General features: G+C 70.9%; 46 protein-coding genes, 4 pseudogenes and 1 riboswitch (2 of these 51 only partly in view). Of the genes and pseudogenes, 37 read left to right on the top strand and 13 right to left on the bottom strand.

Features of this window, described 5'->3' with window-relative positions:
• A protein-coding gene (locus tag ACZ4RZ_RS07350) for a DEAD/DEAH box helicase (protein WP_467742901.1) crosses the window boundary here: on the top strand, positions 1-1239 show its 3' portion. It extends 264 nt beyond the left edge of the window; the window shows 1239 of its 1503 coding nt (coding positions 265-1503); the start codon falls outside the window, past its left edge; its stop codon occupies positions 1237-1239.
• A gap of 237 nt (positions 1240-1476) precedes the next feature.
• On the opposite strand, the gene ACZ4RZ_RS07345 is transcribed toward ACZ4RZ_RS07350, so the two are convergent.
• Together ACZ4RZ_RS07345 and ACZ4RZ_RS07340 are read right to left on the bottom strand one after the other, a co-directional pair.
• On the bottom strand, positions 1477-2295 hold the full coding sequence (locus ACZ4RZ_RS07345; protein WP_467742899.1) for a transferase: 819 nt from the start codon (positions 2293-2295) through the stop codon (positions 1477-1479).
• Positions 2292-3557, bottom strand: a complete 1266-nt coding sequence (locus tag ACZ4RZ_RS07340; RefSeq protein ID WP_467742897.1) for a glycosyltransferase family 4 protein — start codon at positions 3555-3557, stop codon at positions 2292-2294. The genes ACZ4RZ_RS07345 and ACZ4RZ_RS07340 overlap by 4 nt, the downstream gene beginning before the upstream one ends.
• Positions 3558-3780: 223 nt before the next feature.
• Here ACZ4RZ_RS07340 and ACZ4RZ_RS07335 point away from each other — a divergent pair, with 223 nt between their 5' ends.
• A complete protein-coding gene (locus ACZ4RZ_RS07335; protein ID WP_467742895.1) occupies positions 3781-5232 on the top strand; it encodes a purine-cytosine permease family protein in 1452 nt (483 codons plus the stop codon).
• A gap of 18 nt (positions 5233-5250) precedes the next feature.
• Here ACZ4RZ_RS07335 and ACZ4RZ_RS07330 read toward each other — a convergent pair.
• Together ACZ4RZ_RS07330 and ACZ4RZ_RS07325 are read right to left on the bottom strand one after the other, a co-directional pair.
• A pseudogene (locus ACZ4RZ_RS07330) lies at positions 5251-5843 on the bottom strand (VWA-like domain-containing protein); the annotation flags it as partial.
• Between the two features lie 59 nt (positions 5844-5902).
• A complete protein-coding gene (locus tag ACZ4RZ_RS07325; RefSeq protein WP_467742893.1) occupies positions 5903-6961 on the bottom strand; it encodes a PucR family transcriptional regulator in 1059 nt (352 codons plus the stop codon).
• Positions 6962-7164: 203 nt separating this feature from the next.
• Here ACZ4RZ_RS07325 and ACZ4RZ_RS07320 point away from each other — a divergent pair.
• Together ACZ4RZ_RS07320 and ACZ4RZ_RS07315 are read left to right on the top strand one after the other, a co-directional pair.
• A pseudogene (locus ACZ4RZ_RS07320) lies at positions 7165-7410 on the top strand (hypothetical protein); the annotation flags it as partial.
• Between the two features lie 144 nt (positions 7411-7554).
• Positions 7555-8088 (top strand): MarR family winged helix-turn-helix transcriptional regulator, encoded by a 534-nt coding sequence (locus ACZ4RZ_RS07315; RefSeq protein ID WP_467742891.1) that lies wholly within the window; start codon positions 7555-7557, stop codon positions 8086-8088.
• A gap of 66 nt (positions 8089-8154) precedes the next feature.
• Here ACZ4RZ_RS07315 and ACZ4RZ_RS07310 read toward each other — a convergent pair whose 3' ends face one another.
• On the bottom strand, positions 8155-8895 hold the full coding sequence (locus tag ACZ4RZ_RS07310; protein ID WP_467742889.1) for a DUF4142 domain-containing protein: 741 nt from the start codon (positions 8893-8895) through the stop codon (positions 8155-8157).
• A gap of 333 nt (positions 8896-9228) precedes the next feature.
• Here ACZ4RZ_RS07310 and ACZ4RZ_RS07305 point away from each other — a divergent pair, with 333 nt between their 5' ends.
• From ACZ4RZ_RS07305 to ACZ4RZ_RS07225, 17 genes are all read left to right on the top strand, one after another.
• Complete coding sequence (locus tag ACZ4RZ_RS07305) at positions 9229-10962, top strand: enoyl-CoA hydratase-related protein (RefSeq protein ID WP_467743093.1); 1734 nt, start codon at positions 9229-9231, stop codon at positions 10960-10962.
• A 182-nt stretch (positions 10963-11144) separates the two neighbouring features.
• The gene (locus tag ACZ4RZ_RS07300; protein ID WP_467742887.1) at positions 11145-12233 is read left to right on the top strand and encodes an NADH-quinone oxidoreductase subunit B family protein; all 1089 of its coding nucleotides are present in this window, start codon (positions 11145-11147) and stop codon (positions 12231-12233) included.
• Positions 12234-12316: 83 nt separating this feature from the next.
• Positions 12317-14101 (top strand): nickel-dependent hydrogenase large subunit, encoded by a 1785-nt coding sequence (locus ACZ4RZ_RS07295; protein WP_467742885.1) that lies wholly within the window; start codon positions 12317-12319, stop codon positions 14099-14101.
• Positions 14098-14697 (top strand): hypothetical protein, encoded by a 600-nt coding sequence (locus tag ACZ4RZ_RS07290; RefSeq protein WP_467742883.1) that lies wholly within the window; start codon positions 14098-14100, stop codon positions 14695-14697. The genes ACZ4RZ_RS07295 and ACZ4RZ_RS07290 overlap by 4 nt, the downstream gene beginning before the upstream one ends.
• Positions 14694-15350: a DUF5947 family protein gene (locus ACZ4RZ_RS07285; protein WP_467742881.1), complete on the top strand. Its 657-nt coding sequence runs from the start codon at positions 14694-14696 to the stop codon at positions 15348-15350. Before ACZ4RZ_RS07290 ends, ACZ4RZ_RS07285 begins: the two co-directional genes overlap by 4 nt.
• Positions 15347-16033: a DUF6084 family protein gene (locus ACZ4RZ_RS07280; RefSeq protein ID WP_467742880.1), complete on the top strand. Its 687-nt coding sequence runs from the start codon at positions 15347-15349 to the stop codon at positions 16031-16033. Before ACZ4RZ_RS07285 ends, ACZ4RZ_RS07280 begins: the two co-directional genes overlap by 4 nt.
• Positions 16030-17460: a hypothetical protein gene (locus ACZ4RZ_RS07275; protein WP_467742878.1), complete on the top strand. Its 1431-nt coding sequence runs from the start codon at positions 16030-16032 to the stop codon at positions 17458-17460. Before ACZ4RZ_RS07280 ends, ACZ4RZ_RS07275 begins: the two co-directional genes overlap by 4 nt.
• Positions 17457-18047: a hydrogenase maturation protease gene (locus ACZ4RZ_RS07270; protein WP_467742876.1), complete on the top strand. Its 591-nt coding sequence runs from the start codon at positions 17457-17459 to the stop codon at positions 18045-18047. The genes ACZ4RZ_RS07275 and ACZ4RZ_RS07270 overlap by 4 nt, the downstream gene beginning before the upstream one ends.
• An 11-nt stretch (positions 18048-18058) precedes the next feature.
• A complete protein-coding gene (locus ACZ4RZ_RS07265; RefSeq protein ID WP_467742874.1) occupies positions 18059-18163 on the top strand; it encodes a DUF6893 family small protein in 105 nt (34 codons plus the stop codon).
• A 185-nt stretch (positions 18164-18348) separates the two neighbouring features.
• Entirely contained in the window at positions 18349-18744 is a 396-nt protein-coding gene (locus ACZ4RZ_RS07260) for a hydrogenase maturation nickel metallochaperone HypA/HybF (RefSeq protein WP_467742872.1), read from the top strand.
• Positions 18745-18747: 3 nt separating this feature from the next.
• Positions 18748-19515: a hydrogenase nickel incorporation protein HypB gene (gene hypB, locus ACZ4RZ_RS07255; protein ID WP_467742870.1), complete on the top strand. Its 768-nt coding sequence runs from the start codon at positions 18748-18750 to the stop codon at positions 19513-19515.
• The gene (gene hypF / locus ACZ4RZ_RS07250; protein ID WP_467742868.1) at positions 19512-22160 is read left to right on the top strand and encodes a carbamoyltransferase HypF; all 2649 of its coding nucleotides are present in this window, start codon (positions 19512-19514) and stop codon (positions 22158-22160) included. Before hypB ends, hypF begins: the two co-directional genes overlap by 4 nt.
• 56 nt (positions 22161-22216) lie before the next feature.
• Positions 22217-22525: a HypC/HybG/HupF family hydrogenase formation chaperone gene (locus ACZ4RZ_RS07245; protein WP_467742866.1), complete on the top strand. Its 309-nt coding sequence runs from the start codon at positions 22217-22219 to the stop codon at positions 22523-22525.
• A complete protein-coding gene (hypD, locus tag ACZ4RZ_RS07240; protein ID WP_467742864.1) occupies positions 22522-23646 on the top strand; it encodes a hydrogenase formation protein HypD in 1125 nt (374 codons plus the stop codon). Before ACZ4RZ_RS07245 ends, hypD begins: the two co-directional genes overlap by 4 nt.
• Complete coding sequence (gene hypE, locus ACZ4RZ_RS07235) at positions 23639-24727, top strand: hydrogenase expression/formation protein HypE (RefSeq protein WP_467742862.1); 1089 nt, start codon at positions 23639-23641, stop codon at positions 24725-24727. The genes hypD and hypE overlap by 8 nt, the downstream gene beginning before the upstream one ends.
• A gap of 175 nt (positions 24728-24902) precedes the next feature.
• Entirely contained in the window at positions 24903-26303 is a 1401-nt protein-coding gene (gene lpdA / locus ACZ4RZ_RS07230; protein WP_467742860.1) for a dihydrolipoyl dehydrogenase, read from the top strand.
• Positions 26304-26321: 18 nt separating this feature from the next.
• The gene (locus ACZ4RZ_RS07225; RefSeq protein WP_467742858.1) at positions 26322-27056 is read left to right on the top strand and encodes a hypothetical protein; all 735 of its coding nucleotides are present in this window, start codon (positions 26322-26324) and stop codon (positions 27054-27056) included.
• A 19-nt stretch (positions 27057-27075) separates the two neighbouring features.
• On the opposite strand, the pseudogene ACZ4RZ_RS07220 reads toward ACZ4RZ_RS07225, so the two are convergent.
• Positions 27076-27390, bottom strand: a pseudogene (locus ACZ4RZ_RS07220) (hypothetical protein); the annotation flags it as partial.
• Positions 27391-27630: 240 nt separating this feature from the next.
• Here ACZ4RZ_RS07220 and ACZ4RZ_RS07215 point away from each other — a divergent pair.
• From ACZ4RZ_RS07215 to ACZ4RZ_RS07200, 4 genes are all read left to right on the top strand, one after another.
• Positions 27631-28377 (top strand): sulfite exporter TauE/SafE family protein, encoded by a 747-nt coding sequence (locus ACZ4RZ_RS07215; RefSeq protein WP_467742856.1) that lies wholly within the window; start codon positions 27631-27633, stop codon positions 28375-28377.
• Positions 28378-28455: 78 nt separating this feature from the next.
• Positions 28456-31830 carry a pyruvate carboxylase gene (locus ACZ4RZ_RS07210; protein WP_467742854.1) on the top strand — a complete coding sequence of 1125 codons (3375 nt, stop codon included), beginning with the start codon at positions 28456-28458 and terminating at the stop codon, positions 31828-31830.
• Positions 31831-31957: 127 nt separating this feature from the next.
• A complete protein-coding gene (locus tag ACZ4RZ_RS07205; protein ID WP_467742852.1) occupies positions 31958-34678 on the top strand; it encodes an MGH1-like glycoside hydrolase domain-containing protein in 2721 nt (906 codons plus the stop codon).
• On the top strand, positions 34675-36159 hold the full coding sequence (locus ACZ4RZ_RS07200) for an alpha-amylase (RefSeq protein ID WP_467742850.1): 1485 nt from the start codon (positions 34675-34677) through the stop codon (positions 36157-36159). Before ACZ4RZ_RS07205 ends, ACZ4RZ_RS07200 begins: the two co-directional genes overlap by 4 nt.
• A gap of 5 nt (positions 36160-36164) precedes the next feature.
• On the opposite strand, the gene ACZ4RZ_RS07195 is transcribed toward ACZ4RZ_RS07200, so the two are convergent.
• Positions 36165-36632: a luciferase domain-containing protein gene (locus ACZ4RZ_RS07195; RefSeq protein ID WP_467742848.1), complete on the bottom strand. Its 468-nt coding sequence runs from the start codon at positions 36630-36632 to the stop codon at positions 36165-36167.
• Positions 36633-36753: 121 nt separating this feature from the next.
• The gene (locus tag ACZ4RZ_RS07190) at positions 36754-37911 is read right to left on the bottom strand and encodes an NlpC/P60 family protein (RefSeq protein WP_467742846.1); all 1158 of its coding nucleotides are present in this window, start codon (positions 37909-37911) and stop codon (positions 36754-36756) included.
• Positions 37912-37920: 9 nt separating this feature from the next.
• Positions 37921-38093, bottom strand: a riboswitch (cyclic di-AMP (ydaO/yuaA leader).
• 294 nt (positions 38094-38387) lie between these two features.
• On the opposite strand from ACZ4RZ_RS07190, the gene ACZ4RZ_RS07185 reads away from it, so the two are divergent.
• On the top strand, positions 38388-38615 hold the full coding sequence (locus ACZ4RZ_RS07185) for a hypothetical protein (protein ID WP_467742844.1): 228 nt from the start codon (positions 38388-38390) through the stop codon (positions 38613-38615).
• 47 nt (positions 38616-38662) lie between these two features.
• On the opposite strand, the gene ACZ4RZ_RS07180 is transcribed toward ACZ4RZ_RS07185, so the two are convergent.
• Positions 38663-39448, bottom strand: a complete 786-nt coding sequence (locus ACZ4RZ_RS07180) for a DUF2182 domain-containing protein (RefSeq protein ID WP_467743092.1) — start codon at positions 39446-39448, stop codon at positions 38663-38665.
• Between the two features lie 119 nt (positions 39449-39567).
• Here ACZ4RZ_RS07180 and ACZ4RZ_RS07175 point away from each other — a divergent pair, with 119 nt between their 5' ends.
• From ACZ4RZ_RS07175 to ACZ4RZ_RS07160, 4 genes and pseudogenes are all read left to right on the top strand, one after another.
• Positions 39568-39744, top strand: a complete 177-nt coding sequence (locus ACZ4RZ_RS07175) for a hypothetical protein (RefSeq protein ID WP_467742842.1) — start codon at positions 39568-39570, stop codon at positions 39742-39744.
• 100 nt (positions 39745-39844) lie between these two features.
• Positions 39845-41209 carry an FAD-dependent oxidoreductase gene (locus tag ACZ4RZ_RS07170; protein WP_467742840.1) on the top strand — a complete coding sequence of 455 codons (1365 nt, stop codon included), beginning with the start codon at positions 39845-39847 and terminating at the stop codon, positions 41207-41209.
• Positions 41210-41410: 201 nt separating this feature from the next.
• Positions 41411-42375 (top strand): annotated as a pseudogene (locus ACZ4RZ_RS07165) (aldo/keto reductase).
• Positions 42376-42520: 145 nt separating this feature from the next.
• Positions 42521-43150: a dihydrofolate reductase family protein gene (locus ACZ4RZ_RS07160; RefSeq protein WP_467742838.1), complete on the top strand. Its 630-nt coding sequence runs from the start codon at positions 42521-42523 to the stop codon at positions 43148-43150.
• Positions 43151-43173: 23 nt separating this feature from the next.
• On the opposite strand, the gene ACZ4RZ_RS07155 is transcribed toward ACZ4RZ_RS07160, so the two are convergent.
• Positions 43174-43833 carry a TetR/AcrR family transcriptional regulator gene (locus ACZ4RZ_RS07155; RefSeq protein ID WP_467742836.1) on the bottom strand — a complete coding sequence of 220 codons (660 nt, stop codon included), beginning with the start codon at positions 43831-43833 and terminating at the stop codon, positions 43174-43176.
• Between the two features lie 237 nt (positions 43834-44070).
• On the opposite strand from ACZ4RZ_RS07155, the gene ACZ4RZ_RS07150 reads away from it, so the two are divergent.
• The 5 genes from ACZ4RZ_RS07150 to ACZ4RZ_RS07130 all read left to right on the top strand — a co-directional run bounded on the left by ACZ4RZ_RS07150 (position 44071) and on the right by ACZ4RZ_RS07130 (position 49929).
• A complete protein-coding gene (locus ACZ4RZ_RS07150; RefSeq protein WP_467742834.1) occupies positions 44071-44640 on the top strand; it encodes a (2Fe-2S)-binding protein in 570 nt (189 codons plus the stop codon).
• Positions 44637-45629 carry an FAD binding domain-containing protein gene (locus tag ACZ4RZ_RS07145; protein WP_467742832.1) on the top strand — a complete coding sequence of 331 codons (993 nt, stop codon included), beginning with the start codon at positions 44637-44639 and terminating at the stop codon, positions 45627-45629. Before ACZ4RZ_RS07150 ends, ACZ4RZ_RS07145 begins: the two co-directional genes overlap by 4 nt.
• Complete coding sequence (locus tag ACZ4RZ_RS07140) at positions 45626-47749, top strand: xanthine dehydrogenase family protein molybdopterin-binding subunit (protein ID WP_467742830.1); 2124 nt, start codon at positions 45626-45628, stop codon at positions 47747-47749. The genes ACZ4RZ_RS07145 and ACZ4RZ_RS07140 overlap by 4 nt, the downstream gene beginning before the upstream one ends.
• Positions 47742-48926 carry an XdhC family protein gene (locus tag ACZ4RZ_RS07135; RefSeq protein ID WP_467742828.1) on the top strand — a complete coding sequence of 395 codons (1185 nt, stop codon included), beginning with the start codon at positions 47742-47744 and terminating at the stop codon, positions 48924-48926. The genes ACZ4RZ_RS07140 and ACZ4RZ_RS07135 overlap by 8 nt, the downstream gene beginning before the upstream one ends.
• Positions 48927-48996: 70 nt before the next feature.
• The gene (locus ACZ4RZ_RS07130; RefSeq protein ID WP_467742826.1) at positions 48997-49929 is read left to right on the top strand and encodes an NADP-dependent oxidoreductase; all 933 of its coding nucleotides are present in this window, start codon (positions 48997-48999) and stop codon (positions 49927-49929) included.
• A 54-nt stretch (positions 49930-49983) separates the two neighbouring features.
• Here ACZ4RZ_RS07130 and ACZ4RZ_RS07125 read toward each other — a convergent pair whose 3' ends face one another.
• Genes ACZ4RZ_RS07125 through ACZ4RZ_RS07115 form a run of 3 tightly spaced genes read right to left on the bottom strand, consistent with a single transcriptional unit; the run spans position 49984 to position 54381 of the window.
• Entirely contained in the window at positions 49984-53136 is a 3153-nt protein-coding gene (locus tag ACZ4RZ_RS07125; RefSeq protein ID WP_467742824.1) for an acetyl-CoA carboxylase family protein, read from the bottom strand.
• A gap of 30 nt (positions 53137-53166) precedes the next feature.
• Positions 53167-53862, bottom strand: a complete 696-nt coding sequence (locus tag ACZ4RZ_RS07120; protein ID WP_467742822.1) for an HAD family hydrolase — start codon at positions 53860-53862, stop codon at positions 53167-53169.
• Between the two features lie 42 nt (positions 53863-53904).
• Positions 53905-54381, bottom strand: coding sequence for an Lrp/AsnC family transcriptional regulator (locus tag ACZ4RZ_RS07115; RefSeq protein ID WP_467742820.1), 477 nt, complete (start codon positions 54379-54381; stop codon positions 53905-53907).
• 239 nt (positions 54382-54620) lie between these two features.
• Between ACZ4RZ_RS07115 and ACZ4RZ_RS07110 the strand changes: the two genes are divergently transcribed.
• Positions 54621-56108 carry an FUSC family protein gene (locus tag ACZ4RZ_RS07110; protein WP_467742818.1) on the top strand — a complete coding sequence of 496 codons (1488 nt, stop codon included), beginning with the start codon at positions 54621-54623 and terminating at the stop codon, positions 56106-56108.
• A 180-nt stretch (positions 56109-56288) separates the two neighbouring features.
• A protein-coding gene (locus tag ACZ4RZ_RS07105; protein WP_467742816.1) for a nitric oxide synthase oxygenase crosses the window boundary here: on the top strand, positions 56289-57214 show its 5' portion. The gene runs 448 nt beyond the window's last position; the window shows 926 of its 1374 coding nt (coding positions 1-926); its start codon is at positions 56289-56291; its stop codon lies beyond the right edge, outside the window.

The following is a 57214-nucleotide window of genomic DNA, read 5'->3' as shown; positions in this document are numbered from 1 at the left end:
ACACTGCCGAACTCTCTCGCGGGCCGCGACGTGCTGGGGCGCGGGCGCACCGGATCGGGCAAGACGCTCGCTTTCGGTCTGGCGCTCCTTGTGCGCACGGCCGGACAGCGTGCCGAGGCCCGGAAGCCACTGGCCCTGATCCTCGTGCCCACTCGCGAGTTGGCCCAACAGGTCACCGATGCGCTCACCCCCTACGCCCGGTTGCTGAAGCTGCGGCTGGCCACCGTGGTCGGCGGCATGTCGATCGGCAGGCAGGCGGGCGCACTGCGCGCCGGGGCCGAGGTCGTCGTCGCGACTCCCGGCCGGCTCATGGATCTCATCGAGCGCCGGGACTGCCGTCTGGACCGGGTGAACATCACGGTCCTGGACGAGGCCGACCAGATGGCCGACATGGGCTTCATGCCCCAGGTCACCGAACTGCTCGACCAGGTGCGCCCGGACGGCCAGCGCATGCTGTTCTCGGCCACGCTGGATCGCAACATCGACCTCCTGGTCCGTCGCTACCTCCACGACCCGGTGGTCCACTCGGTCGACCCCTCGGCGGGCGCGGTCACCACGATGGAGCATCACGTGCTGCAGGTGCACGGCGCGGACAAGTACGCCACCGCCACCGAGATCGCCGCCCGTGACGGGCGCGTGATCATGTTCCTGGACACCAAGCACGCGGTCGACCAGTTCACCAAGCACCTGCTGAGCAGCGGCGTACGGGCCGCGGCGCTGCACGGCGGCAAGTCGCAGCCCCAGCGCACCCGCACCCTGGCACGGTTCAAGACCGGCGACGTCACGGCGCTGGTGGCGACCAACGTCGCGGCCCGGGGCATTCATGTCGACGACCTCGACCTCGTCGTCAACGTCGACCCGCCCAGCGATCACAAGGACTACCTGCACCGCGGCGGCCGTACCGCCCGCGCCGGTGAGTCCGGCAGTGTCGTCACGCTGGTCCTGCCCAACCAGCGCCGGGACATGGCCCGTCTGATGTCCGACGCGGGCATCAGACCGCAGGTCACACAGATCCGCTCGGGCGAGGCCGAGCTGAGCCGCATCACCGGTGCCCAGGCTCCCTCCGGTGTCCCGGTCGGCGGCAGCGGGCCGGTCGCGGAGCGCCCGAAGCGCGGCGGTGCCCCCTTCCGTGGTCTGGGCACGCGTACCGGTCGCGCCGGTGGCGAGTCACGCCGGTCCGCTGAGGCGCGCCTGACCGCCGAGGCCCGCAAGGCCGCCCGGGTCCGTCGCGGCGACTAGGCCGAGGGCAGGCTGACTGCCTCCTGCCGACTCGGCACCGCCGCCGTTTCGTTGTCGTACGTCGACTTCACGCGGCCTGCGGCCGGAGGCCGGACCCGGAGATGCCCGCCCTTCCGGCGGCATGTCCTGGGCCCGGGACCACGTGCTCCGGCTCCTCCACGCGGTCGGCGGCCACCTGCACCCCGAACTGGAGAACTGATCACCTGCGTGCCTCCAGGGTCGGCTGCCGACCGAGCCTCAACCAGCCTTCGTCACCGTCACGGAGAGGTCGTTGTCGACGGTGTAGTAGGGGCGCAGGACGGCGCCGCCGAGCGTGACCGCCGGGTAGACGAACACTTCCTTGCGGTCCGCCACGTCGTCGAGGAGGCGGCCGACCCGGATGAGAGGTGCTTCCGCCGCAGGCTGCATGAAGACATCCCAGACGCCGCTCCCGGCCCCCGTCCCGGCGGCCAGTTCCTCGTGGTCGACGGTGAAGGAGAAGGTTCGGCCGTCCTTTCCGGCCCGCGGCTGCACGGCGCGTAGGGTGCCGTTGCCGCCTCGCAGGCGCAGGCATACGACGGCTCCCTCCAGGAGCGTGGCGCCGTGCAGGCGTGCGCCGACCGTCATCGACCGGTCCGTGACGTTGATGCCGTCGACCTCCGCGTGGGCGCGGCGCAACCAGGCCCGTACCGCGAGATAGCCATCCTTGGTGACGTACGGAATTCGGACGGCCAGAGGTGACGGCCGGTCATGGAGGTGTCCGTCGACGAGGGCCCGTAGGTCGCGCAGACCTGGGCGCAGACGCTGCCTCTGGGACCCCGGTTCCCGGAGCAGGTACACGTCCCACCGGCCCTCCGCGAGAACGGGGTGCGGGCCCAGGACGGCGCGTCGGCGACCGTCGTCGGTGGGCTCCAGGGAGAGGACGTGAAGGGTCTTCTCGGGCCGTCCCTGCTTCGGGCGCAGCCGCAGCAGCAGCTGCCGCCCTTCGGCCGACCGCAGCGGCAGGTCGAAGGCAATGCGGCCGTGCGTATCGACCGTGCAGCCAAGGCGTGGTTGCGCACCGTCGTCCCCGCTCACCGCCGCCCCCTCCGTACCAGGCGCAGCGCGCTGCCGGCCGCGGTGAACGCGGCGTCGCGGGCGGCGAAGCCCTGGCTGACGAGGGCGCGGCGCGCACCAGCGCGTCCAAGTACCACCTGTCGCCCTGTCCTTCTCGCCGAGACCGCCTCGGTGATCAGGCGCTCGGCCTGCTCGACCACAGGTCCGGGAGCGAACCGCCGCGCGTGCTCCAGGGCCGCTCGGCCCGTATCGCGGCGCCGGTCGTCCTCACGGACCAGTTCGAGCAGGGCCGCGCCCAATGCGTCACGGTCCCCGACCGGCACGAGCCGGCCGTCGACCCCGTCCTCGATGATCTCACCGGGTCCGTAGGGGCAGTCGGTGCTCACCACCGGCAGGCCGCAGCGCATCGCCTCGACAATCGTCATGCCGAACGGCTCGAAGTCGGAGGCGGCCGCACCGATCGAGCCCTTGACCCACTCCGCTTCCATGGGAGCCGCCGCACCCATCAGGAAGACGTTGTTCCACAGGCCGAGGTCCGCGATGAGCTGTCGCAGCCGATCGTGTTGCTCCCCTTTGCCGTAGATGCGCAACTGCCAGTCCGGGCGTTCGGCGGCGACCATGGCGAAGGCCTCGATGAGCAGGTCGTACCGTTTCACCGGGACCAGTCGGCCGGCCGCGACGATCACCTTCGCGGTGCCGTCCGCGGCGGGGAGCGCGGGATCGGGCACGCTGTTCGGGAGTGCCTCCACCCGTACACCGGGCAGCCGCATCTTGCGCCGGTAGGCGGCGGCGTCCGCCTCGGTCACCGTGGTGAGCGCGTCGAGCCGTCGGTAGGCCCGGCGCAACGTGTTGCGCAGCCGTGGCGGATGGTTGTCCAGAGTGAGGTGCTCCTGCCCGATGCGTACGACGTGTCGCGGAGCCTGGAGCGCGAGATGCACGTTGAGCCCCGGACGAGTTCCGATCACCACGTCGGTGTCGATCGTGGCGAGGCAGTCGCCGATCCGCTGGTCGGTCAACTCGCTGTACTGCCGGTACCGGTACTCGGCGCGTGGGAACACCCTCGCCGGTCTCCGATGCAACGGATGCCGCTCCTCCTGCCTGAGGTCCACCAGCGGCCGCAGCGACACGCTCGGGTCCAGGGTGAAGGTCGGGTGCTCCCGGTGCCGCAGCGCGGAGACGATCTCCACCTCGTGCCGCTCGGCCAGTGCGTGGGCCAGGTTGAACGTGGTGGTGATCGTGCCCCCGATTCCGTAGGCGTTGTGGAGCAGGAAAGAGATCCTCATGGTGGGCTAGACCACGACAAGTTCCTTACGGTTGTTGCCTGTTATCACTTCGTAGGCTCATCGGTGCCGCCTGGGCAGGCCACCCCGGGGCACGGGAGAGCGAGGGCCGGTCGGACACACCGGCCGGTACGGTCCTCCTTGACCGGTGCCGCCCGGGGGATGAACGTGGCCATATATGGTGAATCTTCTCATCGCATGGTGAATACCCTCAGAGGAGGCACTCGTGACCACGGAATCACAGCCACGGGTATCGGGTCTGGAAATCCGCTCCATCGACTACGTCCCCCTGGACGAGCGGCACGGAAAGCTGTGGCACCTGGGGCCTCTGTGGTTCATGTCCAACGCGCAGATCGCCACACTGGCGGTGGGACTGATCAGCATCACCGAGGGCGGCAACCTCATCTGGTCGCTGATCGCGATCGCCACGGGCACCATTCTGGGCACCTTCTTCATGGCCTTCCACTCCGCGCAGGGCCCGCAACTGGGACTGCCCCAGATGATCCAGTCACGGCCGCAGTTCGGCTACGTCGGAGCCCTGCTGGTGTGGCTGTTCGCCTATGTGCAGTACGCCGGATTCAACGTCTTCAACACGATCCTGGCCGGCGAGGCCCTGCACACCACGGTGCACGGCGGGGTCAAGCTGTGGGTCGTCGTGGTCACCCTCATCGCGTTCGTCATCGCGCTGGTGGGCTACGACGTCATCCACCGCGCCGAGCGGGTCCTCACCTACACCTTCCTGGTCATCTTCGGGATCTTCACCGTGGGCGTGCTGGTCACCCTGCACTATCCCCCCGGCTCCTTCGACCTCGGCGGCTTCAAGTGGACCCCGTTCCTCGCCCAGTTCGGCGTGGTCGCCGGGTACCAGATCAGCTGGGCCATCTACGTCTCGGACTACTCCCGTTACCTCCCTCCAGACGTGACCGTCCGCAAGACCTTCTACTGGACGTACTTCGGGTCCGCGCTCGGCGGTATCTGGCTGATGATGCTCGGAGCGCTGCTCGCCGCGTGGGCGGGCGAGGATTTCGAGACGATCCGCTCGATCAACGCCGCGGGCGACAAGGTCTTCAGCGGGTTCGGCGCGATCGTGCTGCTGTTCGCCGCCCTGGGCCTGGTCTCGGTGACGGCGCTGAACATGTACGGCGGGTCCCTCACGCTCATCAGCGCGATCGACTCCTTCAAGAGAGTGCGGCCGACCCTCGCCGTACGGCTCGTGACGATCGGCCTCACCGCGGCGCTCTCCGTGGTGGGCGCGCTGGCCGCCACCGCCCACTTCCTGGAGAACTTCAACAACTTCCTGCTGCTGGTGCTCTACCTGTTCATTCCGTGGACCGCGGTCAACCTCATGGACTACTACGTGGTGCGCCGTGGCCACTACGCGGTCGCCGAGATCTTCAATCCGCACGGCATCTACGGCCGCTGGGGCTGGCACGGCATCATCGCGTACCTGGTCGGGTTCGTCGTCATGGTGCCGTTCTTCTCCGTGGGCACGCTCTACGTCGGACCTGCGGCCGATGCGCTCGGCGGTGCGGACATCTCCTTGTTCATCGGGCTGCCCGTCTCCGCGGTGCTCTACTGGCTGCTCACCCGGTCGATCGATGTCGATGCCGAGACACGCGTGGCCGAGGCGGAGGCCGAGGCGCTGGAATCGGCGGCGCACGAGCACCGGGAGCCGTGATCCTCCCGCTGGGCTGCCTCACCGAGTGGCGGGAGCCGACCCGATGACCACCACTCGTGCCCAGTCGGGCGGCGAGTCCGGCACGTGATCGGGATCGTCCTGGTCCCACGACCGGGCTGCCTGCTGCCGGGGGAACAGACCCACTACTGTCCGGCACGGTGGTCGCGTGTCCGGCCAGGGTGTCTGACCGTCGGTCAGGACCACGATGACATCGGGGCGGGGATTCACTCGGAGCGCCTTGGCGAAGCCCGTGCGAAGATCCGTACCCCCACCGCCCATGCCCGTGCGAAGATCCGTACCCCCGCCGCCCATCAGCGGTATTCCCTCACCGCGGCACAGCGGGTGCACGATGCGGGCCGCCGCGTCGCACGGCAGCACGGTGATCAGGTCGCGACGACCGCCCACGGAGCGGGAGATCGCGGCAAACTCGAGGAGCGCGCTGCCCACTTCGGTGTCACTGACCGAGCCCGATGTGTCGATGACCACGGAGACCGGGGCGGCGTGCGCCGCCGGTGTCGGGCCGGTCGCGCAGCATCGTGCGGCCGCCCCGCACGGTGATCGAGGCGGGATCGGCGCCGTGCAGCGGCGATTGGGCGTCGCGGCGGCCTGGGCGATGAGCTGGTCGCGCAGATTGCCGGCCGCGGTGTGATGCGCACGCTGAGGACGGGGTTCACAATTCCTTGGCGGGCCAGTCCAGCAGCCGGGCACCGATGACCGCGGTCTGGAGCATGTAGCGGTGGGCCGGGTCGGCGGGATTGGCGCCGGTGAGTTTGTGGATGCGTTCCAGGCGGTAGGTCAGGGCGCGGACGCTCAAGGAGAGGCGGCGGGCGGCTTCGGTGCCGACGCAGCCGGAGTCGAAGTAGGCGGTGAGGGTGTCCAGGAGGTGCTGGGCGCCGCCGCGGGCGGCGGTGAGCGGCCCGAGGGTGTCGAGGACGAGGTCTGCCATGGCTTGGCGGTCGCGGGTGAGGACGGGGTACACCAGCAGGTCGGCGGCGCGCAGCACCGGGTCGTCGAGTTCCAGCCGCTCCGCCAGCTCGAGGGCGTTCAGCGCCTCCTCGTAGGACTGGACGACCCCGCCGGGGCCGGGCTGGGGTCGCCCGATGGCGACGCGTCCGCCGTCGGTGGCCGCGTACGCGTGCTTGGCGAAGTGGGTGAGGATGTCCTCCTGGTCGCCGGGGGCGATGCACAGCATCCGGCCGTCCTTGGTGGTGAGCAGGATGTTGCGGTCCCCGAAGCGGGCGATGAGAGCCTGCTCCAATCGGCGCGGTACGGGGTCGGCCTCGTCGTACGCCGTCGTGGCCTGCGCGACCGCGACGGCATGCGCGTGGGACAGGCGCAGCCCGAAGCGCTCGGCCCGTTCGGCGAGGCGCCCCAGGTCGCTGCGGCCGTAGAGCAGGTCGTCGATGAACTCGCGGCGGGCCGCCTCCTCCTGTCGTACGGCGAGGAGTTGTGCCTGCTCGTAGCCTTCGGCGAAGGCGTCTATGACCTGCTGGATCGCGGCGAGCGTGCTGTCGGCGGAACCGGGCGTGGCGGGCCAGGCGGCGCGGGCGGCGGACAGGTGCGCGCTGACCAGGGCGCGCAGCCCGTGGCCGGAATCGGCGGCCCGTTCCCCGAGAACGCGGCGTGACTCGATCTCGTCGCGGGTGAGGCGGCGGCCGGTGGCCGAAACCTCCGTCAGAATCCGGGCATAGCCGTCCAGATACTGCTCGGGTATCTCCCGCTCCGTCACGTCGTCCCCCGGATTCTTGACGGCCCGGTGACGACTTCTTAGCGGCGACCGGCATGCAGACCCTAATGAACACTGCCGGGAACCGGCAATGCGCGGGTCGGTCCCGGCCATGCACGATGTGCGGAGGGGAGCACGACGGATGGTTCCGGTGCCGGACACCGGCAGGTGTGCGGCACCGGAACCCGGAGGGGAGTCGTGCACCCCCCGATGAACAGGGGCCGTCCCGGCTGGACTTCGCGGGGCGGACCTGCACCATCCGCACGGGGCGGGTGGACGCCGGTTTCGGTCGCGCCGAGGTCGCCGCCAAGGACGGCTTCACCGGGGTGGTCCAGGTTCGCCGGCACGGCGCCGAGTCACTCGGCAGCGGCAGCACCGGACTGCCGTACGCCTACGACAAGGCCGGCGACTTCTTCTGGGTCGCGCCCTACGACGCGGACCTCAATTCGCGCGGCCAGTCCTTCGCCGTACGCCATGAGTCCCCGATCCGTGAGCCGGTGTGGCGGGCCAGGGGCACGCGCTGGAGGGGCACGGCAAAGGTAAATCCGTTCCCATCGGACGAGTGGGTCATGACGTCGACAAGGTAGAAAGGACGCATGGCGGAGCGCGAGATCCCCGCAGGGGGCACGGACGATGTCGATGCGGTCACTCGGGCGGTGCTGACCGCGTCGCGGCTGCTGGTCGCGGTCTCCGCACGTTCTCTCGCCGAGGTCGAGGAGGGGGTGACACTGCCTCAGTTCCGGATGCTGGTCGTGCTGTCCACCCGTGGAGCAACCAAGCTCGTCACACTCGCCGACCTGCTTCAGGTCGCGCCCTCGACCGCCATGCGCATGATCGACCGGCTGATCGCGGCCGGGCTCGCCGACCGGCAGACCAACCCCGACAACCGCCGCGAGACCCTGCTGCAGCTCACGGAGGAGGGGCGGCACGCGGTCGAGGACGTGACCGCCCGACGCCGCACCGAGATCGCCGCCATCGTCGAGCGGCTCGCCCCGAAGCAGCGCGTGGCACTTGTCGAGGCGCTCACCGCCTTCAACGAGGCGGGCGGCGAACCCCTGGTTCCGGCGATGGACGATCCTGAGCCGCATCCACTGGGCTGGGTGGACGCCGTCGCGGGGCGCAACGCCTGAAATCCCTGTTCCTGGCGCCGAGTCGGCCGGCCGAAGCGCAAACCCCGGCCGGAGCTCTGCCGGTGGTCATCCCGTCGTCGGTGTCGGTGTCGGAGAAGTCGTGTTCACATCCAGACCCGGGGGCAGGTTGAGGGAGAAGACCGGGGACCCCGGCTGGGGAGGCGGCGGAGTCAGCTGGTCCTTGGGGAGTTTCGGCGGGGTGGTCTGCTGGAAGTTGGCCTGGTCGAAATTGACCAGTCCGGTCCGCTCCAGCACCGTGATGTGGTCCAGGACGGTGTCGTTGGCCTGATCGGCGAGCTGACGCACCAGGGTGTTCTGGGTGCTGGCGCGGATCTTGGCGATGACCGGGAAGATCTGGCCGTGGGTCACCCGCATGATGTTGACCGCGGTGGTGTCGAACTGCTTGCCGGTGTTCCCGTCTGCGGTGGCCACGAACTGCTGCTGTTGCGGGCTCGCCTGGTTGGGCAGGGTGATGCCCAGCTCCGGGGCGATCTTCCGGCAGGCTTCGTCGAGGCGTGAGTGCCCGACGACCAGGTGTTTGCCGGCTTCTTTCATCTCCGCCGTGGTGCCCCGCTTCATGGCCATCAACCCCAGGGGGTGCTCCCACAGGCCCGCCGCGCGGACCTTGACGACGAAGTCCCGGTCGGCCTCGGTCAGTGGTCCGTAGCGGGTGTTGGCGATCACGCGGGACGGCGAGGTTGTCGCGTTCTGCACGCCGAGCATCGCCGGGTAGGCGAGGGCGGCGAGAGTCAGGCTCAGTGCGCCGCCCACGAAGACGGTTCCTGCCATGTTGCGTGATAGGCGCATCGTGCCTCCTGAGGTCAGCGGCTGGTACGCCAGGAGGTACGGACAGGCTCAACCGATCCATCATTGCTCTGAGCAAATTTTGCACTCTGCTGTGTGTTGTGCGTCACGCGCCGGTGCGGATATGGCGGCGTGGCAGAGGGTGGATGACGGTCCTGGTGAGGACTGGTCGGCCCGCTCCGGGCCCCTTGAACCCGGCGGAGGGCCCCGGGTGCCGGGGCCGGGTGGCGGCTCGGCGTCCGCTTTCGGGTGACTCGACAGCCTGTCGCCGGAGCGGGACGGTTCGGCGTGTCCGACCATCGCAGTCGCCCGCACCGTCGCCGCCAGGAGGTCGCCGTGCACATCCTGCTCGTGGCCAGCGCGTTCAACAGCCTCACGCAGCGCATGCATGCCGCATTGCGCGACCACGGGCACACGGTCGCGGTGGAACTCGCCCTGCGCGACCGCCCGTTGCCCGAGGCCGTCCGGCGGCACGCGCCGCAACTCGTCCTCGCTCCGATGCTGAAGACGGCGATCCCCCGGGAGGTGTGGGCCGCGTACCCGTGTTTCATCGTCCACCCGGGGCCGTTCGGGGACCGGGGGCCGTCCTCCTTGGACTGGGCGATCCAGGAGGGCGCCGACCGTTGGGGCGTGACGGTCCTTCAGGCCGACGCGGAAATGGACGCCGGGGACGTCTGGGCGTCCGTGGCCTGCCCGGTCCCGCCGGTGGGCAAGAGCGACCTCTACCGCAACGAGATCGCCGACGCGGCGCTGTCGGCCGTCCTGCTCGCCGTGGAGCGCTTCGCCTCGGGGACCTACACCCCGCGCAAACAGGGCGGGGCGCACGCGCCGGACACGCCCGTGCGCATCCGCCCTTACCTCGACCAGAGCGTCCGCCGCATCGATTGGGACGCGGACTGCACCCGGACCGTCCTGGCCAAGCTGCGTGCGGCGGACTCGCAGCCCGGCGTGCTCGACGTGCTGCTCGGCGCCGAGTGGTACCTCCACGGCGGCCACCCCGAGGCCGGCTTGCGCGGCGTCCCGGGTGAGCTGCTGGCCACCAGGACCGGCGCGGTCTGCCGGGCGACGAAGGACGGTGCCGTCTGGATCCCCGAGTTGCGGCGCCGGCGAGCTCCGGGGCAGCCGCCCACGTTCAAACTGCCCGCCGTACTGGCCCTCGGTGACCGGCTGCCTCCCCTCCCGGAGCTCCCTGCGCCGCGCTCCGCGGACCCGCCCGGGCGTACGTGGACCGACATCACGTACCGGGAGGAGGGGAGCGTCGGCTTCCTCTGGTTCTCGTTCCCCGGCGGAGCGATGAACACCGCGCAGTGCCGGCGCCTGCTCGACGCCTACCGGGAGGCGTGCGCGCGTCCCACCTCGGTGCTCGTGCTGGGCGGGCAACGGGACTTCTTCAGCAACGGAATCCACCTCAACGTCATCGAGGCCGCCGAGGATCCCGCCGCCGAGTCCTGGTCCAACATCAACGCCATCGACGACCTCGTCGAGGCGATCCTGACCACCACGGACAGGCTGGTGATCTCCGCTGTCGCGGGCAACGCCGCGGCGGGTGGCGTGATGCTCGCCCTGGCCGCCGACGAGGTGTGGTGCCGCACCGGCTGTGTGCTGAACCCGCACTACCGGCTCATGGGCCTGTACGGCTCGGAGTACTGGACGTACACGCTGCCGCGCCGCGTGGGAGCGGTGACCGCCGAACGGCTCCTGCACGAGGCCCTGCCGATGAGCGCCGGGAGCGCCCGCGACCTCGGGCTCGTCGACCGGGTGGTCGAATGCGGTCCGCAGGACTTCGCCGCAGAGGTCGGACAACTGGCTTCCCGGCTGGCGTCACTGCCGGGATCGCGGTTGCGGATCGCCGGTAAGAAAGCGGAACTGGACCGCCAGGAGAGCAGTGAGCCCCTGGCCGCTTTCCGGGAGCGGGAGCTGGCCCGGATGCGCCGGACGTTCGACGATCCGGACGCCCCCTACCACGCACTGCGGCGCGCGTTCGTCCGCAAGGAACGACCCGCGTGCACGCCGCCACACCTCGACCTCGCCGCGGCGGCGAGGACGGGGCGGGGCCGGACCGGCCCGTGATCGGCCGTATCGCCGGACCGCCCCGCAGCGGCGTCACTGGAACGGCCCGCGATGACGTCTCACCGCGGCCGGATGGCTGGTACGAAGAGGACTGACGGTCGAAATACGGGCTTTCATCCCGATATGGGTTTTCCTGAAAACCTGCGGGTTCTCATCCCTCACCTCTCCGAGGAGGCGGTCCCATGACAGCGGCGACGCCGAGCACGGCCGGCGCAACGGATGCCGGTGGTGCGCCTGCCGACGAGACGCCCACGATCCACATTCTCTGGATCAACGCCGGGCTGAGCTGCGACGGAGACTCGGTCGCGCTCACGGCGGCGATGCAGCCGAGCATCGAACAGATCGCGCTCGGCGCGCTGCCGGGCCTGCCGAAGATCGCTGTCCACTGGCCCCTCATCGACTTCGAGTGCGGCCCGGTGGGTGGCGCGGACACGTTCATCGAATGGTTCTTCAAGGGGGAGCGGGGCGAGATCGATCCGTTCGTCCTGGTCGTCGAGGGGTCCGTCCCCAATGAGGCGATCAAGCCCGAAGGCTACTGGTGCGGCTTCGGCGACAACCCGGAGACCGGCCAGCCGATCACCACCAGCGAGTGGATCGACCGGCTCGCGCCCAAGGCGCTGGCCGTCGTCGCCATCGGCACCTGCGCCACGTACGGGGGTATCCACGCCATGGCGGGCAACCCCACCGGTGCGATGGGCGTGCCCGACTACCTCGGCTGGGACTGGAAGTCCAAGGCCGGCATCCCGATCGTGTGCGTCCCCGGCTGCCCGATCCAGCCCGACAACTTCGCCGAGACACTCACCTACCTGCTCTACCAGGCGGCCGGCTCCGCCCCGATGATCCCCCTCGACGACAAGCTGCGCCCGGCCTGGCTGTTCGGCGCCACCGTGCACGAGGGCTGCGACCGCGCCGGCTACTACGAACAGGGCGACTTCGCCCAGACGTACGACTCGCCCAAGTGCCTGGTCAAGCTCGGCTGCTGGGGCCCGGTCGTCAAGTGCAACGTGCCCAAGCGGGGCTGGATGAACGGCATCGGCGGCTGCCCGAACGTCGGCGGCATCTGCATCGCCTGCACCATGCCCGGATTCCCGGACAAGTTCATGCCGTTCATGGACGAACCCCCGGGGGCGAAGCTGTCCACCAAGGCCAGCGGCGCCTATGGCTCGGTGGTCCGCAGACTGCGCTCCCTCACCCAGCAGACCGTCGACAAGGAACCCAAGTGGCGCCACACCGGACGCAAGCTCACCACCGGATACCGGGCGCCGTGGTGACCCCCCGCCACATCTGAGCCGCATCCCCCGATCCGTCCACACCCTCCCGGACCACCCACACGAAGAAGGGCACGACCCAGACGATGGCACCGACGACGAAGGCGGCCGGTGACGGTAGCGGCCTGATGGAGATGGCCTGGGACCCGATCACACGGATCGTGGGCAGCCTGGGCATCCACACGAAGATCGACTTCAAGCAGAAGCGGGTCGCGGAGTGCTACAGCACCTCGTCCGTCTTCCGTGGCTACAGCGTCTTCATGCGCGGCAAGGATCCCCGCGACGCCCACTTCATCACCAGCCGCATCTGCGGAATCTGCGGCGACAACCACGCCACCTGCTCGGTGTACACGCAGAACATGGCGTACGGCGTGAAGCCCCCGCACCTCGGTGAGTGGATCATCAACCTCGGCGAGTCCGCGGAGTACATGTTCGACCACAACATCTTCCAGGAGAACCTGGTCGGGGTCGACTACTGCGAGAAGATGGTCAAGGAGACCAACCCCGGCGTCCTCGAACTCGCCGAGCGCACCGAGGCGCCGCACGCCGGGGAGCACGGCTACCGCACGATCGCCGACATCATGCGGTCCCTGAACCCCCTCGAGGGCGAGTTCTACCGCGAGGCACTCCAGGTGAGCCGCTACACCCGGGAGATGTTCTGCCTCATGGAGGGCCGCCATGTGCACCCCTCCACGCTCTACCCGGGCGGCGTGGGCACCGTCGCCTCCGTACAGCTCTTCACGGACTACCTCAGCCGTCTGATGCGCTACGTGGAGTTCATGAAGCGCGTCGTCCCCCTGCACGACGACCTCTTCGACTTCTTCTACGAGGCGCTGCCCGGATACGAGGAAGTGGGGCGACGGCGGGTCCTGCTCGGCTGCTGGGGAGCGCTCAACGACCCCGAGTACTGCGACTTCACCTACGCCAACATGACGGACTGGGGCCGACGGATGTTCGTCACCCCCGGCATCATCGTGGACGGCAAGCTCGTCACCAACGACCTCACCGAGATCAACCTCGGCATCCGCATCCTGCTGGGCAGTTCCTACTACGAGGACTGGCAGGGCCAGGAGCAGTTCGTCACGCACGACCCGCTCGGCAACCCGGTCGACCCGCGCCACCCCTGGAACCAGCACACCATCCCCGCCCCGCAGAAGCGGAACTTCGACGACAAGTACAGCTGGGTCATGTCGCCCCGCTGGTTCGACGGCAAGGACCACCTCGCCCTGGACACCGGTGGCGGCCCCATCGCCCGCCTGTGGTCCACCGCGCTGTCCGGGCTCGTCGACACCGGCTATGTGAAGGCCACCGGCAACAGCGTGGTCATCAACCTGCCCCGCACCATGACCAAGCCCGAGACCACCTTCGAGTGGAAGATCCCGAAGTGGAGCAACGCGCTCGAGCGGAACCGGGCGCGCACCTACTTCCAGGCCTACACCGCCGCCGTCGCTCTGCACTTCGCGGAGAAGGGGCTGGAGGAGGTCCGGTCCGGACGCACCCAGACCTGGGAGAAGTTCGAGGTGCCCGACGAGAGCATCGGCGTCGGCTTCACCGAGGCCGTGCGCGGTGTCCTCTCCCACCACATGGTGATCCGCGACGGCAAGATCGCCAACTACCACCCGTACCCGCCGACCCCGTGGAACGCCAGCACCAGGGACTCCTTCGGTACGCCCGGCCCGTACGAGGACGCCGTGCAGAACACGCCGATCTTCGAGGAGAACACCCCGGAGAACTTCAAGGGCATCGACATCATGCGCACCGTCCGCAGCTTCGACCCCTGTCTGCCCTGCGGCGTGCACATGTACGTCGGTGGCGGCAAGACCGTACAGAAGATGCATGTGCCCACCGGCCTGAGCGGACTGGGCGGATGAGCGCGGGCACGACGGTCGACCCGACGAAGGCGACACAGGCGGTGGACGCGGTGCGGACCGGGCGGCGGATCGAGGACGTGCTCGACCGGCTCGCCGCCACCGGCGACCCGGCCGCCCGCGCGGCGGCCGAGGAACTGGTACAGGCTCTCATGGACTTCTACGGGGCGGGTCTGGCCCGGATGCTCCAGTTGCTGTCCTCACCTCAGGACCGCGGCGCCGCCCCCGTGACGGCCTTGCTCGGCGACGAACTGGTCGCCGGCCTCCTCGTCCTGCACGACCTCCATCCAGAGGACCGGACGACCCGTATCGGCAGGGCGCTCGACAGCGTCCGCGAACACGACCTGGAGGTCGTGGACTTCGACGAGTCGACCGGGACACTCAGGCTGCGGGCGGCCGGCGCCGCGGGATGCGGCTGCGGCGGAAGCGGTGCGACGGCCCAGCAGGCGGCCGAGGACGCGTTCGCCTGTTTCGCGCCCGAGGTCACGGTCGTCGAAGTGCAGTCCGCGGGTATGTCCAGGGAGCCCGCACTGCTCCAGATCGGCGTCGGCCCCGGCACCCGCGCCGGCGCGTGTCCGGCCCCGGCGAAGACCCCATGAGCGCGTCCTTCGCCCCCGGCCGGGCCACCCGCGGCCCCGGACTGCGCAGATTCCTGACCGGGCGTCAGCCGCAGCCGGAGCGGTGCGGGCTGTGCGCGGTGGCGGTGGACGACGCGAGCCACCGGCACCTGGTGGACACCGAGAAACGGGCCATCGTCTGCGCCTGCCCGTCCTGCGCCCTGCTGATGGAGCAGCCGGGCGCCGCCGCGGGCCGCTTCCGTCTGGTGCCGGACCGCTGTCTCGTCGACCCGGACCACCACCTCGACGACGGTGCCTGGGAGGCACTGCAGATCCCGGTCGGCGTCGCGTTCTTCTTCCGCAACGCCGCGCTCGACCGGCTGGTGGCCCTCTACCCGAGCCCGGCCGGGGCCACCGAGAGCGAGCTCGAACCGGCGACCTGGGCGAGCGTCCTCGGTGACAGCCGCCTCGCCGAACTGCTCGAACCCGATGTGGAAGCGCTCCTGTTGCGCCGCACCGACGGCCGCTGCGAGTGCTATCTCGTACCGATCGACATCTGCTACGAACTGGTCGGCCGGATGCGCCTGTTGTGGCAGGGCTTCGACGGCGGGGCCGAGGCCCGCGCCGCGCTCGACGCGTTCTTCGAGCAGGTCGGGCAACGCGCCCGCACCGTGGAGAAGGAGAACCGGCCGTGACGGAGTTCTCCTTCGCCTGCACCGGCGTCCGCGCCGACCGGTACGCCGCCGGACCCACCCTGGTGTTCCGGCTGCGCATCACCGCGACCGGCGACGAACCGGTCCACGCCCTGGCGCTGCGCTGCCAGATCCGCATCGAGCCCGCCCGGCGCGGCTACGAGGCAGCCGAAGCCGGCGCCCTCACCGACCTCTTCGGCGAGCGCTCGCGCTGGGGCAGCACCCTCCATCCCGTGCAGTTCGCCCAGGTCTCCGTCATGGTCCCCGCCTTCTCCCGGGAGACCGAGACGGACCTCGTCGTGCCCTGCACCTACGACATGGACATCGCCGCGACCCGTTACTTCGCCGCGCTCACCGGCGGCGAGGTACCCCTGCTGATGCTCTTCTCCGGCACGGCGTTCACCGGAGCGGGCGGCTTCCGCGTCGAACCCGTCCCCTGGGACCGGGAGGCGGCCTTCCGGATGCCGGTCGCGATCTGGCGGGAGATGGTCGAGCAGCACTTTCCCGGCTGCGGCTGGATCCGGCTGCCCCGCGACACCATGGACGCCCTGCTCGCCTTCCGCTCACGACGGGCCCTGCCCTCCTGGGAGGCGACCGTGCGGGCCCTGCTCGACGAGGCGGGCACGGCAGCCCCGCCCCGGCAGGGCCCGGCCCTGACCAGCATCACCGGAAGGACCGCTCCGTGAGCGTGACCGCGTTCGCCCCGGAGACCGAGGAACGCCTCGCCGTCGCCCGGCAGGTGGCCGACGCCGTCCTCTTCGAGGGCTATGTGCTCTACCCCTACCGTGCCTCGGCGGCCAAGAACCGGTTGCGCTGGCAGTTCGGCGTCCTCGTACCGCCCGCCTGGGGCGCCGCGTGCGAGGAGCACGACTTCCAGCACACCGAATGCCTGATGGAACCGAGGGCGGGCGCCACCCTGGCGGTCGAGCTGCGCTTTCTGCGCGCCCGGCGGCGTACGGTCCAACAGGCGCGCCCGGACGGCGGCTTCGACACGGTCTCCGAACTCCGGCTCGGGGACCGGACCCTGGTCCCCTGGGACGAGGGGACCGAGGAGCGCGTCGAGGCGGTCGTGCCGGTGGACGAACTCATGGGCGACGGGGTCACGATCCCCTTCGACCGCCCTGCGGGGGAGGAGAGCGAGCCCGTCCTCGACGAGGCCGGTCATCCCGTCGGCCGCACGATCCGCCGTTACGAGGAGATCAGTGGCGCACTGCGGCTTTCGGCGTGTGAACTCGGCGGGCCCTACCGGGTGTTGCGGCTGACCGCCGTCGTCGAGAACACCAGCACCTGGACACCCCCGGACGGCCCGGCTGCCGACCGCGATGCCGCCCTCCCGCGCTCCCTGGTGGCGTCCCACCTCCTCATGGGACTGAGCGCCGGGTCTTTCCTGTCGATGACCGATCCCCCCGAGTGGGCGAAGGGCGCGATCGCGTCCTGCCGCAATCTGCACACCTGGCCCGTACTCGCCGGCGAACCCGGCCGCGCCGATGTGGTGCTCTCCTCACCGATCATCCTGGAGGACCACCCGGCCATCGCTCCGGAAAGTCCCGGTGCGCTGTACGACGCCACCGAGATCGACGAGATCCTCGCGCTGCGCACGGCCGCCCTCACCGACGAGGAGAAGCGCGAGGCCCGCGGCACCGACGAACGGGCGGCCGCCGTGATCGACCTCGCGGACTCGATGCCCCCCGAGGTCCTGGAGCGCCTGCACGGAGCGGTGCGCAGCCTGCGCGAGGTGACGGGATCGGCTCCCGCTCCCGCCGCCACCGGGTTCCCCGACGAGTACGGCGTGCAGCGTCCGGACACCCCGTGGTGGGACCCGGCGAGCGAGGCAGGCTTCGACCCGGGACACGACCGGGTCGTCGTCGACGGCCGGTCGCTGGGAGCGGGAAGCCGGGTGGTGCTGCGACCGGGACAGCGGCGCACCGACGCGCAGGACTTGTTCCTGACGGGGCGTACGGCGAAGGTCGAGGCCGTCCTGCACGACGTGGACGGCGGCGTGCACCTGGCGGTGACGGTGGAGGACGACCCGGGCGCCGACATCCGCCGTGAGCAGGGACGCTTCCTGTACTTCCAGCCCGACGAGGTCGCACCGCTGGAGGACGGCGCATGAGCCTGCCCCTTGACCCGCTCCGCCGGGACAGCGGTCTCCCGGACCCGCTCCGCCGGGACAGCGGCAGGGTGCTCGTCGCCGGTATCGGGAACATCTTCCTCGGGGACGACGGCTTCGGCGTCGAAACCGTGCGCGTACTCGCCGGGAGGCAACTGCCCCCGCATGTCGAGGCCGTGGACATCGGCGTACGGGGCGTACATCTCGCGTACCAGGTCCTCGACGGCTACGACACTCTCATCCTGGTGGACGCCACCGCGCGGGGCGAGGATCCCGGCACTCTCTACGTGATCGAGCACGACACCGCCGGCGGAGGCGAGCCGCACGGCGCACCGCTCGACGGCCACCGGATGACCCCCGACACCGTACTCGCGCTGCTGGGCACGCTCTGTGCCGGAACCGGCGGGCAGCCGCCGCGGCGCACGCTGGTGGTGGGATGCGAACCCGCCTCGGTGGCGGAGGGCATCGGTCTCAGCCCGCCGGTCTCCGCCGCCGTACCCGAAGCCGTCCGGCTGATCGAAGAGTTGCTGTGGGCCGACCAGCCGCGAGAGCCCGCGCCGCGGGCCGCGGCCGGCGGCGCCGGCATGTGAGGAGACACGGAATGATCAAGACCCTCGTCGGCGGCGCGCTGGCCGCCGCTGTCGCCGTCGTCGTCGTGCAGTCCCTGCCCGACATCAGACGCTATCTGCGGATGCGCTGTATGTGAGCCGACGCCCACCCCGCGGGCGTACGCCGTTGCGGCGAACGGCGTAGGCGGCCGGGCGGCGACGGCGTGCCGGTCCGCCGCCCGGTACCGCCTCCTCTCTAATGAGGGGCGGCGGACGCCTGCCCGACAGGCCGATCGGCTCGATGGCGGTCGGTGGACAGCGGCCTCCGCCAGGACGGAGACCGATGCACGAGATGTCCATCGCGCTGGCGGTGATCGGCCAGGTGGAAGAGGCGGCGTCGCGGGCCGGTGACATCACGGCCGTGCGCTCGGTACGGCTCCAGGTGGGCGAACTGGCCGGCGTCGTACCCGATGCCCTTTCGTTCTGCTTCGAACTGGCCTGCGCCGGGACGGTGCTGGAAGGTGCCGAACTGGTCACCGACGCTGTGCCGGGCCGGGCCCGTTGCGCTCCATGCCGACACGAATGGGCCGTCGGCATGCCGCCCCGGCTGACCTGCCCGCGGTGCGGCGGAGCCACCACCGACCTGCTGTCGGGCCGTGAACTGCAGATCGTGAGCGTGCACTGGGAGGACGGCCCGACGCACGCACCCACCCGCGAACCGATCCCCGAGGAGCGCTGAACCATGTGCCGTGTGGTCGACCTGCAGCAGGCCGTCCTGGCCAAGAACGACGCGACCGCGCACACCCTGCGCGCCGGCCTTGCGGCCCGCGACACCACGGTCGTCAATCTGCTGTCCAGCCCCGGCAGCGGCAAGACCGCCCTGCTGGAACGGGAGTTGGCGCTGGCCCGGGAGCGGTCCGTGCCGGTTGCGGCACTCACCGCCGATCTCGCCACCGAGAACGACGCGGAGCGCCTGGCGCGCTCGGGCGTCCCGGTCAAGCAGGTCCTCACGGACGGGCTGTGCCACTTGGAGGCCGGGATGCTCGGCCGCCACCTGGAGGGCTGGCTGCCCGACGGCACCCGGCTGCTGTTCGTGGAGAACGTCGGCAACCTGGTCTGCCCGGCCTCCTACGACCTCGGCGAGACTTTGAGAGTCGTGCTCGCCTCCGTCACGGAGGGCGAGGACAAGCCGCTGAAGTACCCCACCGCCTTCGGCCTCGCCCACTTGGTGGTGGTCACCAAGACCGACATCGCCGAGGCCGTCGAATTCGACGAGGGGGCGTTCCGCGCGAACGTCGAGCGGGTCAACCCCGGAGTGGAGGTGCTGCTCACCTCGGCCCGCCGGGACCGGGGCGTCGGTGCCCTGCTCGACCGGGCGCTGGCGGCCGCGAACGGATCCCCCCTGCACTCTCCCGTCATGGCGCGTCAGCCCGATGTCTCCGCGCACGCCCACCATCACACCCAGGAGCACCCGCACGGCACCGGCGCCCTGGCGCAGTCCCGCTCGTGAGCGGTCCGCAGTCCTCGACCGCGGTCGCAGTGGAGCCGCCGCTGCGCCGTCGGGTCACCGTGCGGGGCGTGGTGCAGGGTGTCGGCTTCCGGCCGTACGTCTACACCCTCGCCACCGGCTTGAACCTGTCCGGGAACGTGACCAACACCCCCGAGGGCGTCATCGCGGAAGTCGAGGGAACACCCGCTGCGGTCGCCCGGTTCTGCGATCGGATCGCCCCGCACGCACCGCCGCTGGCCCGGGTGGACTCCGTCGACCACCAGGAGGTGCCCACCACCGGCGACGCCGCGTTCACCATCCTCGCCTCCCGCACGGACGGACCGGCCGGGACGCTGATCCCCCCGGACACCGCGACCTGCGCCGAGTGCCTGCGCGAACTCGCCGATCCCGCCGACCGGCGCCATCGCCACCCCTTCATCAACTGCACGCACTGCGGCCCCCGGTTCACGATCGTCACCGGCCTGCCCTACGACCGGGCCCACACCACCATGGCGGGCTTCCCGATGTGCCCCGACTGCGCCCGCGAGTACGCCGATCCGGCCGACCGGCGCTTTCACGCGCAACCCGTCGCCTGCCCGGCCTGCGGCCCGCGGTTGCGCCTGCTCGTCCCCCGGGCGGGCCTCGGCGGGCCACCGACGGACGTGTCCTGGCAAGCGGATCCCGTCGCCGAGGCGCGCAGACTCCTGGCGAGCGGCGCGATCCTCGCCGTCAAAGGGCTTGGCGGCTACCACCTGGCCTGCGATGCGACCGATCCCGCAGCCGTCGCCCTGCTGCGCCGCCGAAAGGCCAGAGGGGACAAGCCGTTCGCCGTCATGGCCCGGAGCCTCGACGACATCGCCCACCTCGTCCGGATCGACCCCGAGGAGCGGAGCCTGCTCGCCGGTGCCACCAGACCCATCGTGCTGCTGCGGCGCCGTACGGAGGCACTGGTCGCGCCGGGAGCACCACGTCCGGCCGAGTCGGTCGCACCCGGCAGCCCCGACCTCGGCATCATGCTGCCGTACACCCCCCTGCACCACCTGCTGTTCGGCCTGTCCGGCGACCCCGAGGGCCCCCGGCTGCTCGTCATGACCAGCGGCAACGTGGCCGGCGAGCCGATCGTCACCGACGACGAGGAGGCGCTGGAGAGGCTGGCTCACCTGGCCGACGGCTGGCTCACCCACGACCGGCCGATCCATGTGCCGTGCGACGACTCCGTGGTGCGCGTGTGCGACGGCGAGCCGCTGCTGGTGCGCCGCGCCCGTGGCTATGCGCCCCTGCCGCTGACCCTTCCGGTGGCCGTGCGCCCGGCACTGGCCGTCGGCGGGGACCTCAAGAACGTGTTCTGCCTCGGCGAAGGCCGCCGGGCCTGGCTCTCCGCCCACATCGGGGACATGGACGACCTCGCCACTCAGCGGGCCTTCGAGCGTGCCACGGCACAACTGGAGTCGATTACTCCGGTGGGTCCCGAACTACTGGCGGCCGACCGGCATCCCGGGTACCGCTCGGCACGCTGGGCCGACCGGAACGCGGCGGGCCGACCAGTCGTACGCGTCCAGCACCATCACGCCCATGTCGCCGCCGCGATGGCCGAACGAGGACTGGACGGCAGTCGGCCGGTGATCGGTGTCGCCTTCGACGGCACCGGCTACGGCGACGACGGAGCGGTGTGGGGCGGGGAGATCCTGCTCGCGGACTACGACGGCTTCACCCGGTTCGGGCATCTCGCGTATGTGCCGCTGCCCGGCGGGGACGCCGCGGTGCACCGGCCGTACCGGATGGCGCTAGCGCACCTGCGCGCTGCCGGGATCGGCTGGTCGGACGAGCTCGCCTGCGTCGCCGCCTGCCCGCCCGACGAACGCCTCGTGCTGGAACGGCAGTTGGAGCGTCACCTGAACTGCGTCCCCACCTCCAGCATGGGCCGGCTCTTCGACGCCGTGTCCTCCCTCGCGGGCGTCTGCCACCGGGCCGGATACGAAGCCCAGGCGGCGGTCGAACTGGAGGCCGCCGCGCTGCTGGCGCCCGCCGGGGACAGCGCCGCGTACGCGTTCGACGTACGGGAGGCCGGGCCGGACGGCGGTGCGGTGCGCGCGCCCACCGGCTCCGGGTCCGGGGGCGACCCGCGAGGCGCTGATTCCGGGCCCGGCTTGGCGGGCGGCGTGCCGTGGGCGGCTGCCGCAGCCGAGCCGGGCGGCGGCGCGCTCCGGGCGGTCACCGGCCCGGAGGCGGCGGTCCGCTTGGCGACACGGACGGATACCGCCGGGGAGCCGTCGGGCCGCGTTGCGACACGGACGGATACCGCGCCCGCGCCGGCGGATCAGACGCCCTTCGTGGCGGATCCGGCTCCCGTGCTGGCCGCCGTCGTCGAGGATCTGCGCGCGGGCGCGGGGCCCGCCCTGGTCGCGGCCCGCTTCCACCGGGCCGTCACCGGTCTCGTGCACCGCATCTGTGTGCTGGCGCGCGAGCGGCACGGACTGGAGACGGTCGCCCTGACCGGCGGGGTGTTCGCCAATGCCCTGCTCTCCTCGGCGTGCGCGGCGGCCCTGGCCACGGACGGTTTCACGGTGCTGCGCCACCACCTGGTCCCGCCGGGCGACGGCGGTCTGGCTCTCGGCCAGCTCGTGGTCGCCGCGCGCGCCGCGGACCGCCCCCGAGCCACCGACTGACGAACCGACCCGGCGGCGCCGGGCGGCGACGCACGACCCACAGCGAGGAGAGGCCCATGTGCCTGGCGGTACCCGGCAGAGTGCTGGACATCGAGGAGCGTGACGGCACCCGAATGGCCAACGTCGACTTCGGCGGTGTGGTCAAGGAGGTGTGCCTGGAGTATCTGCCCGACCTCCAGGTCGGCGAGTACGCCATCGTCCACGTCGGCTTCGCCCTGCAGCGTCTGGACGAGGAGTCGGCCAAGCAGACGCTCGAACTCTTCGCCACCCTCGGCATGCTGCAGGAGGAGTTCGGCGACCCCTGGGAAATGGCCGCGGAAGCGGGCGGGGCCCTGCCGACCGCGGGAGAGGAGGCGCGGAAGTGAAGTACATCGACGAGTTCCAGGACCCGGACCTGGCGCGCCGGCTGCTCGACGACATCCACTCGACGGTCACCAGGCCGTGGGCGCTGATGGAGGTCTGCGGCGGCCAGACGCATACGATCATCCGGCACGGCATCGACCAACTCCTGCCGGACCAGGTCGAGTTGATCCACGGCCCCGGTTGTCCCGTGTGCGTGACTCCGCTGGAGGTCATCGACAAGGCACTGGAGATCGCCTCCCGGCCGGGGGTGATCTTCTGCTCCTTCGGCGACATGCTCCGCGTGCCCGGAACGGGACGGGACCTCTTCCAGGTGCGCGGCGCAGGCGGAGACGTACGGGTCGTCTACTCGCCGCTCGACGCCCTGAGGATCGCCCAGCAGAACCCGGACCGTGAAGTGGTGTTCTTCGGCATCGGCTTCGAGACGACCGCGCCCCCCAATGCGATGACGGTGTATCAGGCCCGCAGGCTCGGCATCCCGAACTTCAGTCTGCTGGTGTCCCATGTGCGCGTACCACCCGCCATCGAGGCGATCATGCGGTCCCCGAGCTGCCGGGTCCAGGGCTTTCTGGCGGCCGGGCACGTGTGCAGCGTGATGGGCGTGGGGGAGTACCCGGCACTGGCGGAGCGCTTCCGCGTCCCGATCGTCGTCACGGGATTCGAACCCCTGGACATCCTCGAAGGCGTACGCCGGACCGTGGCGCAGCTGGAGCGCGGCGAACACACCGTGGACAACGCCTACCCCCGTGCCGTCCGCCCGGAAGGGAACCCGGCCGCGCGGGCCATGCTGGAGGACGTCTTCGAAGTCACCGACCGGTCCTGGCGCGGCATCGGCGTGATCCCCGGCAGCGGCTGGCGACTGTCCCCGAAGTACCGTGACTACGACGCCGAGTACCGTTTCTCGGTCGACGGCATCCAGACCCGGGAACCGGCCGAGTGCCGCAGCGGTGAGGTCCTGCAGGGGCTGCTCAAGCCGCACGAGTGCGAGGCGTTCGGCACCCTGTGCACACCTCGCACCCCGCTCGGAGCCACCATGGTCTCCAGCGAGGGCGCCTGCGCCGCGTATTACCTCTACCGGCGCCTGGACCTCACTCCCGCGACCCGGGAGGCGAGCCCCGTTGTCTGAGACGACAGAAACCACCGGCCTGCGTACGCCGGTACTCGACCCCGCGGCCTGGACCTGCCCGGCTCCGCTGCGCGACCAGTCCCGTGTCGTCATGGGCCACGGCGGGGGCGGGGCGCTCTCCGCCGAACTGGTCCAGCACATCTTCGCGCCCGCCTTCGGCGGAGAGGTGCTCGGCCAGCTGGGGGACGCCGCGGCGCTGTCGCTGGGCGGTGTCCGCATGGCCTTCTCCACCGACTCGTTCGTGGTGCGGCCGTTGTTCTTCCCCGGTGGCAGCATCGGCGACCTCGCCGTCAACGGCACCGTCAATGATCTCGCCATGAGCGGTGCCCGGGCGGCCTACCTCTCCTGCGGCTTCATCCTGGAGGAGGGCGTCGAGATGGAGACCGTCGCCCGCGTGGCCGAGGCACTCGGCGCGGCGGCCCGGGCCGCGGGTGTCGAAGTGGCGACGGGCGACACGAAGGTCGTGGAGGCCGGTCACGGCGACGGGATCTTCATCAACACGGCCGGCATCGGGCTCATCCCGGCGGGCGTCGATCTGCGTCCGCAGCGGGTCGTTCCCGGCGATGTCGTGATGGTCAGCGGCGCGATCGGCGTGCATGGCGTGGCGATCATGAGCGTCCGCGAGGGCCTGGAATTCGGGGTGGAGATCGAGAGCGACTGCGCGGCGCTCGGCGGTCTGGTCGAAGCCATGCTCGCTGTCACCCCGGACCTGCACGTACTGCGCGATCCCACACGAGGTGGGCTGGCGGCCGCGCTCAACGAGATCGCGGCGGCCTCCGGCACCGGTGTCGTCATCCGGGAGCGCGATGTCCCGGTCCCGCCCGCTGTCGCCAACGCCTGCGCCGTGCTCGGCCTGGACCCCATGTACGTCGCCAATGAGGGAAAGCTGGTGGCCTTCGTGCCACGCGAGTACGCCGACGCCGTACTGGACGCGATGCGGGCGCATCCGCTGGGTACGGAATCCAGGATCGTCGGCGAGGCGGTCGAGGCCCATCCGGGCATGGTGGTGGCCCGCACCGGGCTGGGCGGAACCCGGGTGGTCGACATGCCGATCGGGGAGCAGCTGCCAAGGATCTGCTGACACATGGCCGGCCGAGGAGGCGGCGGGGAGACGACGCCGGACCGCGTCTCCTCGCCGCCCGACAACTGCACCGGCCCGCCCACTTCCTGGGGATCCGCTGCCCCAGCGGACACACAGGGCGTCACCCCCGACCGGCAAGATCGCCGATTACGGCTGGGGTACTAGGCTGGCCGCCATGAGCGCACACTTTGACGTAGTGGTCCTGGGCGCCGGCCCGGGAGGATATGTCGCGGCGATCAGGGCCGCCCAGCTCGGCCTCAGCGCGGCCGTCGTCGAGGAGAAGTACTGGGGCGGAGTGTGCCTCAACGTGGGGTGCATCCCGTCGAAGGCGCTGCTGCGCAACGCGGAGCTGGCGCACATCTTCACGCAGGAGGCCAAGACCTTCGGCATCCGGGTGAACGGCGAGGTGAGCTTCGACTACGGCGAAGCCTTCACCCGCAGCCGCAAGGTGGCGGACGGACGCGTCAAGGGCGTCCACTACCTGATGAAGAAGAACAAGATCACCCAGTACACCGGCCACGGCACCTTCAGCGACGACCACACCCTCCAGGTCGCCCTCGCCGACGGCGGCACGGAAACCGTCACCTTCGGCCACTGCATCATCGCCGCCGGCGCCACCACGAAGCTGCTGCCCGGCACCTCGCTCAGCGAGCGCGTGGTGACGTACGAGGAGCAGATCCTGTCCGACACGCTCCCGGAGAGCATCATCATCGCGGGCGCGGGCGCCATCGGTGTCGAATTCGCGTACGTACTGCACAACTACGGCGTCCAGGTCACCCTCGTCGAGTTCCTCGACCGCATCGTCCCGCTGGAGGACGAGGAGGTCTCGGCGGAGCTGACCCGCCGTTACAAGCGGCTCGGCATCGATGTGCTGACCTCCACCCGGGTCGAGGCGATCAACGACTCGGGCGATTCGGTCAAGGTCATGGTGACCACGGGCGGCCAGCGACAGACGCTGCAGGCCGACAAGGTGCTGCAGGCAATCGGCTTCCAGCCGCGCGTGCAGGGCTACGGCCTGGAGAACACCGGTGTGAAGCTCACCGACCGCGGAGCGATCGACATCGACGGACGCTGCCGCACGAGCGTCCCGCACATCTTCGCCATCGGTGACGTGACGGCGAAGCTGATGCTCGCTCACGCGGCCGAGTCCATGGGCATCGTGGCGGCCGAGACGATCGCCGATGCGGAGACCATGGAACTCGACTACATCATGATCCCGCGGGCGACCTACTGCCAGCCGCAGATCGCCAGCTTCGGCTGGACCGAGGCGCAGGCCCGCGAGCAGGGCTTCGACGTCCGGGTCGCGAAGTTCCCGTTCACCGCCAACGGCAAGTCGCACGGTCTGGGCGACACCGCGGGCTTCGTCAAGATTCTCAGCGACGCCCGGTACGGCGAGCTCCTCGGCGCCCACCTGATCGGCCCCGAAGTCACCGAGCTCCTCCCGGAGTTGACCCTCGCTCAGCAGTGGGACCTGACTGTCCACGAGGTCGCGCGCAATGTGCACGGCCACCCGACGCTCGGCGAGGCGGTCAAGGAGGCCATCCACGGGCTGGCCGGTCACATGATCAACATGTGACCCGGGACAATCGTCGCCATGACCGACGGTATGGACGACGCCGAGAGCCGCCTGGCCAGGCTCGAGCGGCTGCTGGAGAGCCGCGAGCGCGAGGTGGCGCCCGCGTGGCGCCGGGCGACGCAGGGTGAGTCGCGTTGGGCGGTGACCGCCGTGATCCTGGTGGCGGTCACCCTCCAGCTGATGCTGCCGCACCGGCTCACCCTCCAGCCGTACTGGGTGCTGCCGGTCCTGGAGTTGGTGCTGCTGGCCGGCCTGATCGCCGCGAACCCCCGGCGGGTGGAGCCGCGGACCCGGTGGCTTCGCTGGCTGGGCCTGGCCCTGATCTGCGTGATCAGCCTGGCCAACGGCTGGGCGGCGGTCCAGCTGGTGGCGGGCCTGGTGAACGGCAGCGAGGGGAAGGACGCCGGGCCGCTGCTGCTGACCGGCGGCGGCATCTGGCTGACGAACGTCATCGTGTTCGCCCTGTGGTACTGGGAGTGGGACCGCGGCGGCCCGATGGCGCGGGCCCGCGGTCACCACCAGTTCGCCGACTTCCTCTTCGTACAGATGCAGAGCCCGGAGGCCGCGCCGCCGGACTGGGAGCCGGCGTTCCTGGACTACCTGTACCTGTCGTTCACCAACTCCACCGCCTTCAGCCCGACCGACGTGATGCCGCTGTCGCGCTGGGCCAAGATGCTGATGATGCTGCAATCCTCGGTCTCCCTGGTGACCGTGGTCCTGGTGGTCGCCCGGGCGGTCAACATCCTGCACTGACGGCGCGAACGGGAGACGGTCACCCTGTGGACGCCTGCGCTTCGGCCCACGACCGGTAGAGGCGGCGCAGACGGACCACGCCCAGGTCGTGCTGGTAGCGGTTTTCCTGCTGGTCGGCGTCCGCGGGCAGGGACTCGAGCATCACGCGGTCCTGCTCCTGGCGCAGCCGCTCGGGGGCCCAGCCCTCGGCGACGGCCTGCCACACGGTGTCCGCCTGGGAGGGCGGGGCCAGACCGTCGACCGGCGGGTCGAGGTCGAGGTTGGTGGGGAAGGGGTAGCCCTCGGCGGTGGCCGCGACCACGCGGCGCAGCCAGTCCTCCGAGGTGCCGTGCGCGAGGCACTCGAAGCCGAACTGCCCTCCCTGCGTCCCGCCGGGGCGGCCGAGCGGTTGTGCCCGGCGGCGTGGCCCGGGATTGCTGCCATGCCGTCCATCGGATAGGTGCCGTCTTCACATGTAGATGGTGTTCATAATATAGAACGGAGCTTGGGCATTTCAGGGCACGGCGGCGTCGTGCGGGAGCGAGAGGGTCACGTGAAAGAACTGATCGCCGGTCAATCGGGGCCAGGTGCGGCCTTGTTGCTCCTCGCGGCAGGGGTCGCCTCCGGGCTCGCCGGTTCCGTCGCGGGTCTGGCCTCGCTGTTCAGCTACCCCGCGCTGCTCGCCGCCGGCCTTCCGCCGGTGGCGGCCAACGTCACCAACACCGTGGCCCTCTTCACCAACACCGTGGGAAGCGCCGCCGGATCCCGGGCGGAACTGCGCGGGCAGCGCGGGCGGCTCGTCCGCCTCGCGGTCACGGCGGCGTTGGGCGGGGCGATCGGCGCGGCCCTGCTGCTCGGGACACCGTCCTCGGCCTTCGAACTGGTCGTCCCGTGGCTCATCGCCCTCGGCTCGGTGCTGATCCTGGCACGTGAACCCCTGCGGCGCTTGACCGCGAAGCTCAACCCGGACTCGGCCTCCGTGCCGCGGATTCCCCTCGCCTGCGCGGTCCTGCTGGTCGGGCTGTACGGCGGATACTTCGGCGCCGCGGCAGGCGTACTGATGCTGGCCGTGCTCTCCCTGTCCGCGACGGAGCCGCTGCCGGTGACCAACGCCGTCAAGAACATCGCCACCGGCGCCGCCAACGTCACCGCGGCCCTCGCCTACGCCTTCCTCGCCCCGGTCGACTGGAGCGCGGCCGCCGCGCTCGGCCTCGGCTGCTTCATGGGCGCCTGGATGGGGCCGGCGGTCGTACGGCGGCTGCCGGAGACGCCGCTACGGGTCGCGATCGCCCTCGCGGGGCTGGGGCTCGCCTGGAGCCTGTGGCGGAACGCCACCGGGTGAGTGGCCCGGCTCACATGGCGCGGCGGAGGCGTCACCGACACCATGGTCCTCGTCACCGGCAGGCTGAAGGGATTGTGCATGTTCCGCAAGGTGCTGGTCGCCAACCGTGGTGAGATCGCGATTCGCGCGTTCCGCGCCGGCTATGAGCTGGGCGCGCGAACCGTCGCCGTCTTCCCGCACGAGGACCGCAATTCGCTGCACCGGCTGAAGGCCGACGAGGCTTATGAGATCGGACAGCCGGGGCACCCGGTGCGGGCCTACCTCTCCGTCGAGGAGATCGTCCGTGCGGCGCGTCGGGCCGGTGCGGATGCCGTGTACCCGGGCTACGGGTTCCTGTCCGAGAACCCGGACCTTGCGCGCGCGTGCGAGGAGGCGGGCATCACGTTCGTCGGGCCGAGCGCGGAAACCCTTGAGCTGACCGGGAACAAGGCGCGCGCGGTGGCCGCGGCGCGCGCGGCCGGCGTACCGGTGCTCGGCTCCTCGGCGCCCTCCACCGACGTGGACGAACTCGTCCGTGCCGCCGAGGACGTCGGCTTTCCCGTGTTCGTCAAGGCGGTCGCCGGTGGAGGAGGGCGCGGCATGCGCCGTGTCGAGGATCCCGCCCTGCTGCGGGAATCCATCGAGGCGGCGGCCCGTGAGGCCGCGTCCGCGTTCGGCGACCCGACCGTCTTCCTGGAGAAGGCCGTCATCGAACCCCGCCACATCGAGGTGCAGATCCTCGCCGACGGGCACGGCAACGTCATTCACCTCTTCGAGCGCGACTGCTCGGTGCAGCGCCGCCATCAGAAGGTGATCGAGCTGGCGCCCGCGCCCAACCTGGACCCGGCGCTGCGCGAGCGGATGTGTGCCGATGCCGTGAGGTTCGCCCGGGAGATCGGCTACCGCAACGCGGGCACCGTGGAGTTCCTGGTCGACCGCGACGGGAACCACGTCTTCATCGAGATGAACCCGCGCATCCAGGTCGAGCACACGGTGACCGAGGAGGTCACCGACGTCGACCTCGTGCAGGCACAGCTGCGGATCGCCGCCGGCGAGACCCTGGCCGACCTGGGGCTCGCGCAGGAGACCGTCACCGTGCGCGGCGCCGCGCTGCAATGCCGGATCACCACCGAGGACCCGGCCAATGGCTTCCGCCCGGACACCGGCAGGATCAGCGCCTACCGCTCGCCGGGCGGTTCGGGCATCCGGCTGGACGGCGGTACCACCCACGCCGGTACGGAGATCAGCGCGCACTTCGACTCCATGCTGGTCAAACTCACCTGCCGGGGCCGGGACTTCAAGACCGCGATCGGCCGCGCCCGGCGTGCGGTGGCCGAGTTCCGCATTCGCGGCGTGGCCACCAACATCCCGTTCCTGCAAGCCGTGTTGGACGACCCGGACTTCCAGGCCGGACAGGTCACGACCTCGTTCATCGAGGAGCGGCCGCACCTGCTCACCGCACGGCACTCCGCCGACCGCGGCACGAAGCTGCTCACGTACCTCGCCGACGTGACCGTGAACAAGCCCCACGGTGAGCGGCCCGACCTGATCGAACCGACCACCAAACTGCCGCCCGTGCCCACCACCGAACCGCCCGCCGGCTCCCGGCAGCGGCTCGCCGAACTCGGCCCGGAGGGCTTCGCCCGATGGCTGCGCGAGGCCCCGACCATCGGCGTCACCGACACCACGTTCCGGGACGCCCACCAGTCGCTGCTCGCCACCCGGGTCCGCACCAAGGACATGCTCGCCGTCGCCCCTGTGGTGGCGCGGACCCTGCCGCAACTGCTGTCTCTCGAGTGCTGGGGCGGAGCCACGTACGACGTCGCGCTGCGCTTCCTCGCGGAGGACCCCTGGGAGCGGCTGGCCGCACTCCGCGAAGCCGTACCCAACCTCTGCCTGCAGATGCTGCTGCGCGGCCGCAATACCGTGGGCTATACGCCCTACCCGACGGAGGTGACCGACGCCTTCGTGCAGGAGGCAGCGGCCACCGGCATCGACATCTTCCGCATCTTCGACGCCCTCAACGACGTCGAGCAGATGCGGCCCGCCATCGACGCCGTGCGGCGGACCGGAACGGCGATCGCCGAGGTCGCGCTCTGCTACACCGCGGATCTGTCCGACCCGTCCGAGCGGCTGTACACCCTGGACTACTACCTCCGGCTGGCCGAACAGATCGTGGCCGCCGGTGCCCACGTCCTGGCCGTCAAGGACATGGCGGGGCTGCTCCGCGCCCCGGCCGCCGCGACCCTCGTATCGGCCCTGCGCCGCGAGTTCGACCTGCCGGTGCACGTGCACACCCATGACACCGCCGGAGGCCAGCTCGCCACCTACCTCGCGGCGATCCAGGCCGGCGCGGACGCGGTGGACGGGGCCGTGGCGTCCATGGCGGGCACCACGTCGCAGCCGTCGTTGTCGGCGATCGTGGCGGCGACGGACTACTCCGAGCGGCCGACCGGCCTCGACCTGAAGGCGGTCGGGGACCTGGAGCCGTACTGGGAGAGCGTCCGCAGGATCTACGCACCGTTCGAGGCGGGCCTGGCCTCGCCGACCGGGCGCGTCTACCACCACGAAATCCCCGGCGGGCAGCTCTCCAACCTGCGCACCCAGGCCATCGCACTCGGCCTCGGCGACCGCTTCGAGGAGATCGAGGCGATGTACGCCGCCGCCGACCGGATCCTCGGGCATCTGGTGAAGGTCACCCCGTCGTCCAAGGTGGTCGGCGACCTGGCCCTGCACCTGGTCGGCGCCGGAGTGACGCCGGAGGACTTCGAGGCTACGCCGGACAAGTTCGACATCCCCGACTCCGTCATCGGCTTTCTGCGCGGCGAGTTGGGCAATCCGCCCGGCGGGTGGCCGGAGCCGTTCCGCACCAAGGCGCTGGCAGGCCGCGCCGAACCCAAGCCTGTGCAGGAGCTGACCTCGGAGGACCGCACGGGACTGGTGAAGGAGCGGCGCGCAACGCTCAACCGCCTGCTCTTCCCCGGGCCGTCGCGCGACTTCGAAACACACCGTCAGACCTTCGGCGACACCAGCGTGCTGGACAGCAAGGACTTCTTCTACGGGCTGCGCCCTGCGAAGGAGTACGCCGTCGATCTGGAGCCGGGCGTACGGCTCCTCATCGAACTGCAGGCCATCGGCGAGGCGGACGAACGCGGCATGCGTACCGTGATGTCCACCCTGAACGGTCAACTGCGGCCGATCCAGGTGCGCGACACCGCGGCGGCCTCCGACGTTCCGCCGACCGAGAAGGCCGACCGGGCCAACCCGGGCCATGTGGCGGCGCCGTTCGCCGGAGTGGTGACGCTCGCGGTGGCCGAGGGCGACGAGGTGGCGGAGGGCGCTGTGGTGGCCACCATCGAGGCGATGAAGATGGAGGCCGCGATCACCGCTCCGAAGGCCGGAAAGGTGTCCCGGCTCGCCATCAACAGGATCCAGCAGGTGGAGGGCGGCGATCTCCTGGTCGAGATCGCCTGAGCCGTGGCGCGCGCCGGTCGTCGAACAGCAAAGGCTGTAGCTCGACCTGACCGGCGCACAGCCATTGCCGTCGAGTCCGAGACGCCCGAGTCTGGGGGAATGTGCCGGATCGTGAGGAGGGCGGGCGATGGGGACGAGCGGTGGCACACCGGACGCCGAGCGCCGGCGGCTGGCCGAAGCCGACGATTCCGGGGTGCCCTGGCGTCACTGGGGCCCGTATCTGAGCGAGCGCCAGTGGGGGACCGTCCGGGAGGACTACAGCCCGGACGGCGAGGCGTGGTCGTACTTCACCCATGACCAGGCCCGCTCCCGCGCCTACCGATGGGGCGAGGACGGCATCGCGGGCGTCAGCGACGACAAGCAGCGCCTCTGCTTGGCACTGGCGCTGTGGAACGGCCGCGATCCGATCCTCAAGGAGCGGATGTTCGGCCTCACCAACGCCGAGGGCAATCACGGCGAGGACGTCAAGGAGTACTACTTCTACCTCGACAGCACGCCCACGCATTCGTACATGAGGTACCTGTACAAGTACCCCCAGGCGGAGTTCCCGTACGGCGACCTCACCGCCACGAACGGGGCCCGGGGCCGCCGCGATTTCGAGTACGAACTCCTCGACACCGGCGTCTTCGACGAGGACCGCTACTTCGACGTGTTCGTCGAGTACGCCAAGGCGGGTCCCGAGGACCTGCTCATCGAGATCACCGCGTACAACCGCGGTCCCGACGAGGCGACCCTGCACCTGCTGCCCACCCTGTGGTTCCGGCACACCTGGTCCTGGGCCGGCGGCACCGCAGTACCGAGCATCCGGCAGGAGCCCGGCGGCCCGCTCCGCGCCGACCACGAGGAGCTGGGCCCGCGGTGGCTGTACTGCGACCCGGACGCGCAGACCCTGTTCACCGAGAACGACACGAACAACGAGCGGATCTTCAACAGCCCGAACGCCTCCCCGTACGTCAAGGACGGCATCCACCGGTACGTCGTCCGCGGGGAGACCGGAGCCGTGAACCCCGGACGGGCCGGGACCAAGGCGGCCGTCCACCATGTGCTGGCCGTCCCCGGCGGGCAGAGCGCCACCGTGTGCCTGCGTCTCAGCGACTGCGAACTGACCGACTGGCGTGCGGACTTCGACGCGATCATGGTCCAACGCCGTTCCGAAGCCGACGAGTTCTACGACGGGATCACTCCGTCCGGCATGGACGAGGACGAACGACGGCTGGTCCGACAGGCGTTGGCCGGGATGCTGTGGAGCAAGCAGTACTACTACCTCGACGTCGAGCGCTGGCTGTCGGAGCACGGCGTCGACCCGCTCGGCTCCGACCCCCGGGTGCGCAACAGCAACTGGTACCACATGGTCAACGACGAGATCATGTCGATGCCGGACACCTGGGAGTACCCGTGGTTCGCCGCCTGGGACCTCGCCTTCCACACCGTCGCGCTCTCGATGGTCGATCTCACCTTCGCCAAGGGGCAGTTGGACCTGCTGCTGCGCCGCCTGTACCTGCATCCCAACGGACAGATCCCGGCGTACGAGTGGAACTTCGGCGACGTCAATCCGCCGGTGCACGCCTGGGCCACCCTCTTCCTCTACGAGCTGGAGAAGCACCGCACCGGCCAGGGTGACCGCGTCTTCCTGGAGAACGCCTTCCACCAGCTGATGAAGAACTTCAGCTGGTGGCTCAACCGCAAGGACCCCGACGGCAACAATGTCTTCCAGGGCGGTTTCCTCGGCCTCGACAACATCGGTGTCTTCGACCGCAGCGCCCCACTGCCCACCGGCGGCCATCTCGACCAGGCGGACGGCACCGCGTGGATGGCCCTGTACTGCCAGAATCTGCTGGAAATCGCCATAGAGCTGGCCGTGGACAACCCGGTCTACATCGAGCAGGCGCAGTCCCTGTTCGAGCACTTCGCGTGGATCGCCGTGGCCATGAACCGCATCGGCGCGGAGAACGCCAGCCTGTGGGACGAGCAGGACGGCTTCTTCTACGACGTGCTGCGACTGCCCGACGGAACGGCGACCCGGCTCAAGGTGCGCTCGCTGGTCGGGCTGATCCCGCTCGCCGCCAGCAGCGTGGTCGGTGGCTGGGCGGACCACCGCTTCCCCGAACTGGTGGCGGGAGCACGGGAGTTCGTCGAGCGCCATCCGGCCGTGGAGGCCACCGTCTCCTCCCACGAGGCGCTGGGACCGAACGCCGAGGGCCGGTATCTGTTCGCCCTGTTCGGCGAGGACCGGCTCCGCAGGATCCTGTCCCGGATGCTGGACGAGTCCGAGTTCCTCGGCCCGCACGGCATCCGCTCGCTCTCCCGCCACCACGCCGAGCACCCGTACACCTTTCAGGTGCGCGGCGAGACGTACGGTGTCGGATATCTGCCCGCCGAGTCCGACTCCGGGATGTTCGGCGGCAACTCCAACTGGCGCGGGCCGGTCTGGTTCCCGGTCAACCTGCTGCTCATCCGCGCCCTGCTCAACCTGCACGCCTTCCACGGCACCGACTTCACCGTCGAGTGCCCGACAGGATCGGGTCGACAGCTCACTCTGTACGAGGTCGCCCGCGAGATCTCCGACCGGCTCACCGCCACCTTCCTGCGCGACGGCGACGGCCACCGGCCGGTGCACGGTGCACAGGCCAAATTCGCCAAGGACCCGCACTGGAAGGACCTGATCCTCTTCTACGAGTACTTCCACGGCGACAACGGCGCCGGCCTCGGCGCCTCCCACCAGACGGGCTGGACCGGCCTGGCCGCGGTGACCGCGACGCTGTTCCACACGCTCGGCGTGGAGGACTGGTCCGCCCGTGGCCGGGAGAGCCTGCGCCCGACCGGGGATCGAGAGGAGCCGCTGTCATGACCGCGTGGCCCGAACAGCCGGTGATCTACGAGGTCAACACCCTGGTCTGGCTGGGGGAGTTGAGCAGCCGGTACTGCCGCCCGGTCACCCTCGGCGAGGTGCCCGTGGCGGCCTGGGACGAGGTCGTCCCGCGTGGCGTCGACGCCGTCTGGCTGATGGGCGTCTGGGAGCGCAGCCCGGCCGGGCTGGAGATCGCGCTGCGCGACGAGTCGCTGCAGGCCTCGTTCCGCGCGGCGCTGCCCGACCTCCGCCCGGAGGACGTGGTCGGATCGCCGTACTGCGTCCGGAACTACGCCGTCGACCAGACGCTCGGCGGCCCCGAGGGACTGGCCGCCGCCCGCGCCGAACTGGCCGCCCGCGGCGTACGGTTGATCCTCGACTACGTCCCCAACCACGTGGCCCCCGACCATCCGTGGCTCACCGAACGGCCGGGCTGTCTCCTCCAAGGCACCCCGGACGATCTGGCCCGGGACCCCGACGCCTTCCTCGAAGCCGGCGGCCAGATCTTCGCCCGAGGCCGCGACCCCTACTTCCCGCCCTGGCCGGACGTCGTCCAGCTGAACGCCTTCAGCGACGAGCTCCGCACGGCGGCCGTCGACACCCTCGCCGCGATCGGCGACCAGGCCGACGGCGTGCGCTGCGACATGGCCATGCTGCTCATGCGCGACGTGTTCGCGAAGACCTGGGGCGACCGGGCGGGCGCCGCACCGGCCGAGGACTTCTGGCCGTACGTCATCCCCGAGGTGCGCGAGCGCCACCCGGACCTCCTCTTCGTCGCCGAGGCCTACTGGGACCTCGAATGGGCGCTCCAGCAGCAGGGGTTCGACCACTGCTACGACAAGCGGCTCTACGACCGGCTGCTGCACGAGGGCGCCGACTCGGTGCGTCCGCATCTGCTGGCCGGCCTCGGCCACCAGCGCGGCCTCGTCCGCTTCCTGGAGAACCACGACGAACCCCGGGCCGCCGCCACCATGTCGCCCGAGCGGGAGCGGGCGGCGGCCGTCACCATCGCGACGCTGCCCGGCGCGACGCTGTGGCACGAGGGCCAGTTCGAGGGGCGCCGGGTGCGGCCGCCGGTCTTTCTCTCCCGCCGCCCGGAGGAGCCCGTCGACAAGGAACTGCTCGCCTTCCACCACCGGCTGCTGGCCTCGGTCGCCTCGTCCGGAATGCGCACGGGAGGGGACTGGCGGCTGCTCGACTGCACGGGCTGGCCGGACAATCCGTCCCACGGCAACCTGGTCGCCTGGTGCTGGGCCACCGGATCAGCCCGCCACCTCGTGGTCGTCAACCTCTCCGACCAGCCCGCCCAGGGCCGGGTCCGCCTGCCGTGGACCGACCTCCGCGGCCGCCCGTGCCGCCTCGCGGAGCTGCTCACCGAGCAGACCTACGAGCGGGACGGCGACGAGCTGGTCGACGCCGGACTGTACGTCGGCCTGGAGGGCCGGCACTGGCATGTTGTCGCCGTGCCCGTAGGACCGTAGTCGCGTCAGCGCCCGTGTGGGATGAACCGGCCGACTGCTTTCCACGCGGCCGGAACCCGCCGGTGGCGCACGGCCGCGGAGGCTCCCGCGCGCGACGGGGGAATCGCCTGAGGTTGCCAGTCGCAGAGCGTCGAGGGGTCCTCGGGAGGTGCGGCGCCTCCGGCCCCGTCGTGCTCCTTGAGAGCGACGCTGATGAGTGTGAGCAGGAGCGCCACATCGGCGTCGCAGTCCAGCAGCACGGTGATCCACGAGGATCCGGGGTGCACCCGCACAGCGGTGCTGTGCTGCAGGTGTGGGAGCAGCCGATGGACGGCCGCATGCGTGAGATGCAGATCCGCTGCGTCGTCGGAGTGGAAGTGGACGATGTCGTGCCCCGTCGTCCCGAAGGCGCGTCCAGCGGCGCATCGGGGCGAGCCACTTATCAGGTTCGGCCATGACTCCAGTTGGGTCATGGCGCGATCGGCCACGGTCATGCGCACCATGGTCGCGCACTATTCACCCTGCCAACTACCCCCCTTCACCCTCTGCTTGGTCAATTGGCCGTTCTGCGCCCCTCATGATCCCGGAGCGGCCCCGTGCACCGGGCCGTAGGGCTCATGCGGGCCGTGCCGCGCTGTGGATCGCCGACGCTTCGGCGAAGAAGATCGACTCCTCGCGCACGTATGCTCCCGGGCTCGGCGCGTGGATCATCAAGCCGTCGCCGATGTAGAGGCCGACGTGGCTGACATCGCCGTAGAAGAAGATCAGGTCGCCGGGCCGGATGTCGGCGAGGGGGATCGCCGTACCGACGGTCGCCTGCTCGCGCGCGGTGCGCGGGAGTGCGACCCCGGCGGTTCTCCAGGCGGCCTGGGTGAGGCCCGAGCAGTCGTACGAGCCCGGTCCGGACGCGCCCCAGACGCATGGCCTGCCGATCTGTCCACGGGCAAAGGCGAGTACCTTCGCGGCTTTGCTGCCGTCTCCGGAGTCCGAGGTGCTGTCCGCGCCGATGGGCACGACAGCGGCGATGGGCGTGGTGGTGCTGAGAGTGGCCGATTGCTGTGGCTGCCACTCCTCTTCGGCCGGGCGAGGAGTCAGTTCCTCGTAGGCACGCCAGGCGTCTTCCGCCGGCCGGGATTCGATCGCCGGGAAGGGCGCGATCAGCTGAGGGGTGTGGCGGGAGAGCAACTCGCGGGCCACCGCGAGCTTCTGCTGGATCTGCCCCTTGGAGGTCTTCAACGAGGCCGAGGCCTGTCGCGGTTCCGCGGCCGGTGCCGGCAGGGCCTTGGCGACTTCCTGCCGTGTCCGCGGCGCGGCCGGCAGCGCGGCGACGGCCCCCGAGGTCAACTCCGCCACCGGGCCGGCAGCCACCCCGGCGACAGGACCGGCGGTCAACTCCGGGACGGGTCGGGCGGTCGACTCCCGCCCACGCTGGGCGAGTCCATCCGCCGGACGTACCGCCGGACGTGCAGGCCGCGCCTCGGCCGCGCGGTTCGGCATTCTGTCGGCCGGCAGCCTCGCCGGGACGGTCGGCCCCAACTGCGCGCGCCCCACGTCGAACCATTGCCTGGTGACGTCGTCGAGGGCGGGATCGTTGGGCCTGCGCCCGCTGTCGACCGCCGGGTTGACGCGCCCACGCGTCCCCGTGGACATCGCGCGGGTCGCGTTGTAGTTCCCGGTGGCGGTCTCGGCCTGGTCGTAGAGGCTGCTGATCCGCTGCCGGACCTCTTCGCGGCTCGGCCCGTCCGCTGCGGGCGGCTTGGCGTCGGGAGCCATGGGGGACGCACTCCTTCCGTGTTCCGCCTACCGAGTCAGCTGTCGGGTTCGGGCGGACGGTTCCGGAAGGTATGCCCTACGGCCCTTGCCCTGCTGGGCGGTTGGGCCGATTCACCCCAAAGTCGGTCGGGTCCCCGGCTCCGGCCGCCACGGGGGCGCACCGGACTCGGCGGAGGCCGCGCGACCCGGCGAGGTTCGCCGGAGGGAGTCGTGCGGTCCGCCCGTCAACCTAGCCAACTTGTGTGCCTCGCGTGAAGGTTGAAGTGCGAAGTGTCCGATATGTATTTGTGACCTTCGTCGTACTGGGTGCCCCGGCTTGCGCGGTCGGTGTGGACCGGCGACGAGCAGCTCGGCCTCGACCCCGGGCGTACACGCCGACCTGGTCCACCGCCCGCGGGCCTCGTAGTTGATCTCGCTGCCGGAACTGTGGGCTCCACCACGGCGCACGCTGGCATGGGCCTGATGAAGTGGCCCGAATGCTCGGGCTGCTCATCAACCTCCTCCCGTTCTGGATCCGCGAGCCCCTGTTCGTCGCTCTCGGCATCCCCTTCAGCGGCTTCCTCTTCTATGCGGCCGCCAGGGACGGGGAACCGATCATGGCCGCGCTCGGCATCGCCGTCCTCGCTTTCACCGCCCTGCGCGTCTATACGATGGTCCGTGTGCTCCGAGCCCGTCGCCTGGCCCAGGACGCCAACGCCGCATGACAGTTCATCTCGGCCGCGACCGCCGGTACACCGCATGAGGTGAGCGGTCACGTCATCGGCTGCATCGACAGCCCGGAGTGTTGCAGTCCTGGCAGCAGCCAGCTCTGGAACGGAGCCAGTGCGGCCAGAACCAGGAACGCAACGCCGACCGCGGCGCTGAATACCGGTCCGAGCCGCCACAGCTTCTCGATGAAGATGACGACCGCGAGTGCGGCCATCGCCGCGATGTTCATGGTGCCCAGCGGAACGAGGACGATCATGAGCCCCCAGCAGCAGCCCACGCAGTAGAGCCCATGGTGGGCCCCGACGCGCAGGTCGCGGGTGCCCGACCGGTAGCCGCCATGGCGCACGAACCGACCCGCGGGGCTTCGGCAGTGGCGCAGGCAGATGTTCTTCAGCGGACTGAACTGGTGGAGTCCGGCGAGCAGGAAGGCTCCGGCGCCGATCCAGCGCCCGGCTTCGGGGTGGCTGTCGACAAGGTTGCCGGTCACGGTGAGGATCCCGTACACGACCAGGCCGAATGCCGCCCAAGCGATCAGGTATCCGCCCGCGAACCGGGTGATCCGGGCCGCGCGGGCCGTACCGGAGGACTGACGGCCGATGTCCAGGGCCCAGGTGACGGCCACCGGCGCCACGGACGGGAACATCATGGCGATCATCATGATCACCCAGAGGAGGAGGAACGGGGGCAGGTCGAGGCCCATCGTTCCCGGCTCCATCTCCATACCGTCGGCCTGCTCCACCACGAGGAGCCACGCGAGGAGGGCGGGCAGCAGCATGACGGACCAGGCGGCGGTCATCGTCCGGGCCGGGAGGAGGTTGCCCGGCCGCATGGGTGCGGAGAGGGATGCCCAGTTACGGAACACACTTCCAGGTCATCACAGAAGGCGGTCGATCGCCTGGCAGCCGCTCTGCCCCGCAGGACCTGCCGACCTGCGAGGACGGGGGGCGAATGGAGGTGACGATCCGCGTCACCGAGCGGATGAACCACCGCTGCGACCCCGGCCCGCCGCGCGGCTGCCCGATGACCGCACTCACCGGCGCCTGCGACCCGAAGGCTTCCCCGGACGAGGTGGCCGCCCGGCGCCACCAGGCGTCGGCCTCCTTCGAAGCCGACCTCATAAGCTGACTTTATGAGGTCATAGATCCAGCCCGGCTACTGACTTAGGTTTGCCTTAGTTTAGGCTTCCCGGCGAGTACGTCTGTTACCGCTCGAAGGGAACCTGATCATGCCTCGCCCCCTGCGGGTAGCCATTGTCGGAGCCGGCCCCGCCGGGATCTACGCCGCCGACGCGTTGCTGAAATCCGCGACGGCTGCTGAGCCGGGCGTGTCGATCGACCTCTTCGAGCGGATGCCGGCCCCGTTCGGGCTGATCCGTTACGGAGTCGCCCCCGACCACCCCCGCATCAAGGGGATCGTCACGGCCCTGCACCAGGTGCTCGACAAGCCCCAGATCCGCCTCTTCGGCAATGTCGACTACCCCGGGGACATCAACCTGGACGACCTGCGCGCCTTCTACGACGCGGTGATCTTCTCCACGGGCGCGACGGCCGACCGGGCGCTCGACATACCCGGCATCGACCTCGACGGCTCGTACGGCGCGGCGGACTTCGTCTCCTGGTACGACGGGCACCCGGACGTGCCCCGGACCTGGTCGCTCGAGTCGGAGAAGGTCGCCGTCCTCGGCGTCGGAAACGTCGCGCTCGACGTGGCGCGCATCCTCGCCAAGACGGCGGACGAACTGCTGTCGACCGAGATCCCGCCGAACGTCTACGACGGCCTGAAGGCCAACAAGGCCCTGGAGGTCCATGTCTTCGGCCGCCGTGGCCCGGCGCAGGCGAAGTTCAGCCCGATGGAGCTCCGGGAGCTGGACCACTCCCCGAACATCGAGGTCATCGTCGACCCTGAGGACATCGACTACGACGACGGCTCGATCGCGACCCGGCGGGGCAACAAGCAGGCCGACATGGTCGCCAAGACGCTGGAGAACTGGGCCATCCGCGATGTCGGCGACCGCCCGCACAAGCTGTTCCTGCACTTCTTCGAGTCGCCGTCCGAGATCCTCGGCGAGGACGGCAAGGTCGTCGGCCTGCGCACCGAGCGCACCGCCCTCGACGGCACGGGCAACGTCAAGGGCACCGGTGAGTTCAAGGACTGGGACGTCACCGCGGTCTACCGCGCCGTGGGTTACCTGTCCGACGAACTCCCCAAGCTGCCCTGGGACGTCGAGTCCGGCACCGTCCCCGACCAGGGCGGCCGGGTGATCGAGGAGAACGGCGAGCACCTGCAGTCGACGTACGTCACCGGCTGGATCCGGCGCGGCCCCGTGGGTCTGATCGGCCACACCAAGGGCGACGCCAACGAGACGGTCGCCAGTCTGCTGGACGACCACGCGAACGGCCGTCTGCACACACCCGCTTCGCCCGCTCCCGAGGCTGTGGACGCGTTCCTCGGCGAGCGGAACGTCCGCTTCACCACGTGGGAGGGCTGGCACAGGCTGGACGCCGCGGAGAAGGCCCTTGGCGAGCCGCAGGGCCGCGAGCGCGTGAAGATCGTCGAGCGCGAGGACATGCTCGACGCGAGCGGCGCGTAGGACTGACCGCTCCTCCCGAGAAGCAGGGGCGGATCGATGGCTGACGGATGGTCAGTCATCGTTCCACCCGCGGGTCACCCCGGTGGCCACCGAAAACCCACCTGACCTCGCCGCCCAACTCGCCTATCGTCAACGTGATTTCCCGCGGACGCCCTTGGCTCCTCGGCGGGGACGAGGGCGGTGACGAAGTGGAGGGTGAGGGTGCGCTACCGAGAGCTGGGACGCGGTGGGGTGTCGGTGTCCGAGATCGGTTACGGGGCATGGGGGATCGGTGAATCCGCCTGGGTCGGCGCCTCGGAGGACGAATCCGTACGTGCCCTGCACCGCGCCGTCGATCTCGGCGTGAACTTGATCGACACCGCGCGCGGCTACGGCGAGAGCGAGCGGATCGTCGGCCGGGTCGTGCGTGAGCGGGCCGGTGACGAGGTGCTCGTCGCGACCAAGGTGCCGCCGAAGAACCGCAGGTGGCCGGCGCCCGACGGGCTGGACCCGGCCGAGACATTTCCGGGCGAGCACATCCGCGACAGCCTGGAGACCAGTCTGCGCGCCAGTGGCCTCGACCACTTCGACGTACTGCAGTTCCACGTCTGGAGCGACGACTGGGTCGACCGGGGCGACTGGCTGGAGACGATCGCGCAACTGAAGCAGGAGGGGAAGATCCGCCTCTTCGGTGTGTCCATCAACGATCACCAGCCGGACAACGCCCTCGCCCTTGTCCGCAGCGCGCCGTCGACTGTGTGCAGGTCATCTACAACATCTTCGACCAGGCCCCGGCCGACGCGCTGCTGCCGGCCTGCGAGGAGCAGGGCGTCGGTGTCATCGTGCGGGTGGCGCTGGACGAGGGCGGCCTCACCGGTCGGATCACCGCCGGTACGACCTTCCCCGAGGGCGACTGGCGCAACCGTTACTTCCGCGGTGACCGCGCGGCACAGGTCGAGCGGCGGGTGGCCGCGATCGTCGCCGACCTCGGCATCGCCCCCGACGAGATCGCCGAGACCGCGCTGCGGTTCGTGCTGAGTTCGCCGGCGGTCTCCACCGTCATCCCCGGCATGCGCACCGTACGCAATGTCGAGCGCAACACGGCCCTGAGCGACGGACGGCCGCTCACCGCCGACCAGCTCGCCGTGCTCGCCAAGCATCGCTGGCAGCGCAACTTCTACTCCTGATCCGCCGGAGCCGCTGATCCGTGGGAGCCGCGGCCTGGCCCGGTCACATGGGACTTCGAGATTTCCGGGAGAAGCTGTCGATCCAGGTGCGTCCTGTTCGACGCAAGGGTGAGAGCGGGAAACCACGAACCCAAGGAGTACGGCCATGCCCAAGCTGCGCGTACACAACCTCACCGTCTCGCTGGACGGCTTCGCCGCCGGTCCCCAGCAGCGTCTGGAGCACCCGCTCGGCGAGGGCTTCGAAGGCATGCACGAGTGGATGTTCGCCGCGATGCGGGACTGCGCCGACGGCAAGAGCGGGATCGACGTCGAGTACGTCGAGCGGAGCGAGGAGAACATCGGTGCCACGATCATGGGCCGCAATATGTTCGGGCCGCAGCGCGGGCCGTGGCAGGACGAGTCGTGGAAGGGCTGGTGGGGCGACAACCCGCCGTACCACAACGACGTGTTCGTGCACACACACCACCTGCGGCCGTCGCTGCCGATGGAGGGCGGGACCACGTTCCACTTCACCGACGAGCCCATCGAGACGGTGCTGGAGCGGGCCTTCGAGGCCGCGGCGGGCAAGGACGTGCGGATCGGCGGAGGGCCGGCCACGGTTCAGCAGTATCTGCGCGCCGGGCTGATCGACGAGCTGCATCTCGCCATCGTCCCGAAACTCATCGGCAGCGGTGAGCGCCTCTTCGACAACCTGGGGGACGGGATCGACGGTTATCGGGTCGCCGAGCTGGTCGGCTCGCCCGCCGTCGCGCACGCCCGGCTGGTGCGTCGCTGAGACCTCCCCCGCAGGGGGCCGGCTCAGCCTTCTCGGGCGGGACCCTGCTGGGGCTCGCCCGACCCGGGCGCGCCCCCCTCGCCCCACCCCGGTGCCTCCGTCCCGAGCGACGCGGGCGCCCCCGCGCGCAGTCCGTCCATCACAAGATCCAGAAGCCGTGCGGCGCGTGGCTGCCAGTCGGCGTGCGGGTCGAGCTGCCAGAGCCCGGCGATGGCGAGCATGAAGTCGTCCTGGGTCACTCCCGGGCGGATGGTGCCGGCCTCCTCGTTCGCCTCGAGGAGGAGTGTGACGGCCGAGCGCACCGAGCCGTGTCCCAGTTTGGTCAGGGTGCCGCGCGTGACGGTGGGCGAGCGCAACGCATCGGCCAGGCCGGCCTTGGCCATGCCGTACTGGGCGAGCCGGTCCATCCACTCCCGCAGCGCCCGGTCCGGTGCGCGGGTCTTCAGCAGCTGGGCCGCGGTGTCGGCGACCTGCTGCACCTCGTGGCGGTAGACCTCCAGGACGAGGGCCTCGCGATTGGGGAAGTTGCGGTAGAACGTGCCCTGCCCGACGCCCGCCTTCTTCGCGATCGCGCTGAGCGGGGCGTCCGCCGAGTTCGTCAGCTCCACCAGGGCCACTTCGAGGATGCGCTCGCGATTGCGCTGCGCGTCCGAGCGCAGCGGCGCGTCCTTCTCGGAGTCCACTCGTCCTCCTTTCGGAATCACGGCCGGGCCGCCCTTGCTAAGCGGACAGCTGTCCGTTAGGTTTCACTGGTAACGGACAGCTGTCCGTTTAGAGCTCACTTTAGTGGCTGCCCTGCTCCGTGTGTATGGCCGGAACCGATCGCCGACCGGCATTCTCGCGCACCGAGCGGGCTTTCGAGCCGCGCCGGTCTCCCCATCGACTTCGACGCGCAACGCATACGCGAAAGAAGGCTGATCATGGCCCCATCGACGTCCAGCGCCATCACTTTGAACATCAATGGCGAGAAGTACACGCTGCCCGTCGACCACCGCACCACCCTGCTCGACGCACTGCGCGAGCAGCTCGATCTGACCGGTACCAAGAAGGGCTGTGACCAGGGACAATGCGGCGCCTGTACGGTGCTGCTCGACGGCCGGCGAACGGTGTCCTGTCTGCAACTCGCGGTCGCCGCCGAGGGGCGCGCGATCACCACCATCGAAGGTGTGGCGGACGGTGAGCGGCTGCATCCGGTGCAGCAGGCGTTCCTCGATCTCGACGGTTACCAGTGCGGATACTGCACGCCTGGCCAGATCTGTTCGGCCCTCGGGGTGATCGAGGAGCACGCGGCGGGCTGGCCGAGCGCCGTGACCGCCGATGTCCGGCCCGAAGCGGGGGTTCCTCCGCTCACCGCCGAGGAGATTCGCGAGCGGATGAGCGGCAACCTGTGCCGCTGTGGCGCGTATGTGTCGATCGTCCAGGCCGTGGCGCGGGCGGCAGAGGCCCAGGTCGCCGAGGCCGGGGACGACACCAAGGGGGCGGCGGCATGAGGGAATTCGGCTACGAACGCGTCCTCGACGTCTCCGGCGCGGTCGCGCTGCTCGGCGAGGACCCCGACGCGCGCTTCCTCGGCGGCGGCACCAACCTCGTCGACCTGATGAAGGCCGGCGTGGAGAGGCCGACCCGGCTCGTCGACGTACGCGAACTGCCCCTCGACCGGATCGAGTTCACCCCGGACCGCGGTCTGCGCATCGGCGCGACCGTCACCAACAGCGATCTCGCCGCCCATCCCGAAGTGCGCCGCCACTTCCCGGCGTTGGCGCAGGCCGTCCTGGCCGGAGCCTCCGGGCAGCTGCGCAACATGGCCACGGTGGGCGGGAATCTGCTCCAGCGCACCCGCTGCGGCTACTTCACCGACTTGGCGAAACCGTGCAACAAGCGTGCCCCTGGCAGCGGTTGCCCCGCCATCGAGGGCGAGCACCACAACCACGCCGTCCTCGGCGCCTCCGAGCACTGTGTGGCCACGCACCCCTCGGACATGGCGGTCGCCCTCACCGCCTTCGACGCCCTCGTCTCGTACGAAACGGCGGACGGCCCCGGCGAGTTGCCGCTCGCCGACTTCTATCTGTCCGTGGGCGAAACCCCGCACCGGGAGACCGCGCTGCCGCCCGGCGCGCTGATCACCGGTGTCACGCTGCCACCGGCTCCGGTCGCCGCACGCTCGCGGTACCGGAAGGTGCGCGAGCGAGCCTCGTACGCCTTCGCGATCGGCTCGATCGCCGCCGCTCTCGATGTCCAGGACGACGTCGTACGCGAAGTGCGGCTCGCCTTCGGGGCGGTGGCGTCCCGGCCGTGGCGGGCCGGCGAAGCCGAGCGGGTGCTGACCGGTGGTCCGGCGAGCGCCGAGGCGTTCGCCGCCGCCGCGGACGCCGAACTGGCGGCCGCCCGACCCTTGCCCCACAACGGATACAAGGTGCCGCTGATGCGCAACCTCGTCGTGGCCGTGCTGACCGAACTCGCCGAGGAGGCCGCCCGATGACCACGACCACCGGAACCGCCGCGGCGACGAGGGCCGTCGGCACCGCACACACCCGCGTGGAGGGCATCGCCAAAGTGACCGGCGCGGCCCGCTACGCCGGAGAATTCCCCCACCCCGAACTCGCCCACGGCTGGCTGGTGTTGTCGACCGTGGCACGCGGTCGCGTCCGATCGGTGCAGGACGCCCCCGTGCTGGGCATGCCCGGCGTGCTCACCGTCCTGCACCACGGGAACGCCCCGCGGCTGGAGCCGGACTACACCGTCCCGCTCGGGCAGCCCGACCCCGCCCTTCAGCTCTTCCAGCACGACCGGATCCCGTACGTCGGCTGGCCGGTGGCGCTGGTCGTCGCCGAAACACCCGAGCAGGCCAGGGAAGCGGCCGAGGCGCTCGTGGTCGAGTACGACGAGGAGCCGCACGACGTGGCGTTCTTCGCGGGACGCCCCGGGATGTACACACCGGAGGGCTCCGAAGCGCGCAAGGGCGACCTGGAGGCCGAACTCGCCGCGTCCGCCGTGGTCGTGGACGCCGAGTACACCACACCGGAAGAGCACCACAGCCCGATGGAGCCGCACGCGGCGACGGCGCGCTGGGACGGCGGCCGGCTCGAAGTCGTCGACTCCAACCAGGGCAGCAGGTTCGTGGCCGACGAGCTCGCGAAGCTGTTCTCGCTCGACCCGGACTCGGTGCGGGTGCGGTCCGAACACGTCGGCGGCGGCTTCGGATCCAAGGGGACCCGCCCGCACTCGGTGCTCGCGGTGATGGCGGCCACCGTCCTGCACCGCCCGGTCAGGGTCGTACTGACCCGCCGTCAGATGTTCTCGCTCGTCGGCTACCGCAGCCCCACCGCCCAGCGCGTCAGGCTCGGCGCCGACGTCGACGGACGGCTGCGCGCGCTGGACCACCAGGCGGAGTGCCTGACCTCGACCGTCTTCGAATTCATCGAGCGCAGTGCCGATTTCGGGCGTCCGGTGTACGACGCCGACGCGCACCACACCACCACCCGTGCCGTACGGCTCGACGTGCCGACCCCCACCTGGATGCGCGCCCCGGGCGAGGCGCCGGGTTCGTTCGCGCTGGAGTCGGCGTTCGACGAACTCGCCGAGAAGTGCGGCATCGATCCGATCGAGCTGCGCTTGCGCAACGAACCGACCGTGGGCCCCCTGTCCGGGCTGCCGTTCAGCAGCCGCAATCTCCGCGCCTGCTTCGAGGAGGGCGCCCGCAGGTTCGGCTGGGCGGACCGTGACCCGCGTCCCGGCGTCCGCCGGCAAGGCCGCCTGCTGCTCGGCACCGGCGTGGCCGCTTCCGCGTTCCCCACGCTGTCCGCTCCGTCCACGGCCGCCGTGACGGCGGAGGCGGACGGCACCTTCACCGTACGGGTCACCGCGATGGACATCGGGACCGGCGCGAGGACGGCGTTGACCCAGGTCGCCGCCGACGCACTGGAGGTGCCACCCGGGCGCATCCGGATGCGGATCGCGGACAGCGACTTCGGGCCGGCGATCATCGCGGGCGGCTCGATGGGCACCCGCTCCTGGGCCTGGGCAATCATCGCCGCGGCACGCGAACTGCGCGAGCGACTGGTCCCGGGCGGGGCCATTCCGCCCGAGGGAATCACCGCCCGGTCGGACACCTCCGCGGCCGTCGGCGCGCTGGCGAAGAAGGAACGGCACACTTTCGGGGCGCAGTTCGCCGAGGTCGCCGTCGACGTCACCACCGGGGAGGTGCGCGTGCGGCGGATGCTCGGCATCTTCGCCGCGGGCCGGATCGTCAACCCGCTCACCGCGCGCGGCCAGTTCATCGGTGCCATGACGTGGGGCCTGTCCATGGCCCTGCACGAGGAGGCGGTCAGGGACCAGGCCTCCGGCGGCCTCGTCGGCGCCGACCTCGCGGGCTACCATTTCGCCGCGCACGCCGACGTACCGGCCATCGAGGCGGACTGGGTCGACGACCCGGACCCGGACGACCCGGTCGGGATCAAGGGCATCGGCGAGATCGGGATCGTGGGCGCCGCGGCGGCCATCGCCAACGCGGTCTGGCACGCGACCGGCGTACGCCACCGGAACCTGCCGATCCGGCCCGATCGCGTGCTGCGGGCGGCCGAGGGAGCCCTGGGTGCTTGACATCGCCGACGAGCTGAACCGGTGGGTCGAGGAGGGCCGGGACTTCGCCGTCGCCACCGTCGTGTCCGTCGGCGGCAGCGCACCGCGCGGTCCCGGCGCCGCCCTCGCCGTCGACCGTCACGGAACGGCCATCGGCTCGGTCTCCGGCGGCTGCGTCGAAGGGGCGGTGTACGACCTGTGCGTCCAGGCGCTCCAGGACGGCGCGACGGTTGTCGAACGGTTCGGCTACAGCGACGAGGACGCCTTCGCGGTGGGCCTGACCTGCGGCGGGGTCATCGAGGTGCTGGTCACACCGGTACGGGCGGTCACCTTGGAACGTACAGAGGCGCCCGTGTTCGCGGCATGGCTGGCCGCCGCTGCCCGGGGCGGGACGGTGGCTCTCGCCCGGGTGGCCCGGGGGCCGGCCGAACTGCTGGGCAGGGCGCTACTGGTTCACGCCGACGGGTCGTACACGTCGGACGAAGGGGGCCTCGGCGTCTCGTACGACGGCGGTCTCGTCGATCGTTCGGAGCTGGACCGGACCGCCGCCGCGCAGGCCCGCGCGATGCTGGACGCGGGGCGCACCGGCACCGTCGAGATCTCCGAGGACGGATCGGGCTGCCCGGGCGGTATGACGCTGTTCGTCGAGTCGAGCGTGCCACCGCCCCGGATGATCGTCTTCGGTGCCGTGGACTTCGTGGCGGCGCTGGTACGGGCGGGTAAGTTCCTCGGCTACCACGTGACCGTGTGCGACGCCCGTCCCGTCTTCGCCACCCGAGTCCGATTCCCCGAGGCCGACGACATCGTGGTCGACTGGCCGGACCGCTACCTCCGGCGCACCGAGACGGATCACCGCACCGTCCTGTGCGTACTCACCCACGACGCCAAGTTCGACGTGCCCCTCCTGGAGACGGCGCTGCGGCTGCCGGTCGCGTTCGTCGGCGCGATGGGCTCCCGCCGCACCCACGAGGACCGCAACCGCCGACTGCGCGAAGCCGGCGTCACGGAGCGGGAGCTGGCCCGCCTGCGGTCACCCATCGGCCTCGATCTCGGCGCCCGCACCCCTGAGGAGACCGCCCTGTCGATCGCGGCGGAGATCGTCGCGGCCAGGCGGGGCGGGTCGGGCGTTCCGCTCACCGGCTCGCGAACGCCGATCCACCATGACCGGGTGACGGTGTCGGCGGCCGCAGTCGGATGACTCATGCGGAACGACTCCCCACACCGCAGTCTGGAGGTAGGGATTCGGAGCCGGAGGTCTGGAGGTCGGCATGGTCACGATGCATGCGGTACGCGGTCACCGTCGCGGCGGGCCGGAGCAGCTGACGTACGAGGTCGCACCACGTCCCGAGGCGGGTGCGGGGGAGGTGCTGGTCGCCGTGCGATCGGCGTCGATCACGTTGGGTGAGCTCGCCTGGGACGCGACCTGGACCGACAGCTTCGACGGCAGTGGCAGCTTGCGCACGCCGATCATTCCCTCCAAGGAGGTCTCCGGGATCGTCGCCCGGGTGGGCCAAGGGGTGACCGACTGGGACGTGGGCGACGAGGTGTACGGGCTGATCCCGTTCACCAGGGACGGAGCCGCTGCCGAGTACGTCGCCGTCCCGGCGGCCGTGCTGGCCGCCAAGCCGTCGGGGCTCGACCACGACCGTGCGGCGGCCCTGCCGCTCTCCGGGCTGACGGCCTGGCAGGGGTTGGTCGGGCACGGCGGGCTGCGCCGCGGCTCCCGCGTGCTGGTGCACGGCGGCGCGGGCGGTGTCGGTTCCGTCGCCGTGCAGCTGGCGGCCGCGCTGGGTGCCTCCGTCACCGCGACGGCCTCGGCCGGATCAGCGGACTTCGTACGCGAGCTGGGTGCCGAGCACGTCGTCGACTACCGCACCGAGCGCTTCGAAGAGCACGTCAAGGACATGGACCTGGTCCTCGACACCGTCGGCGGCGACACCCAGGACCGCTCCTGGCAGGTGCTGCGCCCGGGTGGTGCGCTGGTGAGCATCGTCGCTCCGCCGGACCCCTCGCGGGAGGGCGGGGTGTTCTTCATCGTCGAGCCCGACCGGGCCGGTCTCGACGAGCTGACCCGACTGGTCGACGACGGCAAGCTGGATCCGCGGGTCGAGCGTGTGATGCCGCTGGCCGAGACCGCCCAGGCGTACAGGGCGCTGGAGGAGGGACACCGGCTCGGGAAGATCGTGCTCCGGGTGGCGTGAGCGAGGGCGGCTGAGCAGCGGGTGTGAACGGTCGGGGGCGTGTTCGCAGGCGCCTCACCACGTGTCGATGAACGAACGCCCGCGCTCCTCAGGGAGGTCCGGGCCACCGTCCAGCGCCGCCAGAATCCATGCGCGCGACTCCGCCGGATCGATCACCGCGTCGATCTCCAGCGCCGCCGCCGCGTTGACCGCCTTCCCGTGCTCGTACAGCTCGGCCACCCGCGCCTCGAAGGCCCGCTCGCGCTCCTCGGGGTCGGTGATCGCCGCCAGCTCCTTGCGGTAGCCGAGGCGGACGGCGCCCTCCAGGCCCATACCGCCGAACTCGCCGCTCGGCCAGGCGGCGGTGGCCAGGGGGGCGCGGGTGGAACCGCCCAGCATGGCCATGGCGCCGAGACCGTACGCCTTCCGCAGGACGAGGCCGACGAGCGGCACGCGGAGGTTCGCGCCGGTCACGAAGAGACGGGCGAAGTGCCGCACCGTGGCGGTGCGCTCGGCGTCCGGGCCCACCATGAAACCAGGGGTGTCGCAGAGCGAGACGACCGGGAGTCCGAAGGCGTCGCAGAGCTGCAGGAAGCGGGCGGTCTTGTCGGCGGCGTCGCGATCGACGGCGCCGCCCAGGTGGGCCGGGTTGCTGGCGATGAGCCCCAGCGGGCGCCCCTCGATACGCACGAGGCAGGTCAACACCCCGGTTCCGAAAGCCTGTCGGAGCTCCAGGACCGACCCACTGTCCGCCAGTGTCTCGACGGCCGTGCGCATGTCGTAGGCACGACGCCGGTTCTCCGGGACGACATGCCGGAGCAGACGCTGGTCCGGTGCCTCCCACCTGGCCTGTGTGCCTTGGAAGTACGAAAGGTACTGGCGGGCGACCCGGACCGCCTCCGCCTCGTCGGGCACCGCCAGGTCCACGACACCGTTGGGGACTTGGACCGACAGCGGACCGACCTCCTCGGGGCGGTACACGCCCAGGCCCCCGCCCTCGATCATGGCGGGGCCGCCCATGCCGATCGAGGCGTCCGGCGTCGCGATGACGACGTCGCAGCAGCCGAGCAGCGCCGCGTTGCCCGCGAAGCAGCGGCCGGAGGCGATGCCGACCAGAGGTACGAGGCCGCTGAGCCGTCCCATCCGCTGGAAGGTGGTCACGTCCAGCCCGGCGATTGAGGTGGTGTCGGTGTCACCGGGGCGACCGCCGCCGCCCTCCGCGAACAGCACGACCGGCAGCCGTCGTTCTTCCGCCAGCGCCAGCATCCGGTCGGTCTTGCGGTGGTTCTGCAGCCCCTGGGTGCCCGCGAGCACCGTGTAGTCGTACGACATCGCCACGCACGGCGCACCGCCCACGCGCCCGATGCCGGTGACCATGCCGTCGGCCGGCGTCGAACGGATCAGGTCGTCCAGCGTGCGCCGCCGGCGCTGGGCGGCGATCGCCAGCGCGCCGAACTCGGTGAAGGTTCCCTCGTCGCACAGGTCCTGGATGTTCTCGCGGGCGGTGCGACGGCCGATGGCGTGGCGCTTCGCGACGGCCTCGGGGCGGTTCTCGTCCAGACCGACGGCGTGACGGCGCACGGCCTCGGCCAGATCGGGGCGCACGCCGTCCAGGTCCGGCGTCTCATCAGGGCGCGCCTCGGAGGTCGCGCCGCTCCTCTCGTCCAGTGCCAGCAGGGGACGGCCCTCGCCCACCGTTTCGCCGACGCGTGCGTACAGGGCTCGAACCACACCGGCGACCGGAGCACGGATGACGTGCTCCATCTTCATGGCCTCCAGGACCAGCAGCTGCGCCCCGGCGTCCACCGGTTCGCCCGGCGCGACCGCGACGGAGACCACCGTGCCGCTCATCGGCGCGGACACCGTCCCCTCGACCAGCACCGGCTGGTCGTCCTCGCGCGGAAACTCTGCCAAGTGCTCCTCGACGAAGCCGGTGTGCCGCCAGAACCCCGGTCGGTCAAGGACCGCCCGCAGCAAGGGAATTCCGGTCCGTACGCCCTCGATCCCGAACTCGCCGAGTGCTCGCCGGGCACGTTCGCAGGCGGCGGCGAAGTCGTGCGGTACGTGGGCGATCACCTTGGCGAGCAACGAGTCGTAGCGGACGTCCACTTGGGTCCCGGCCCGCATCGCCGTGTCGACGCGCACGCCGGGCCCGGTCGGCACGTCGAACCGCGCGAGCCGCCCGGCCGACGGCCGCACCGTCCCGTCGGCGGACGTGACCTCGGCGTTGACCCGGGCCTGGACGGCGAACCCGCGGGGCGCCGGCGGGTGTCCCGCGAGCCCCAGCTCCTCCAGCGTCTCGCCCGCGGCCAGCCGCAGTTGTACGGCGACCAGGTCGACGCCCGTCACCTCCTCGGTGACCGTGTGCTCGACCTGGAGCCGCGGATTGGCCTCGATGAAATGGAACTCCTCGCTCTGTTCCCGGACGAGGAATTCGAAGGTGCCGAGTCCCGTGCAGCCTGTGGCGCGGGCCATCCGCAGGGCGGCGGACAGGAGCATCTCCCTTGTGGAATCGGCCAGTTCGGGAGCGGGGGCGATCTCGATCAGCTTCTGGTGGCGGCGCTGGGCGCTGCAGTCCCGCTCCCAGAGGTGTGTGACGGCTCCGGTCGCGTCGCCGATGATCTGCACCTCGATGTGCCGGGCGCCCTCCAACAGCCGCTCGACGTACAACTCTCCGCGTCCGAAGCTCTGTTGGGCCTCCGAGCGGCACCGTTCCCATGCCTGAGCCAGCTCCCGGTCGGAACGCACCACCCGCATGCCGCGTCCGCCGCCCCCGCCGACAGCCTTGATCATCACCGGGCCGCCGGCCAGGAACTCCCGTGCCTCGTCGAGCGTGGTGGCACCGTCCGTGCCCGGCAGGACGGGCACGTCGAGCTGCACGGCGAGCGCACGCGCGCGTGCCTTGTCGCCGAACAGGTCGAGGACTTCGGGGGAGGGGCCCACGAAGGTGATCCCGGCCGTGGCGACGCGCCGCGCGAATGCGGCGTTCTCGCTCAGGAACCCGTACCCGGGATGCAGGAACGCGCAGCCGGTGTTCCGCGCGGCGGCCACGATCGCGTCGGCGTCGAGGTAGTCCTTCAACGGAACCGCCTCGTCGGCCCGTTGGGCATGCGGGTCGTCACCGTCCGTGTACACCGCGACCGTGCGCAGCCCCAGCTCGGAAGCGGCGCGCAGCACGCGTACGGCGATCTCCCCGCGATTGGCGACGAGTACGGCGGCAGCACCCATGAGCCCACCTTCTCCGGAAGTTGTGGAAGTTCAGGATGCCGGAGTCGAGCCCGCGAGCCAGTCGTAGGCGGACTGCGCGGTGAACTCGGCCTGGCCGCCGCGCAGCAGCAGCCCGGCCGTTGCGAAGGCGGGGTCGTCGGCCTGCGCGGCGACGTACGGGATCGCGATGCACCGCATCCCGGCCGCGTGCGCGGCGGCCGCGCCCGGCGCGGCGTCCTCCATGACCACGCAGTCCGCCGGGGTGGCACCCAGGCGGCGCGCAGCTTCGAGGAAGACATCGGGGGCGGGCTTGCCGTGCGCGACCTCGTCGGCAGAGACGACGGTCGTCAGATGGGAGGCGAGACCCGTGCCCGCCAGGATCGCCTCGATGGCCGCCGGCGAGGAACCCGAGGCCACGGCCATCGGGACGCCCTCGTCGGCCAGCAGCTCCACGAACTTCCGCATCTCCGGGTACACATGCGTGGCGGCGCGGGCCAGCTCCAGATAACGCCGGTTCTTCTCGGCGAGCAGGGTGTCGAGCGGGGCCGTCAGGCCGTAGCGCTCCTTCCAGAGCGCGAGCGTCTCCTGGGTGCTGATGCCGACGTACTGCTCGTGGTCGGACCACGTGAAGTCCGTGATGCCCTGCCCGGCCAGCGTCTGCCGCCCCGCTTCGAAGTAGTTCGGCTCGCTGTCCACGAGCGTTCCGTCGAGATCGAAGATGACCGAGGTGCTGCCGAGAGTGCTCATGGGGCAAGGATGCCAAGGAGCGATGGCCGGCCGCGTCGCCGGTCAGCTCTTCGAGGCCCGCCCGATCGACTCCACCAGCGGCAGCACTCGGTGCGGGACGCGCTCGCGCAGGGCCACCTCGGTACGCGTGCGGACGACGCCCGGCAGGCTGATCAGTGCCTGAATGACATCCTCCAGGTGTGCGTTGTCGCGTGCCACGACCCGGGTGATCAGATCGCCGCCGCCGGTGATCGAGAACGCCTCGATGATCTCCGGGACGGCGGCGAGCGCGTCGCCCACGTCGTCGAGATGGCCCTGTGTGACCTCGATGTGGACAAAGGCTAGGACGGGGTGGCCGAGAGCCGCGGGAGACAGGGACGGGCCGGTCCCGGTGATCACGCCGTCCCGCTCCAGCCGGTCGAGGCGGGCCTGGAGGGTGCCGCGGGCGACGCCGAGAATGCGGGCGTACTCACGCACGCTGGTGCGCGGCTGCTCCAGCAGCAGCCGCAGGATGCGGGTGTCGAGCTCGTCCACGGCCATGGTCCGTTGGCCTCCCAGCCGCCCGTGCTGATCATCTTCGACTGTACCAATGGCTCAGTCCGGACCTGGCCTGTTGAGCCAGTTCCCGTCTGCCGCTTATCTTGTCGGTATTGATGGCGCTGCGCAGCGCCGGACGGCAAGGACGCCGTACCGGACCCGCGGCGCCATTCGCATGTGTCGAGGTCTTCGGACCACGAAGTCCAGAGCGAAGTGGGGGCGGGCCGCCGACGGTGAAGAAGATGTTCATGGCTCCGGATCCGGGACTGTTCCGGCTGCGGGTCTCGCTGCGGGCGGTCGTCGGCATCGGTCTCGCGGTGACCCTGTCCGAGCTGGCCGGTCTCTCGCTGCCCGCGTCCATCACGGGCGGGCTGGCGGCGCTTCTCGCGCTGTTCACGGTCGGCGACCCGACCGTGCGCGGCCAGGCCCTCACCACCGCACTGCTGCCCGTGGTGGGCCTTCCGGTCCTCGCGCTCGCGACCGCCCTGCACGGGATGCCGCCGCTGCGCGACGGGACCTGGCTCGCGGTGATCTTCTGCGGGGTGTACGCCCGCCGCTGGGGTCCGCGCGGGCATGCGCTCGGCATCTTCGCGTTCATGATGTTCTTCACCACGCAGTTCCTGCACGCCGTCCCCGGCCAGCTCCCGCAGCTGTACGCGGCCCTCGGCCTGTCGCTGGCGGCGACCTCGGTGGTGAGCTTCGGCGTGTGGTGCATCGAGCGGCGCACTCCGCTGCCCGCCGCACCGGCCCCGCTCGACGGACGCGGGCTCGCGCGCCCCGCGACGCGCCAGGCCTTCCAGGCGACGGCCGCCTGCGCCTTCGCGCTTTTCGCGGGCCAGTGGCTCTCGCACGACCGCTGGTACTGGGCCGTCGGCACCGCCTGGTGGATCTTCGTGAACACCGCCTCGCGCGGCGAGACGCTCATCCGCGGCTTCCGGCGCGTTCTCGGCACCGTCACCGGCATCGTGGCCGGCCTGCTGATCGCCGTACCGCTGCACGGTGCTCCGGCACCCACCGCCGCGCTCGTCGCGGTCTGCGTCTTCGGGATCTTCTACACGGCCGCACCGTCGTACAGCTGGATGATGTTCTTTGTCACCGTCATGGCGGGCCTGCTGTACGGGCTGCTGGGCGTGCTGCACCCCGCGCTGCTCGGCCTCCGGTTCGCCGAGACCGGCGTCGGCGCGCTCGGCGCCGCGCTCGCCGTCGCGCTGATCCTGCCCATCACGACGCACGCGGTGACCGACCGGTGGGTCGAGCGGGCGCTGCACGCGGTGCACGGCTGCACCGCGGCGGCGGCCGACAGGCTCGCGGGCGACGCCCAGGCCGACCCCGCACCGCGTGCGGCGGAGCTCGAAGCACTTCTGGGGCGCGTACGTATGGCTCTCGCGCCCCTGGTGCATCCGCTCAATCCGATGCGGGCGCGCAAGGCCCGGGCCGGCCAGGTCCTTGCCCTCCTCGACGACTGCGCCCGTGAGGTACGCGGTCTCGCGGCCGTCGCCGCCGACCCGGACGCCTCGCACGACGCCCGCCTCACGGCCGCGTGCCGACGTGTCGAGACGGCGATGGAGACCCTGGTCGGCGCCGTGCCGGAGCGCGCTGCGACGGCCCATCCGGCTGCCCCGGGCCACCACCCCGGCGCCGAGCAGGCCCTCGCCCACCTCCACGGGCTGGAGCGTGCGCTCGTCGCGCTGGCCACGCCCCTGCGCGGCTCACGTCTCATGAGCGTCTGACGCTTCCCGCGCGCGTCCGACGTCGGCGCCTGGACACCAGGCGCCGGAATGAGGCACTTTTACCGGCCACCCAGAGGGTGGATCACCGCACCTGCCGGGTAACCCCGCGGCTATCAGACGCACGGAGCCCGCGGACCGTGCGGGATCGGCCCGCGGGCCGATCCGCTTAGGGGTGGCACCATGCGGGACTTCCCTCGCAGAACCGGACACGCAGAGCGCTGGGCCGGCGACGGAAATGCGGGGTGCCCGGTCTTCGGGGGCGACGGTCCGGGCGGCTGGCTGGACCGGGTTCCGGCCGGCCGCAGACGGGACGGTACGGCCCCGAGCGCACCGTACGCGCAGGTCGGCGCCGACACCGTGACCCGGACCCCGGGCCTCACGGGACGGCTGATCGGCGGTGGTTCCCCCGCGGCTCACGGCGAGGTCTCCGCCGGATCCGTGCCCGCGCCCTACGAACTCCAGCGCGCCGCCACCGAGTTTCTCGCCCTCCACCACACCGAGGAGCGCCTCGGCGACCCGGCCCGCCGGATCGCCGCCGTCCGCGCGGAGATCGCGGACACGGGGACGTATCGGCACACCACGGAGGAACTCGCCTTCGGCGCCCGCGTCGCGTGGCGCAACGCCAACCGGTGCATAGGACGGCTGTATTGGCACTCCCTGTGCGTGCGGGACCGCAGGTACGTGCGGGCCGCGGAGGACGTAGCGGAGGAGTCGGCGGACCATCTGCGGGAGGCGACCCGCGACGGCCGGATCCGGGCGCTCATCACGGTCTTCGCGCCGGACGCGCCGGGCCGGCCCGGCCCCAGGATCTGGAACGAACAGCTCGTCCGGTACGCGGGCTACGCACGCCCGGACGGCGGCGTGACCGGCGACCCGCGCAACGCGGGCCTCACCGCGCTCGCCCAGCGGCTCGGCTGGCCCGGCGGCGCGGGCACCCCCTTCGACGTACTGCCGCTGGTGATCCAGGGCGCCGACGACAAACCCCGCTGGTTCGCGCTGCCGGCCGACGCGGTGCTCGAAGTGGAGCTCGCGCACCCCGAATACACCTGGTGGCACGCGCTCGGACTGCGCTGGCACGCGGTCCCCGCGCTCGCCAACATGTGCCT

It is taken from the genome of Streptomyces sp. NPDC027189 (assembly GCF_055566975.1).
This window is presented reverse-complemented; position numbering and strand designations above follow the sequence as displayed.

What these genes read in the sequence shown, in the direction of transcription:
- ACZ4RZ_RS07205 (WP_467742852.1), top strand. Translation starts at nt 31,958, where the DNA reads ATGGGGACGAGCGGTGGCACACCGGACGCCGAGCGCCGGCGGCTGGCC.
- hypB (WP_467742870.1), top strand. Translation starts at nt 18,748, where the DNA reads ATGTGCCGTGTGGTCGACCTGCAGCAGGCCGTCCTGGCCAAGAACGAC.
- ACZ4RZ_RS07265 (WP_467742874.1), top strand. Translation starts at nt 18,059, where the DNA reads ATGATCAAGACCCTCGTCGGCGGCGCGCTGGCCGCCGCTGTCGCCGTC.
- ACZ4RZ_RS07285 (WP_467742881.1), top strand. Translation starts at nt 14,694, where the DNA reads ATGAGCGCGTCCTTCGCCCCCGGCCGGGCCACCCGCGGCCCCGGACTG.
- ACZ4RZ_RS07340 (WP_467742897.1), bottom strand. Translation starts at nt 3,557, where the DNA reads ATGAGGATCTCTTTCCTGCTCCACAACGCCTACGGAATCGGGGGCACG.
- ACZ4RZ_RS07115 (WP_467742820.1), bottom strand. Translation starts at nt 54,381, where the DNA reads ATGGCCGTGGACGAGCTCGACACCCGCATCCTGCGGCTGCTGCTGGAG.
- ACZ4RZ_RS07145 (WP_467742832.1), top strand. Translation starts at nt 44,637, where the DNA reads ATGAGGGAATTCGGCTACGAACGCGTCCTCGACGTCTCCGGCGCGGTC.
- ACZ4RZ_RS07295 (WP_467742885.1), top strand. Translation starts at nt 12,317, where the DNA reads ATGGCACCGACGACGAAGGCGGCCGGTGACGGTAGCGGCCTGATGGAG.
- ACZ4RZ_RS07190 (WP_467742846.1), bottom strand. Translation starts at nt 37,911, where the DNA reads ATGGCTCCCGACGCCAAGCCGCCCGCAGCGGACGGGCCGAGCCGCGAA.
- ACZ4RZ_RS07300 (WP_467742887.1), top strand. Translation starts at nt 11,145, where the DNA reads ATGACAGCGGCGACGCCGAGCACGGCCGGCGCAACGGATGCCGGTGGT.
- ACZ4RZ_RS07120 (WP_467742822.1), bottom strand. Translation starts at nt 53,862, where the DNA reads ATGAGCACTCTCGGCAGCACCTCGGTCATCTTCGATCTCGACGGAACG.
- ACZ4RZ_RS07225 (WP_467742858.1), top strand. Translation starts at nt 26,322, where the DNA reads ATGACCGACGGTATGGACGACGCCGAGAGCCGCCTGGCCAGGCTCGAG.
- ACZ4RZ_RS07245 (WP_467742866.1), top strand. Translation starts at nt 22,217, where the DNA reads ATGTGCCTGGCGGTACCCGGCAGAGTGCTGGACATCGAGGAGCGTGAC.
- ACZ4RZ_RS07140 (WP_467742830.1), top strand. Translation starts at nt 45,626, where the DNA reads ATGACCACGACCACCGGAACCGCCGCGGCGACGAGGGCCGTCGGCACC.
- ACZ4RZ_RS07270 (WP_467742876.1), top strand. Translation starts at nt 17,457, where the DNA reads ATGAGCCTGCCCCTTGACCCGCTCCGCCGGGACAGCGGTCTCCCGGAC.
- lpdA (WP_467742860.1), top strand. Translation starts at nt 24,903, where the DNA reads ATGAGCGCACACTTTGACGTAGTGGTCCTGGGCGCCGGCCCGGGAGGA.
- ACZ4RZ_RS07315 (WP_467742891.1), top strand. Translation starts at nt 7,555, where the DNA reads ATGGCGGAGCGCGAGATCCCCGCAGGGGGCACGGACGATGTCGATGCG.
- ACZ4RZ_RS07170 (WP_467742840.1), top strand. Translation starts at nt 39,845, where the DNA reads ATGCCTCGCCCCCTGCGGGTAGCCATTGTCGGAGCCGGCCCCGCCGGG.
- ACZ4RZ_RS07200 (WP_467742850.1), top strand. Translation starts at nt 34,675, where the DNA reads ATGACCGCGTGGCCCGAACAGCCGGTGATCTACGAGGTCAACACCCTG.
- ACZ4RZ_RS07290 (WP_467742883.1), top strand. Translation starts at nt 14,098, where the DNA reads ATGAGCGCGGGCACGACGGTCGACCCGACGAAGGCGACACAGGCGGTG.
- ACZ4RZ_RS07125 (WP_467742824.1), bottom strand. Translation starts at nt 53,136, where the DNA reads ATGGGTGCTGCCGCCGTACTCGTCGCCAATCGCGGGGAGATCGCCGTA.
- ACZ4RZ_RS07185 (WP_467742844.1), top strand. Translation starts at nt 38,388, where the DNA reads ATGCTCGGGCTGCTCATCAACCTCCTCCCGTTCTGGATCCGCGAGCCC.
- ACZ4RZ_RS07210 (WP_467742854.1), top strand. Translation starts at nt 28,456, where the DNA reads ATGTTCCGCAAGGTGCTGGTCGCCAACCGTGGTGAGATCGCGATTCGC.
- ACZ4RZ_RS07180 (WP_467743092.1), bottom strand. Translation starts at nt 39,448, where the DNA reads ATGCGGCCGGGCAACCTCCTCCCGGCCCGGACGATGACCGCCGCCTGG.
- ACZ4RZ_RS07310 (WP_467742889.1), bottom strand. Translation starts at nt 8,895, where the DNA reads ATGCGCCTATCACGCAACATGGCAGGAACCGTCTTCGTGGGCGGCGCA.
- ACZ4RZ_RS07195 (WP_467742848.1), bottom strand. Translation starts at nt 36,632, where the DNA reads ATGACCGTGGCCGATCGCGCCATGACCCAACTGGAGTCATGGCCGAAC.
- ACZ4RZ_RS07150 (WP_467742834.1), top strand. Translation starts at nt 44,071, where the DNA reads ATGGCCCCATCGACGTCCAGCGCCATCACTTTGAACATCAATGGCGAG.
- ACZ4RZ_RS07175 (WP_467742842.1), top strand. Translation starts at nt 39,568, where the DNA reads ATGGAGGTGACGATCCGCGTCACCGAGCGGATGAACCACCGCTGCGAC.
- ACZ4RZ_RS07260 (WP_467742872.1), top strand. Translation starts at nt 18,349, where the DNA reads ATGCACGAGATGTCCATCGCGCTGGCGGTGATCGGCCAGGTGGAAGAG.
- ACZ4RZ_RS07110 (WP_467742818.1), top strand. Translation starts at nt 54,621, where the DNA reads ATGTTCATGGCTCCGGATCCGGGACTGTTCCGGCTGCGGGTCTCGCTG.
- ACZ4RZ_RS07160 (WP_467742838.1), top strand. Translation starts at nt 42,521, where the DNA reads ATGCCCAAGCTGCGCGTACACAACCTCACCGTCTCGCTGGACGGCTTC.
- ACZ4RZ_RS07130 (WP_467742826.1), top strand. Translation starts at nt 48,997, where the DNA reads ATGGTCACGATGCATGCGGTACGCGGTCACCGTCGCGGCGGGCCGGAG.